At 61.9% G+C, this 57,671-nt stretch carries 49 protein-coding genes (2 of these 49 cut by a window edge); 23 read left to right on the top strand and 26 right to left on the bottom strand.

From position 1 onward, the window contains the following. Positions 1-370, top strand: partial view of a flagellin gene (locus ACDA63_RS00900; protein WP_373661268.1) — the final stretch only. The gene continues 782 nt to the left of window position 1, outside the view; 370 of the gene's 1,152 nt are visible here — the last part of the coding sequence; its start codon lies beyond the left edge, outside the window; it ends in the stop codon at positions 368-370. A 144-nt stretch (positions 371-514) separates the two neighbouring features. Here ACDA63_RS00900 and ACDA63_RS00905 read toward each other — a convergent pair whose 3' ends face one another. From ACDA63_RS00905 to ACDA63_RS00940, 8 genes are all read right to left on the bottom strand, one after another. After that, on the bottom strand, positions 515-1,795 hold the full coding sequence (locus ACDA63_RS00905) for a TRAP transporter large permease (RefSeq protein WP_373661269.1): 1,281 nt from the start codon (positions 1,793-1,795) through the stop codon (positions 515-517). Then, on the bottom strand, positions 1,792-2,283 hold the full coding sequence (locus ACDA63_RS00910; RefSeq protein ID WP_373661270.1) for a TRAP transporter small permease: 492 nt from the start codon (positions 2,281-2,283) through the stop codon (positions 1,792-1,794). Before ACDA63_RS00910 ends, ACDA63_RS00905 begins: the two co-directional genes overlap by 4 nt. 74 nt (positions 2,284-2,357) lie before the next feature. Then, the gene (locus tag ACDA63_RS00915) at positions 2,358-3,338 is read right to left on the bottom strand and encodes a C4-dicarboxylate TRAP transporter substrate-binding protein (protein ID WP_373661271.1); all 981 of its coding nucleotides are present in this window, start codon (positions 3,336-3,338) and stop codon (positions 2,358-2,360) included. 68 nt (positions 3,339-3,406) lie between these two features. Continuing rightward, entirely contained in the window at positions 3,407-4,579 is a 1,173-nt protein-coding gene (locus tag ACDA63_RS00920; RefSeq protein WP_373661272.1) for an AGE family epimerase/isomerase, read from the bottom strand. Positions 4,580-4,601: 22 nt separating this feature from the next. Then, positions 4,602-5,447, bottom strand: a complete 846-nt coding sequence (locus tag ACDA63_RS00925) for an ABC transporter permease (RefSeq protein WP_373661273.1) — start codon at positions 5,445-5,447, stop codon at positions 4,602-4,604. Beyond that, positions 5,444-6,319, bottom strand: coding sequence for an ABC transporter permease (locus ACDA63_RS00930; RefSeq protein ID WP_373661274.1), 876 nt, complete (start codon positions 6,317-6,319; stop codon positions 5,444-5,446). The genes ACDA63_RS00925 and ACDA63_RS00930 overlap by 4 nt, the downstream gene beginning before the upstream one ends. Positions 6,320-6,330: 11 nt before the next feature. Beyond that, positions 6,331-7,407 carry an ABC transporter ATP-binding protein gene (locus ACDA63_RS00935; protein ID WP_373661275.1) on the bottom strand — a complete coding sequence of 359 codons (1,077 nt, stop codon included), beginning with the start codon at positions 7,405-7,407 and terminating at the stop codon, positions 6,331-6,333. Between the two features lie 116 nt (positions 7,408-7,523). After that, on the bottom strand, positions 7,524-8,720 hold the full coding sequence (locus tag ACDA63_RS00940) for an extracellular solute-binding protein (RefSeq protein ID WP_373661276.1): 1,197 nt from the start codon (positions 8,718-8,720) through the stop codon (positions 7,524-7,526). Between the two features lie 320 nt (positions 8,721-9,040). On the opposite strand from ACDA63_RS00940, the gene manD reads away from it, so the two are divergent. Next, complete coding sequence (gene manD / locus ACDA63_RS00945) at positions 9,041-10,249, top strand: D-mannonate dehydratase ManD (RefSeq protein ID WP_373661277.1); 1,209 nt, start codon at positions 9,041-9,043, stop codon at positions 10,247-10,249. An 81-nt stretch (positions 10,250-10,330) separates the two neighbouring features. On the opposite strand, the gene ACDA63_RS00950 is transcribed toward manD, so the two are convergent. Next, a complete protein-coding gene (locus tag ACDA63_RS00950; RefSeq protein WP_373661278.1) occupies positions 10,331-11,044 on the bottom strand; it encodes a GntR family transcriptional regulator in 714 nt (237 codons plus the stop codon). A gap of 321 nt (positions 11,045-11,365) precedes the next feature. Between ACDA63_RS00950 and uxuA the strand changes: the two genes are divergently transcribed. From uxuA to pflA, 6 genes are all read left to right on the top strand, one after another. Continuing rightward, the gene (gene uxuA, locus ACDA63_RS00955) at positions 11,366-12,457 is read left to right on the top strand and encodes a mannonate dehydratase (protein WP_373661279.1); all 1,092 of its coding nucleotides are present in this window, start codon (positions 11,366-11,368) and stop codon (positions 12,455-12,457) included. Beyond that, positions 12,432-13,283: an SDR family oxidoreductase gene (locus ACDA63_RS00960; RefSeq protein WP_373661280.1), complete on the top strand. Its 852-nt coding sequence runs from the start codon at positions 12,432-12,434 to the stop codon at positions 13,281-13,283. Before uxuA ends, ACDA63_RS00960 begins: the two co-directional genes overlap by 26 nt. A gap of 134 nt (positions 13,284-13,417) precedes the next feature. Next, complete coding sequence (gene uxaC / locus ACDA63_RS00965; RefSeq protein WP_373661281.1) at positions 13,418-14,824, top strand: glucuronate isomerase; 1,407 nt, start codon at positions 13,418-13,420, stop codon at positions 14,822-14,824. 261 nt (positions 14,825-15,085) lie between these two features. Continuing rightward, positions 15,086-16,420, top strand: a complete 1,335-nt coding sequence (locus ACDA63_RS00970; protein WP_373661282.1) for a DEAD/DEAH box helicase — start codon at positions 15,086-15,088, stop codon at positions 16,418-16,420. 370 nt (positions 16,421-16,790) lie between these two features. Continuing rightward, entirely contained in the window at positions 16,791-19,049 is a 2,259-nt protein-coding gene (gene pflB / locus ACDA63_RS00975) for a formate C-acetyltransferase (RefSeq protein ID WP_373661283.1), read from the top strand. Positions 19,050-19,138: 89 nt separating this feature from the next. Next, entirely contained in the window at positions 19,139-19,981 is an 843-nt protein-coding gene (gene pflA / locus ACDA63_RS00980) for a pyruvate formate-lyase-activating protein (RefSeq protein ID WP_373661284.1), read from the top strand. A gap of 57 nt (positions 19,982-20,038) precedes the next feature. Here the strand turns inward: pflA and motB are convergent, their stop codons facing one another. From motB to ACDA63_RS01005, 5 genes are all read right to left on the bottom strand, one after another. After that, entirely contained in the window at positions 20,039-21,001 is a 963-nt protein-coding gene (gene motB, locus ACDA63_RS00985) for a flagellar motor protein MotB (protein ID WP_373661285.1), read from the bottom strand. A 5-nt stretch (positions 21,002-21,006) separates the two neighbouring features. Next, positions 21,007-21,864 (bottom strand): flagellar motor stator protein MotA, encoded by an 858-nt coding sequence (motA, locus tag ACDA63_RS00990; protein WP_373661286.1) that lies wholly within the window; start codon positions 21,862-21,864, stop codon positions 21,007-21,009. Positions 21,865-22,054: 190 nt separating this feature from the next. Beyond that, positions 22,055-22,606, bottom strand: coding sequence for a flagellar transcriptional regulator FlhC (gene flhC, locus ACDA63_RS00995; RefSeq protein WP_373661287.1), 552 nt, complete (start codon positions 22,604-22,606; stop codon positions 22,055-22,057). 10 nt (positions 22,607-22,616) lie between these two features. After that, positions 22,617-22,934, bottom strand: a complete 318-nt coding sequence (gene flhD / locus ACDA63_RS01000; protein ID WP_373661288.1) for a flagellar transcriptional regulator FlhD — start codon at positions 22,932-22,934, stop codon at positions 22,617-22,619. 328 nt (positions 22,935-23,262) lie between these two features. Continuing rightward, positions 23,263-25,248, bottom strand: a complete 1,986-nt coding sequence (locus tag ACDA63_RS01005; RefSeq protein WP_373661289.1) for a diguanylate cyclase — start codon at positions 25,246-25,248, stop codon at positions 23,263-23,265. Between the two features lie 160 nt (positions 25,249-25,408). Here ACDA63_RS01005 and ACDA63_RS01010 point away from each other — a divergent pair, with 160 nt between their 5' ends. Together ACDA63_RS01010 and ACDA63_RS01015 are read left to right on the top strand one after the other, a co-directional pair. Next, positions 25,409-25,951: an NUDIX hydrolase gene (locus ACDA63_RS01010; RefSeq protein WP_373661290.1), complete on the top strand. Its 543-nt coding sequence runs from the start codon at positions 25,409-25,411 to the stop codon at positions 25,949-25,951. Between the two features lie 255 nt (positions 25,952-26,206). After that, the gene (locus tag ACDA63_RS01015) at positions 26,207-26,812 is read left to right on the top strand and encodes an HNH endonuclease (RefSeq protein ID WP_373661291.1); all 606 of its coding nucleotides are present in this window, start codon (positions 26,207-26,209) and stop codon (positions 26,810-26,812) included. Between the two features lie 24 nt (positions 26,813-26,836). On the opposite strand, the gene ACDA63_RS01020 is transcribed toward ACDA63_RS01015, so the two are convergent. The 12 genes from ACDA63_RS01020 to ACDA63_RS01075 form a co-directional block, all read right to left on the bottom strand. Further along, positions 26,837-27,997, bottom strand: a complete 1,161-nt coding sequence (locus tag ACDA63_RS01020; protein WP_373661292.1) for a hypothetical protein — start codon at positions 27,995-27,997, stop codon at positions 26,837-26,839. Positions 27,998-28,102: 105 nt separating this feature from the next. After that, a complete protein-coding gene (gene zapE / locus ACDA63_RS01025; RefSeq protein WP_373661293.1) occupies positions 28,103-29,218 on the bottom strand; it encodes a cell division protein ZapE in 1,116 nt (371 codons plus the stop codon). 101 nt (positions 29,219-29,319) lie between these two features. Beyond that, the gene (gene lpdA / locus ACDA63_RS01030; RefSeq protein WP_373661294.1) at positions 29,320-30,744 is read right to left on the bottom strand and encodes a dihydrolipoyl dehydrogenase; all 1,425 of its coding nucleotides are present in this window, start codon (positions 30,742-30,744) and stop codon (positions 29,320-29,322) included. 113 nt (positions 30,745-30,857) lie between these two features. Further along, positions 30,858-32,114 carry a 2-oxoglutarate dehydrogenase complex dihydrolipoyllysine-residue succinyltransferase gene (odhB, locus tag ACDA63_RS01035; RefSeq protein WP_373661295.1) on the bottom strand — a complete coding sequence of 419 codons (1,257 nt, stop codon included), beginning with the start codon at positions 32,112-32,114 and terminating at the stop codon, positions 30,858-30,860. A 33-nt stretch (positions 32,115-32,147) separates the two neighbouring features. Beyond that, complete coding sequence (locus ACDA63_RS01040) at positions 32,148-34,964, bottom strand: 2-oxoglutarate dehydrogenase E1 component (protein ID WP_373661380.1); 2,817 nt, start codon at positions 34,962-34,964, stop codon at positions 32,148-32,150. 120 nt (positions 34,965-35,084) lie between these two features. Then, positions 35,085-36,386: a citrate synthase gene (gene gltA / locus ACDA63_RS01045; protein ID WP_373661296.1), complete on the bottom strand. Its 1,302-nt coding sequence runs from the start codon at positions 36,384-36,386 to the stop codon at positions 35,085-35,087. Between the two features lie 32 nt (positions 36,387-36,418). Next, the gene (locus ACDA63_RS01050; protein WP_373661297.1) at positions 36,419-36,697 is read right to left on the bottom strand and encodes a succinate dehydrogenase assembly factor 2; all 279 of its coding nucleotides are present in this window, start codon (positions 36,695-36,697) and stop codon (positions 36,419-36,421) included. An 83-nt stretch (positions 36,698-36,780) separates the two neighbouring features. Then, a complete protein-coding gene (locus tag ACDA63_RS01055) occupies positions 36,781-37,494 on the bottom strand; it encodes a succinate dehydrogenase iron-sulfur subunit (RefSeq protein WP_373661298.1) in 714 nt (237 codons plus the stop codon). A gap of 19 nt (positions 37,495-37,513) precedes the next feature. Next, entirely contained in the window at positions 37,514-39,286 is a 1,773-nt protein-coding gene (gene sdhA, locus ACDA63_RS01060) for a succinate dehydrogenase flavoprotein subunit (RefSeq protein WP_373661299.1), read from the bottom strand. Next, a complete protein-coding gene (gene sdhD / locus ACDA63_RS01065) occupies positions 39,287-39,634 on the bottom strand; it encodes a succinate dehydrogenase, hydrophobic membrane anchor protein (RefSeq protein ID WP_373661300.1) in 348 nt (115 codons plus the stop codon). Next, positions 39,631-40,020, bottom strand: coding sequence for a succinate dehydrogenase, cytochrome b556 subunit (sdhC, locus tag ACDA63_RS01070; protein ID WP_373661301.1), 390 nt, complete (start codon positions 40,018-40,020; stop codon positions 39,631-39,633). Before sdhC ends, sdhD begins: the two co-directional genes overlap by 4 nt. Positions 40,021-40,079: 59 nt before the next feature. After that, entirely contained in the window at positions 40,080-40,808 is a 729-nt protein-coding gene (locus tag ACDA63_RS01075; protein WP_373661302.1) for a GntR family transcriptional regulator, read from the bottom strand. 222 nt (positions 40,809-41,030) lie between these two features. Here ACDA63_RS01075 and ACDA63_RS01080 point away from each other — a divergent pair, with 222 nt between their 5' ends. From ACDA63_RS01080 to acnA, 13 genes are all read left to right on the top strand, one after another. Then, positions 41,031-42,023, top strand: a complete 993-nt coding sequence (locus ACDA63_RS01080; RefSeq protein ID WP_373661303.1) for a malate dehydrogenase — start codon at positions 41,031-41,033, stop codon at positions 42,021-42,023. Positions 42,024-42,082: 59 nt separating this feature from the next. Then, positions 42,083-43,096 (top strand): CoA ester lyase, encoded by a 1,014-nt coding sequence (locus ACDA63_RS01085; RefSeq protein WP_373661381.1) that lies wholly within the window; start codon positions 42,083-42,085, stop codon positions 43,094-43,096. After that, a complete protein-coding gene (locus tag ACDA63_RS01090; protein WP_373661304.1) occupies positions 43,093-43,599 on the top strand; it encodes a DUF3617 domain-containing protein in 507 nt (168 codons plus the stop codon). The genes ACDA63_RS01085 and ACDA63_RS01090 overlap by 4 nt, the downstream gene beginning before the upstream one ends. A 51-nt stretch (positions 43,600-43,650) precedes the next feature. After that, positions 43,651-46,254: a bifunctional aconitate hydratase 2/2-methylisocitrate dehydratase gene (gene acnB / locus ACDA63_RS01095; RefSeq protein ID WP_373661305.1), complete on the top strand. Its 2,604-nt coding sequence runs from the start codon at positions 43,651-43,653 to the stop codon at positions 46,252-46,254. A gap of 277 nt (positions 46,255-46,531) precedes the next feature. Then, positions 46,532-49,009, top strand: coding sequence for a DMSO/selenate family reductase complex A subunit (locus ACDA63_RS01100; RefSeq protein WP_373661306.1), 2,478 nt, complete (start codon positions 46,532-46,534; stop codon positions 49,007-49,009). Positions 49,010-49,018: 9 nt separating this feature from the next. Next, a complete protein-coding gene (locus ACDA63_RS01105; RefSeq protein ID WP_373661307.1) occupies positions 49,019-49,639 on the top strand; it encodes a DMSO/selenate family reductase complex B subunit in 621 nt (206 codons plus the stop codon). 2 nt (positions 49,640-49,641) lie between these two features. After that, the gene (locus ACDA63_RS01110; RefSeq protein WP_373661308.1) at positions 49,642-50,493 is read left to right on the top strand and encodes a dimethyl sulfoxide reductase anchor subunit family protein; all 852 of its coding nucleotides are present in this window, start codon (positions 49,642-49,644) and stop codon (positions 50,491-50,493) included. 96 nt (positions 50,494-50,589) lie between these two features. Then, positions 50,590-51,189 carry a Tat proofreading chaperone DmsD gene (dmsD, locus tag ACDA63_RS01115; RefSeq protein WP_373661309.1) on the top strand — a complete coding sequence of 200 codons (600 nt, stop codon included), beginning with the start codon at positions 50,590-50,592 and terminating at the stop codon, positions 51,187-51,189. 348 nt (positions 51,190-51,537) lie between these two features. Further along, complete coding sequence (locus ACDA63_RS01120; RefSeq protein WP_373661310.1) at positions 51,538-52,590, top strand: META domain-containing protein; 1,053 nt, start codon at positions 51,538-51,540, stop codon at positions 52,588-52,590. 224 nt (positions 52,591-52,814) lie between these two features. After that, on the top strand, positions 52,815-54,158 hold the full coding sequence (gdhA, locus tag ACDA63_RS01125; protein ID WP_373661311.1) for an NADP-specific glutamate dehydrogenase: 1,344 nt from the start codon (positions 52,815-52,817) through the stop codon (positions 54,156-54,158). A 338-nt stretch (positions 54,159-54,496) separates the two neighbouring features. Then, complete coding sequence (locus tag ACDA63_RS01130; protein WP_373661312.1) at positions 54,497-55,045, top strand: TIGR00730 family Rossman fold protein; 549 nt, start codon at positions 54,497-54,499, stop codon at positions 55,043-55,045. Between the two features lie 106 nt (positions 55,046-55,151). Continuing rightward, positions 55,152-56,090 (top strand): AEC family transporter, encoded by a 939-nt coding sequence (locus ACDA63_RS01135; protein WP_373661313.1) that lies wholly within the window; start codon positions 55,152-55,154, stop codon positions 56,088-56,090. Between the two features lie 134 nt (positions 56,091-56,224). Then, a protein-coding gene (gene acnA, locus ACDA63_RS01140; RefSeq protein WP_373661314.1) for an aconitate hydratase AcnA crosses the window boundary here: on the top strand, positions 56,225-57,671 show its 5' portion. Its footprint extends 1,262 nt past the window's final position; the window shows 1,447 of its 2,709 coding nt (coding positions 1-1,447); the start codon lies at positions 56,225-56,227; the stop codon falls past the right edge of the window.

The following is a 57,671-nucleotide window of genomic DNA, read 5'->3' on the forward strand; positions in this document are numbered from 1 at the left end:
GTTGGCGGACTTTGGCTGGGCGGCCGGCGCGACAGGCACGTCGACCACCACCACGGGTATCGCATCGCTGACAGTGGATTCGTTCACCAATGCACAGATGACGATCTCGCAGATCGACAACGCGCTCAAGGACATCAACGAGGCGCGTGCCAACCTGGGCGCGATCCAGAACCGCTTCACCTCGACGGTTGCAAACCTGCAGACGACGACGGAAAACCTCTCCGCCGCGCGCGGCCGCATCACCGATGCGGACTTCGCTTCGGAAACGGCCAACCTGTCGCGCTCGCAGATCCTGCAGCAAGCGGGCACCGCGATGCTGGCACAAGCCAACGCACTGCCCCAGCAAGTGCTGAAGCTGCTGCAGAGCTAAGCAAGGCTGCGTGCGACTTTCACCGCACGCAGGAAGGACAGCCGTCAGGCAACGGGCGTTTGATGGGCTCTGGTCCGGCCGCCAAGCGAAGGGGCCCGCCGATCTTGCATCGGTGGGCCCTCCAGCAGCTTGCGGGCGAACGGCTCAGCCGAAGACGAGATTCGGCAGAAAGAGCACGAGTCCCGGCCAGAAGATCATGATCACGACCAGCCCGATGACCGCGCCGAGGAACGGCAAGGCTTCGCGCGTGTACTCGTCCATGGGGCACTTGAGGATGCCGCAGACGGTGAACATCGCTACGCCCACAGGCGGCGTCATCGATCCGAGCGTCACGCAGGTCATCATGACCAGCCCGAAGTGCACGAGATCGACGCCCACGGCACTGACGATCGGCACCAGGATCGGCGTGAGCAGCAGCACGATGACCGTGCTTTCCAGCAAACAGCCGAGCGCGATGATGAACGCAATGATGAGCAGCATCAGCGCGTACTTGTTGCTGGTCAGCCCAACGAGGAACTCGGTCGCATTCTGCGGCACGGATTCCAGTGTGATGACATAGCCGATCATCGACGACAGCATGATGATCAGCATGATCATGCCGACGTCGCGCACACTATGGCGCAGGCAGTCGAGCAACTTTTCCAGCGTCAGCTCGCGGTACACCACCATCCCAATGAATATGGCATATACGACGGCGAACGCACCCGCCTCCGACGGCGTGAAGATGCCGTAGCGAATCCCGACGATCAGGAAGATCGGGAAAAGCAGCGCCCACTTGCAGTCCCACATCTTGAAGAGGATTTCGCGCAGCGGCGGAATGCGCTCGAGTTCGGCTTCGTACCCCCGGCGACGGGCGATGATGTAGGCCGTGCCCATCAGGAAGAGCGTCATCAGCACACCCGGCACGATGCCGCCGACGAACAGCCGGCCGATCGACACGTTGCCAAGAAAGCCGTACAGGATCAGGCCGATGCTCGGTGGAATCGTCGCGGTGATCAGCGAGCCCACGACAATCGAACCGCACACGAAGCCACGCGCGTAGCCGCGTTGCAGCATCGACGGGCCTAGAATGCGGGCCTCCATTGCGGCATCGGCCACGGCCGAGCCCGACACGCCGCCCATCAATGCCGCCAGCATGATCGCCACGTGTGCCAGCCCCCCGCGAATCCAGCCCGTCAACACCGTCGACAGGCGGATGAGCCGTTCGGTGATGCCCGATTGGTTCATCAGATGTCCCGCGAATACGAACAGCGGAACCGCCAGCAAGGGAAAGGACTGCGTGGACGTCACGATCTTCTGCACGGCGATCGAGGTCGGCATCGGCCCGAACAGGTAGAAGAACATGAAGGCGATGCCGATGGCGAAGGCCACGGGCATGCCGAGGAACATCAGCACGAGAAATACAATGGTCAGTGTGCCGGTCATATCGCGTCTCCGTCACGACCTTCGATGGCGAGGGACTGCTGCCCCGTCATTGCGCCGAAGAGCCTGTCGATGGTGGTGATCGCCATGAGCGCCGCGCCGACCGGAATGGCCACCGTCACCCACGCGTAGCTGATGCCGGCGTCCCCGAGCGAGCGCTGGGTATTCAGCAAGGTGAGATCGACGCCATACCAGATCAGCAGCCCCAGGAAGACCAGGATCGCAATCTGCCAGCAAAGCCCGAGCGCGCGCCGCACCGCGGCAGGCATCTTCTTGACGGCAATGTCGATGACTACGTGGCTGTTGTGCTTGAGCGCGATATCTGCTCCCAACACACAGGCCCATGCAAAGGTGAGCTGTGCGACGTCGACCGACCACACCAGTGGCGCTCCCACCGTACGCGTGAGCGCACCGATGAAGACCATGACGGTCGTAGTAGCGAAGAAGGCCATCGCGAGCCACTCTTCGAGCTTGTACAAGATCTGCTTCATATACCTTTCGTCCATTCAATGACACGAGGCGCACCCCACCAGGGGCGCGCCGCGAACAAACCGGGATTGACGGATTACTTGGCGACGATGGCGTCGACCTGCTTGCGCAGATCGACGTAGCCGAACTTGTCGTAGACGCTACGCGTGGAGGCGACGAAAGGCGTGATGTCGACGTCGACGACCTGCATGCCCTTGGCCTTGAGATCCTTCTCGTAAGTGACCAGCAGATCGGTGGTCAGCTTGGAGGCGTAGTCGCCGGCCTTGAGGGATTCTTCGCGCACGATGACCTGCAGATCCTTGGGCAGCTTGTCGAACCACTTGGCCGAGCCGACCAGGCCCGTCACGAGTTGGATGTGGCGCGTCTTGGTGATGTACTTGGTGACCTCGTACAGACGCGAACCATAGATCGCCGGCACCTGCGCCTCCACCGCGTCGATGGCCTTCAGTTGCAGTGCCGAATACGACTCGGCCCAGGGCATTGGCGTCGGCGTGGCGCCCAGCGCGCGAACCGTCTCCAGCCACAGCGGCGCGCCCGGCGTGCGCATGCGCACGCCGGCGAGGTCTGCCGGCTTGGTGACAGGCTTGTTGGTGACCAGATGGCGTTCTCCCTGGTACCAGTTGAACGAAAACACCTGGAAGCCGCCCTTGTCGTGCAGCTTGGTCACCCATTCTTCGAAGACGGGCGAGGCCACCACCTTGCGCATCTCGGCGAAGTTCTTGACGACGTAGGGCGCGGTCAGAATGCCGAACTCTTTCGTGTACGGCTCCATGCGTGCGCCGTCGGTCACCAGCGCCACACCGGCGCCCGCCTTGATCTGCTCGATGATGTCTTCGTCCGAACCCAATTGCGATGCGGGAAAGGTCTTGACCTGGACCCGGCCCTTGGACCGCGCCTCGACATTTTTCTTGAATTCGAGCAGTCCCTTGTACATCGGATCGTCGGCCACCTGCGAAGTGCTGACGTTCAGCGTGTACGTCTGCGCAGAGGTTGCCGGAGCCACTACCGCGAGAGCCAGCGCCGACAGGGCAAGGGAAAAGTGCTTGATTGATCTCATGAACATCTCCATATCGTTATGTGACCTGCGCGCCAACATCGACGCGCAGTCTCTCTGTGGAGTTGTGTTCAGGCCCGGATGACGTTCAGCGCTTCGTAGCACGCTCCCATGGTGTGGTAGTCGGCCTTGTTGCTGTAGGACTTGCGATTGCTGTAGCGGCGATTGTCCGGGGACAGCATACGGTACCACGCGCCGTAGGTGTGATCGACAAAATGAGTCCAGGCGTATTGCCAGAGGCGCGCATACCACTGCCAGTAGCGCTCATCGCCCGAGGCATCGGCAAGAAGCGCGGCCGCCGCGATGCTCTCGGCCTGCACCCAGAAGTACTTGTCGCGATCGCACGGCACGCCCTGCAGGTCGTAGCCGTAGATGAGCCCGCCATGCAGATCGTCCCAGCCATGTGCAACGGCGGTGTCGAAAAGTTCGCGCGCCCGCGCGACGTACCAGTCGGCCGGCGCATGGCGATTCAGGATGAGCAGCAGCTTGGCCCATTCAGTCTGGTGACCCGTCTGGATGCCCCACGGGCGGATATGGTTGCTGCGATCATGACGGTTGTATTCGAGATCCGGCCGCCAGTCGGTAGTGAAGTGTTCCCACACTTGCCCGCCTGTCGGTGCAGCAAGCTCGACCGTGAATCGATGGGCCAGCAATTGCGCGCGGGCAAGATAGCGATGCTCCCCCGTCGCCTCATAAGCCGCGATGAGTGCTTCGCACGCGTGCATGTTGTCGTTCTGGCCGCGATACGCTTGCAGGTGCCAGTCGGCGGTCGCCTCATTGGCGTAACAGTTGTCCGTCGGCAACCAGAAATGGCGCTCCATCAGCGCCCAGGTTTCGTCGATCCATGGACGGACCTCGCTGACTCCGGCACGCAGCGCCGTGGCATATGCCAGCATGACGAATGCCAGCCCGTAGCAGTGGTTGGTGCGGTCGACCGGCCTGCCCTGCTCGATACGCCAGGCGTAGCCGCCCGTAGCCGGGTCGCGGTGACGTTCGGTCAGATAGGCAAGCCCGTGGCGCACGCGATCCAGGTAATCCGTGAGCCCGAATGCGCGATACGCCATGGCGTAGTTGAAGACGAACCGACACGACGCAACCAACGTGCGCGTCGATCGGTCGAAGATCGTGCCATCGTCCTCGTAGCACTGGAAAAAACCGCCTTCTACGTCCACGCAACGCGCGTCGTAGAAGGCGAGGATGCTGCGGATGTGATCCAGCAGGAACGACCGGCTGCGAAACTCCACTCCGTTTATCTCCTTCTCGTACTCAGTCCTGCGGGTGCTCTTTCACGCGACTGACCAGTTGTGTCGGATTGACGAACTGCAACGCCAGCAGCAGGAAGATCAACGTCAGCACCATGTAGACCATGGCCATGGCATCCACCGATTGCGGTGCCCGCACCCCAGCGGCAAAGACCGCGTAGTACAGCGCCACCACCAGCGTCTGTGAATCCGGCCCCGCCGTCAGGAACGTCAACTCGAACATGGCGATGGCACGCACGAGCACCAGCAGCGACGCGGCCAGAATGCCCGGCCCGAGCAACGGCACCAGGATATGCCAGAACATCCGCCCCGTCGTCGCGCCAAAAACGCGCGCGGCCGATTCGAGGTTCTCGTCGATCTGCTCGATGAACGGTGTCATGACCAGAATGACAAAAGGCAATGACGGAATCATGTTCGCCAGGATCACGCCTGTGAGCGTTCCGGCCAGGTTGACCTTGTACATGACGGTGGCCAGCGGAATGCCGTAGGTGATCGGCGGCACCATCAGCGGCAGCAGGAATAGCAGCATCAGCGCCTTCTTGCCGACGAACTGCCTTCGTGCCAGCACGTAGGCCGCCGGCACGCCGACGAGGATGGACAGCACGACGATCGCCAGCACGACCTGCCCCGTGACGATCAGTACCGGACCAAGCTGGAACTCGTTCCACGCCGAGGCATACCAGTGCAGGGTGAAGCCCTGCGGCAACCAGCCGCCGAACCACCGCTCGCCAAATGAGTTGACCGCCACCGCCGCGATGATCAGCAGCACGTTGAGAACGAAAAACACCATCAAGAGCTGGATGAAGAGATTCCACAGTTTTGATGGCAAACGCGATTGAGTGATGCTCATGCGCCCTTCCCTCCAGTCATCGGGCCACTGTAGAAGAAGCCGCGCAGCGCCAGCACGATAGCCACCACGATCAACTGGACGAAGCCCATGATCATGGCGATGGCCGAGGCCAGTGAGTAGTCGTACTGCTCGAAGGCGGCCTCATACGCTGCGATGGAGATGACGCGCGTCGGCCCCGCAGGAGAGCCGAGCAGGACGGCGGACGGGAACACCGAAAACGCCTGCACGAACGCCAGGCAGAATGCCATCGCCAGCCCCGGCATCAGCAGGGGAAGATAGATGCGCCGGAACTGTTCCCACGGCGACGCGCCCAGCGACGCGGCCGCACGTGCCAGCACCGGATCGATGCCGGTGATGTACGACAGGATCAGCAGGAACACGAACGGGAAACCCGATATCACCAGCGAGATCATCACACCGGCGACGTTGTGCGTCAGGCGGATGGGGCCCTCATACAGATGCAGCAACTGCAGCGCCTGCGACAGCCATCCGCGCGGGCCGAAGTACGTCAGCATGCCCTGCGCGATGAGCACGGTACCCAGCGCCACGGGCACCACCAGAATAGTGGTGATCCACTTCTGGTAACGCGACTTCTTGCGCATCAGGAAGGCGATCGGCAGCGCCAGCACGACGTTCAGGATGGTCGTCGGCAAGGCGAGTTTCATGGTCGTGCCGATGGTCGGCCACAGATTGTCGGCGGTGAAGAACTTGACGTAGTTGGCCAGCCATCCGCCATCGGTCGGCTTGAACGACAGGACCAGCCCGTAGACGAACGGATAGACGAACACCGCGAGCATGAAGATCGCGGCAGGCGCCAGCAGTAACAGCGTACGGTCGAATTTCTGGACCGACATGGAAGCAACGCGTGACATGGCGGCCCCCTTCAGCGCGGATAGACCAGCACGCGATGCGAAGGGATCGACAGGCGCACGGGGTCGCCTACCTTCAAGCCCGTCACGGTACGCAGATGCAGTGGTTGGCCGGACGCCGTCATCACGTCTACCTGCGAATGATGGCCGCAGTACTCGACGTTCTCGACCGTGGCCTCGAAGCTGTTTTCGCCGGCGTCGCCGCCCAGTACGAAGTCCTCGGGCCGCATGGCGACGTAGGCATGCTTGCCCGTCATCGTCTGCTGGGGAACCCCCGTGAGCGTCAATCCGCCTTTGCGCAAGCGTACGCGGTTGTCGGAGAGGGCTTCGATGATATCGGCTTCCAGCACATTGCGGTAGCCCATGAAGCGCGCGACTTCGAGATTGGCCGGTTGTGTGTAGACCTCGTGCGGAGGCGCGATTTGTTGCGTCACCCCGTCCTTGAGCACGACGATTCGGTCGGCCAGCGACAGCGCCTCGTCCTGGTCGTGCGTCACGTAGATGGTGGAACGGCCCAGCTCCTGGTGGATGCGGCGGATCTCCGAGCGCATTTCGAGACGCAGCTTGGCGTCGAGATTCGATAGCGGCTCGTCCATCAGGATGAGCGGCGGTTCAATGACGATGGCTCGCGCGATCGCCACCCGCTGCTGCTGGCCGCCGGAGAGTTGCCCCGGAAGCTTGTGTTCCTGCCCGACGAGTTGAACGAGTTCCAGCGCCCTCTTCACGCGCTGCGCAATTTCGGGCTTGGGCACGCGTCGCATGAGCAGGCCGAAGCCGACGTTATCGCGCACTGTCATGTGCGGGAACAGCGCGTAGCTCTGGAATACCATCCCAAAGCCGCGCCGTTCGGGCGGCAGGGTATCGATGCGAGCATCATCGACGTAGATGCTGCCGCCTGTCAGCGGGAAGAGCCCCGCCACGCAGTTGAGGGCGGTCGACTTGCCGCAACCCGATGGTCCAAGAAAAGCGATGAATTCACCGCGCTTGATGTTGACGGTCAGCCCGTCCAGGGCAGCGAAACTGGCGCCGGCGTTATCGAAACGCCGCGTCACCCCACGCAGGTGCAGTTCGCTGAAATTCTGATGACTCATTGGCAACCCCTGTTGCACGCATCGCCAGGCGATGCGACGAAACCTTCGACAAAACGACCCGCCGCACGGGCGCACGAATGCCCCCGTGTAGGCAGAGTCGGGTCAGCGAGCAAATGTCAGCGCGTCTTGCGTGCGCCGATGTCTTCGTCCCACTTGCGGAAAGCCGCAACGAGCGCCTTGGCGTCGAGCTGCTGTGCCTGTGGGTACTTGCTCATGATTTCGTCATACTCGGGTCGGCCAAATTCCTTCATCACATCCTGGCTTGCCTTCGGCGCCATCGACAGCGGCACGTTCTTGATCGCCGGGCCGGGGTAGAAGTAGCCCTTGTCCCATGTGAGCGCCTGCGCTTCGGGGCGCATCATGTAGCGCATGAGGTCGATGACTGCGGCGAGCTTATCGCCCGTCACACCCTTCGGAACCATCATGTACTGCGAGTCGTTCACGAAGGTCATGCCCTTGAAGATGTTGATCTTGAACTCCTTCGGCACGATGCCCAGGGCGCGCGGATTGATGTCCCAGCCAGTGGTGGTGACAGTGATGTCGCGCGAGCCTTCGCCCACCTCCTTGAACACCGCGCCGGTGCCCGAGGGGTAGTACTCGATGCAGGAATCAAGATCCTTCAGGTAGGCCCAGGTCTTGTCCCAGCCCTTGACGGGGTCCTTCGGGTCCTTGTCGCCGAGCATGTACGGCAGACCCATGATGAATGCGCGCCCCGGCCCCGAATTGGCGGGCCGGGCGTAGATGAATTTGTTGGGATTGGCCTTGCACCAGGCGAGCAATTCCTGCGGCGTACTCGGCACGGTTTTCACGGTCGCCGGGTTGTATTCGAGGAACGGGCCGTTGTACATGAATCCGACCGCCAGCGCCTGGTTCTGCGCCAGTTCCTGCATCTTGGCCGCCGCCGGCAAGTAACTGTCAAGTACGCCGGGAAAGTCCTTCGCATAGGTGGGGAAGATCGGAATCCACAGATTCTGATCGATGCCCGAGGACAGAATATCCACGCCCCCTACCACCAGATCGATGTCCGAACGGTTGGCAGCCTGCATCGCCTTGAGCTTGCCCGGCAACTCGGGCGAAGGCGCCTTCGTGAAGGTGATGCGCGAGACCACCTTGGGGTTGTTGTCCCGGTACTTCTCCATGCCTTCCTGCAGGAAGGCGAGCGCACCGCCGACGTCGACCACGTTGATGACGACGGGCTTGGACGGCGGCGGCGTCTGGGCGTGTGCCACCGAACCCACCAACGATACTGCCGAACCCGCTGCCACGAGACTCGCCACCACGAGCTGACGTGCCAGGCTGTTTAGTTTGAACATGGACCCTTCTCCTATCCTCTGTCAGAAATAACCGGCGGCGCGTATCAGGAGCCAGTCACACCGCCGATCAATTGCTCGATCCGCAAGGCTGCGTCGTGAGCGGGCGGGGCAAGCTCGTCCACGCATTCTTCTATTTGTTCCGACTTGCCGGTTCGAAAGCTGCGGACCCGACATTGCATCAAGTGGCGAACGTCGAAATCTCAGCTAACATGTATGGTAGTAGGTGAGTCAGTTTGTTACAACGACGGCGAAATAAGGGTTTTCACCCATTTCCGCGAGAGCACTGACGGCTTCGCAAGGTTTTTTCAGGAGACATTAAATTGAAGATCATCGATGCCAAAGTCATCGTCTGCAGCCCCGGCCGCAACTTCGTCACCCTCAAGATCGTCACCGATGACGGCCTGGTCGGCTGGGGCGACGCCACGCTCAACGGCCGCGAACTATCAGTGGCTTCGTACCTGAAGGACCACGTGGCCCCCTGCCTCATCGGCCGCGATCCGCATCAGATCGAAGACATCTGGCAGTACCTCTACAAAGGGGCGTACTGGCGCCGCGGGCCGGTGACGATGACGGCCATCGCCGCGGTCGACATGGCGCTGTGGGACATCAAGGCGAAAGTGGCAAACCTGCCGCTGTACCAACTGCTTGGCGGCAAGAGCCGCGCCGGCTGCCTGGTGTATGGCCACGCCAACGGGGCCAGCATCGACGACACCATCGAGGCGGTGGAGCGCCACCTGGAGGAAGGCTTCAAGGCCATCCGCGTGCAGACCGGCGTACCGGGTCTGGCCAAGGTTTATGGCGTAGGCCAGCCGAACGGGTTCTACGAACCCGCGACCAAGGGATTGCCGCAGGAATCCATCTGGTCGACCGACAAGTACATCCAGCACATGCCCAAGCTGTTCGAGGCACTGCGCGATCGCTTCGGGCCGGACCTGCCGCTGCTGCATGACGTACACCATCGCCTGACGCCGATCGAGGCCGCGCGTCTGGGCAAGATGCTCGAGCCGTATCACCTCTTCTGGATGGAAGACGCCACGCCGGCAGAAAATCAGGACGCCTTCCGCCTGATCCGCCAGCACACAACGACGCCGCTGGCGGTCGGCGAAGTGTTCAATTGCATCTGGGACTGCAAGACGCTGATCGAAAATCAGCTCATCGACTACATCCGCACCAGCGTCACGCATACCGGTGGCATCAGCCACATGCGCAAGATCGCGGCATTGGCGGAGCTGTATCAGGTGCGTACTGGCAGCCATGGGCCGACCGACGTGTCGCCGATCTGCATGGGCGCGGCGTTGCACTTCGACATTTCGATCCCGAACTTCGGCATCCAGGAATACATGGCTCACGAACCGCTCGTGAACGAGGTGTTCCCAAACAGTTACCGCTTCGAGAACGGCTACATGGTGCCCGGCGACGAGCCCGGACATGGCGTGACAATGGACGAAGCACTGGCCGCGCGCTATCCGTACGATCCGGCTTACCTGCCGATCGCGCGCCTTGAAGACGGCACACTGTGGAACTGGTAGGCGCGCCACGGTAACGCGACGCAAAGAAAAGGCCCGCGGCATTGAGAATGCCGCGGGCCTTTTTTCCGTAGGGTTGGCGCGTTACTCAGCCAACGGCGCGGATGACGGCTCGAAGATGTCCGGGTGATTCTGCGCGATCTCGGGCAAGGACTTGAGGATTTCACGCAGGTGCGTGCGCATGGCGGCAGCCGCGGCCAGCGCATCGCCCGCTTCGATGGCGTCGACGATCCGTGTGTGCTGCTCGACGATGATCGACATCGGCGTGGCGTCCTCGATACTCAGGTAACGCACACGATCCATCTGCGCCTTTACGTTTTCGACCACGCGCCACGCGTGGTCGCGTCGCACCGCACCAGCAAGCAGCTTGTGGAACGATTCGTCGAGCGCAAGAAAGCGTTCGTTGTCTCCGCCAACCGCACGCTGCTGTTCGAGCAGATCGCGCAATTGCGCCACAAGCGCTGGCGTGGCGCTCAGAGCAACTTCCTGCACAATGGCGACCTCGATGACTTCGCGGACGAAACGCGCGTCCATCACGTCATCGATCGAGATCTTCACCACGAACGTGCCACGCTGGGGCAGCACTTCAACCAGGCGCTCTTCTGCAAGCTTGATGAACGCCTCGCGGACAGGCTGGCGGCTCACCGCGTAGCGCTTGCTGACTTCGGTTTCTGACAGCGCCTGTCCCGGCTTGAGATCGGCGCGGATGATTGCGTCGCGCAGGTGTCGATGCAGTTGTGCACCGATCGATACCGGTTCGCGGTAACGAAACTCATCTGCCTGTACTACGGTCGCCATTACTTTGTCCAAATCGAATCGAGAGTGTCGAACACTCAATATACACTACCATACAAGATAAACCAGCCGCACAGCGAGGCGTGGAACGCCTGCCCTCCGTACTGCCTGTCTTCTCACAAAAGTCAGCATTGTGCCCGGCAAGCCCCCAGAAACGCCCCAGTCTTCATCAAATTCCCACGATCGCGACGCAAGCGCGACGGCATCGCTGCACCTATTCTGGAACGAGCACGTGGCGTTGCAGGCACGACAGACTTGTCCGGCGCAACGGCCTTCTGCCCGTTGCCTTCAACGGGCGTCAGTCCTTCGCGAGGAGCAGCGAACATGAAGATGACTTTCCGCTGGTACGGTCAGTCCGACCCCGTCAAGCTGGAGTACATCCGGCAGATTCCGGGCATCTACGGCATCGTCTCTGCTGTCTACGATGTTCCCGTCGGTGAGGTCTGGCCTGTTGAGAAGATCGAGGCGCTGCGCGATCGCATCGAGGCCGCAGGTTTGAAGTTCGAGGTCGTGGAAAGCGTGCCGGTGCACGAGGACATCAAGCTCGGCAAGCCCACGCGCGATCGACTGATCGACAATTTCTGCCAGAACATCCGCAACTGCGCCGCCGTCGGCGTGAAGGTGATCTGCTACAACTTCATGCCGGTGTTCGACTGGACGCGCACCGAAATGGCCAAACAACTGCCCGACGGGTCCTACACGCTGGCCTTTGATGCCGACGCGGTCGCGCAGATCGATCCGGAGAAGGGCATTTCTCTCCCCGGCTGGGATGCCAGCTACAAGCCGGAAGACCTGCGCCGCGTACTCGATGAGTACAAGAACGTGAGTGAGGACAAGTTGTGGGAGAACCTGGAGTATTTCCTCAAGCGCATCATTCCTGTTGCCGAGGAAGTCGGCGTGCGCATGGCCATGCATCCCGACGATCCGCCCCGCCCCATCTTCGGCCTGCCACGTATCGTCAAGAACCGCGATGACCTCATGCGTCTGGTCAAGACAATCGATACGCCCGCCAACGGCATCACCTTGTGCTCGGGCTCGCTGGGCGCCGACCTGTGCAACAACGTTGAATCGCTGGTGCGCGAATTTGGCGGCATGGGCCGCATTCCCTTCGGTCACCTGCGCAATGTGGCGGTCGAAGAAGACGGTACGTTCTATGAGTCGTCCCATCTGTCCTGCGAAGGCTCTCTCGACATGGCGCGCATCCTGCGCGCGTATCATGACGTCGGTTTCGACGGATACGTGCGCCCGGACCACGGGCGAATGATCTGGGGCGAAACGGGCAAGCCCGGCTATGGACTGTACGACCGAGCCCTGGGCGCCGTTTATCTAAACGGGTTGTGGGAAGCGATCGACAAGTTCGTCCCACCACCCAAGGACAACAAGGCGAAGCATGACGGAATTACCGTTTCAGGTTGATCTGAAAGACAAGGTGGTGGTTGTGACGGGTGGCGCTGGCGTACTGGGCGCGGCCATGTGCCGGGCGCTCGCTGCATGCGGCGCAAAGGTGGTCGTCCTGGGCCGCGACCTGGCGAAGGCAGAAGCGCTGGCTCAGGAAATCGAACACGCGGGCGGGCGCGCCATGGGCATTTCGGCCAATGTGCTGGACCGGCCATCGCTGGAAACGGCCGCCGACCACATCAAGGCGACTTTCGGACCGTGCGACATCCTCATCAACGGGGCTGGCGGCAACAATCCGAAAGGCGTCACCGGTCAGCGTTACTTTGATCCGCTCACAGCCGGACCGGAGAACACGAGCTTCCTGGAACTCGATATCGCGGGGTTCCAGGCGGTATTCGATCTGAACTTCATGGGCAGCCTTTTGCCAAGCCAGGTCTTCGGCAAGCACATGGTCAGCCGGCAAGGTTGTTCGATCATCAATATTGCATCGATGGCCTCGTACCGACCGCTGACCCAGGTGGCCGCCTACAGCAGCGCCAAGGCAGCGATTGCCAACTTCACGCAATGGCTGGCGACGCACTTCGCACGCCATGGCATCCGCGTCAACGCCGTCGCGCCGGGCTTTTTCATCACCGAGCAAAACCGCAAGATGATGGTCAACGAGGACGGCAGCTACACCGAGCGCGCGCAGCGCGTGATCGCCCAGACGCCGATGGCGCGCTTCGGGACGGCCGACGAATTGCTCGGCGCCCTGCTCTGGCTGGCATGCTCCAAGGCGTCCAGCTTCGTCACCGGAAGCATTATTCCGGTAGATGGCGGCTACTCTTCCTATAGCGGAGTTTGAATATTCAACAACCGAATCGGAATGCGACCAGTCACAATTGATCTGAGGCTGTAAGGCAGCTTCGGGCTGGGATACAATTTTTGGTCTGACATTTTCACGCGAGCATTCCGACTCGCCATCAGGAGACCCACCACATGGCCAAGGCATTCATGGACGACAATTTCCTCCTCGAGTCGCCCACCGCGCAGAAGCTGTACCACGAATACGCGGCACCGCAGCCGATCATCGACTACCACTGCCACCTGCCGCCGGTCGAAATCGCTGAGAACAAATCGTTCCGCAACATCACCGAGATCTGGCTCGGTGGTGACCACTACAAGTGGCGCTTCATGCGTTCTTCGGGCGTGACCGAGGACTTCATCACGGGCAACCAGCCGGACCAGGCCAAGTTCCGCAAGTTCTGCGAAGTGCTTCCGATGGGCGTGGGCAACCCCCTCTATCACTGGAGCCACCTCGAACTGCAACGCTACTTCGGCACCCGCACGCTGGTTTCCGCCGCCACCGCCGATGAACTGTGGGAGACCTGCAATGCCCAGATCGCCAAGCCTGAACTTTCGGCTCGCGGTCTGATGGTCCGCTCCAACGTCCGTGTGGTGTGCACCACGGACGACCCGGTCGATGACCTCGCCTATCACAAGGCCATCGTGGCCGACAGCGACTTCAAGGTCAAGGTGCTGCCGACGTTCCGCCCGGACAAATCGTTCAACATCGATCGCGTCGGGTTCCAGGACTACATCCGTCGCCTGGCCGCTGTATCGGGCGTGGCGATCAACAGCTTCCCCGACCTGCTCAAGGCGCTGGATGCCCGCCTGGATTACTTCGCCGCCCACGGCTGCAAGCTTTCCGACCACGCCATCGACATCGCCTTCTTCTCGCAGGCATCGGAAGGCGAACTGACCGCCACACTGGCGCAAGCCATGAGCAACGAGCCGGTTTCGAAAGAACAGGCCGACCAGTTCAAGACAGCCATCATGCTGCACCTGGGCCGTGAATACGCCCGCCGCGGCTGGGCGATGCAACTGCACATCGGTGCGCAACGCAACAACAACACGCGCATGTTCAAGCAGCTCGGCCCGGACACCGGCTGGGATTCGATCGCCGACGACCTGATCTCGGCCAAGATCGCCCGCTTCCTCGACACGCTGGACGGTGACGATCTGCTGCCGAAGACGATCCTCTACTGCCTGAACCCGATCCACAATGAAGTGCTGGCCACCATGATCGGCAACTACCAGGACGGCAAGGTCGTAGGCAAGATGCAGTTCGGCTCCGGCTGGTGGTTCAACGACCAGAAGGACGGCATGATCCGCCAGATCACGGCACTGTCGCAGTTGGGCAACCTGGGCGCGTTTGTCGGCATGCTGACGGACTCGCGCAGTTTCCTGTCCTATACCCGTCATGAGTACTTCCGCCGCATCCTGTGCAACATGATCGGCGGCTGGGTCGAGAACGGCGAATACCCGCAGGACTGGGCGCAGTTGAAGAAGGTTGTCGAAGGCATCTGCTATGGCAATGCCGAGCGTTACTTCGACATCGTCTGAGCCACCTGCTCAACCAGACAAGACGGCGCCTTCGGGCGCCGTTTTTCGTTGGGTTGCGCACCACAACATGGCGTGTCCGGCATTCTCCTGCGGCAGGAAAATTTCGCGCCAACCCCCTTAGGCCTTACAATCGGCGTTTTCCGTGCGCCTCGCCAATCAGCGCACCGGCAAGTTTTTCTCACCGATCGCTTCGATCACTACTGGCCCGCCGCGTCGATTGGTGTCGCTCCGAGCGGCAGGCTGCCGCTGGAGTTTCACTGCATGACATCCGAGGTTCTCTTTGCCGGTCTTGGACTGGCCGAACCCCTATTGCGCGCTGTTTCAGACGCTGGTTATACCCACCCCACCCCGATTCAAGCCCAGGCCATTCCGCTCGTACTCTCCGGAGGTGACTTGCTGGCCACTGCGCAGACGGGCACCGGCAAGACCGCCGGCTTCACGCTGCCGGTCCTGCACCGCCTGAACACCACGCAGCCCGCGCGCCAGCCCGCTGCCGGGCGTCCTCGCTGCCTGATTCTCACACCCACGCGCGAACTCGCGGCACAGGTCGAGGAGTCCGTCCGCACCTATGGCAAACACGTACCGCTGACGTCGCTCGTCATGTTTGGCGGCGTGAACATCAATCCGCAGATTGCTGCACTACGCCGCCGCGTCGACATTCTCGTGGCCACGCCCGGTCGCCTGCTCGATCACGTCGGCCAGAAAACCCTCGATCTGTCGGGTATCGAAATCCTCGTGCTCGATGAAGCCGATCGCATGCTCGACATGGGCTTCATCCGCGACATTCGCAAGATTCTTGCGCTCTTGCCCGCCAAGCGTCAGAACCTGCTGTTCTCTGCCACGTTCTCGGATGAGATTCGCGAACTGGCCGATGGCCTGCTCGACAACCCCGGCCGCGTTGACGTCGCGCGCCGCAACACGGCATCCGAATTGGTGCAGCAATCGGTCCACCTGATCGGGCAAAAGCAGAAGCGTGAACTGCTCGCGCACCTGGTGAAGAAACACGACTGGCGTCAGGTGCTGGTATTCACGCGCACCAAGCATGGCGCCAATCGTCTGGCCGAATATCTTGGCAAGCAAGGCATTCCGTCTGCCGCGATTCACGGCAACAAGAGCCAGAACGCGCGCATCCGCGCATTGACCGACTTCAAGGAAGGTACGCTGCCCGTACTGGTGGCGACCGACATCGCCGCACGCGGATTGGATATCGACCAGTTGCCCCAGGTGGTCAACTTCGAACTGCCGAATGTGCCGGAAGACTACGTCCACCGCATTGGCCGTACAGGTCGTGCTGGCAGCGCCGGCGCGGCGGTGTCGCTGGTCGACGGCGAGGAGTTGAAGCTGCTGGGCGCCATCGAGCGCCTGATCAAGCGCCCCATCGAGCGGGTCACGATCGATGACTTCGTCCCTGCGCCCATCAGCGACTCGGCGCCCCCGGCTCCGGCACATCGGCAGCAACCGCCACGCGGCAATCGCGGCCCCCGTCCAGGACAGGGCGCGTTGCAAGAGCGCAATCGCGGGCAGGCGCGCAACGGCGCCCGTCCTGCGCAGCGCGGCAATGGTCGTGCGGCGCCGCAACACAAAAAGAACGGCTGATTTTCCCCTCCCCTCGATGGTGACTTGCGCCATGCCATTCGAATCGAATGGGTTTGCTCAAGCGCCATCGGCCACAAGGGATTTCTCCTCGAGACAGGCCAGAAAACTCCACCTATACTGGTGAAGCGTTCTGTTACCACACCCCATGACAACAGCATTTTGCACTGCACCAGAAGCGCTTTCTATGGGAAGATAAAGCTACGTAATACATTGATTTCATTAGGATGTTTCTGGCGACTTTGCTTTAAATCAAACATTAGACACTCTCGAAGCGCATACTTCTTTCAACAGCGCGAGGGTGGGCCCACAAGGTCCTGACGCGCAGGCCCCTACCGGGGGTATCGATTTCAAATGCCACTAGGAGGCAATCATGTCTGAACGTGACCAAAGCTCCCCCACCGCCGCCGCTGATGCATGGCGTGGCTTTAAGGGCTCTGCGTGGAAGAACGCCATCGACGTCCGTGACTTCATTCTGAATAACGTGACGCCGTACGAAGGCGACGACAGTTTCCTGGCCCCTGCGACCCCGCGTACCACCGCGATCTGGAACAAACTGTCCGGTCTGTTTGAAGAAGAACGCAAGCGTGGCGTCCTCGACGTTTCGCAAATCCCCTCCTCGATCACCGCGCACGACGCCGGCTACATCGACAAAGACAATGAAGTCATCGTCGGTCTGCAGACCGATGCTCCGCTGAAGCGCGCGATTTTCCCGAATGGCGGCTGGCGCATGGTTGAAACCAGCCTGAAGGCATTCAACTTCCCGGTTGACCCCAAGAACCGCGAGATCTTCACCAAGTACCGCAAGACCCACAACGACGGCGTGTTCGATGCCTACCCGGCAGACGTGCGCAAGGCGCGCAGCTCGCACATCGTGACGGGCCTGCCCGATGCTTATGGTCGTGGCCGCATCATCGGCGACTATCGTCGCGTGGCTCTGTATGGCGTCGATGCGCTGATCAAGTTCAAGAAGGCTGAAAAGGCTTCCATCGATGGCGCTCACTCGACCGACGAGATCATCCGCGACCGTGAGGAACTGTCGGAACAAGTCAAGGCCCTGAGCGAGCTGAAGGAAATGGCCGCCAAGTACGGCTTCGACATTTCCCGTCCGGCTGCAACCGCCAAGGAAGCCGTGCAATGGCTGTACTTCGGCTACCTGGGTGCCGTGAAGGAACAGAACGGCGCCGCCATGTCGCTGGGCCGCACCTCGACTTTCCTGGACGCCTACTTCGAGCGCGATCTGGCCGAAGGCACGCTGACCGAATCGCAAGCCCAGGAAATCATCGACGACTTCGTCATCAAGCTGCGCATCGTCCGCTTCCTGCGCACACCGGAATACGACGCGCTGTTCTCGGGCGACCCGACCTGGGTGACCGAATCGATCGGCGGCGTGGCGGCTGACGGCCGTCCGCTGGTGACCAAGAACAGTTTCCGTTACCTGCAGACCCTGTACAACCTGGGGCCGGCACCGGAACCCAACATGACGGTGTTCTGGACGCCGAAGCTGCCGGAAGGCTTCAAGAAGTTCTGCGCCAAGGTTTCCATCGACACCAGCGCCGTCCAGTATGAGTCCGACGAACTGATGCGACCGGCCTGGGGTGACGACACCGCCATCGCCTGCTGCGTATCGGCCATGCGTGTCGGCAAGCAGATGCAGCTCTTCGGCGCTCGCGTCAACCTGGCCAAGTGCATGCTGTACGCCATCAACGGCGGCCGCGACGAAGTATCCGGCGACCAGGTCATGGACGCGTTCGACGCAGTCAAGGGTGAATACCTCGACTTCGACGACGTGATGGCCAAGTTCGACCACGCCATGGAATGGCTGGCCCGCACTTACGTGAATGCAATGAATGTCATTCACTACATGCACGACAAGTACGCCTATGAGCGTATCGAAATGGCGCTGCACGACTACAACCCGCTGCGCACGATGGCCTTCGGTATTGCTGGTCTGTCGGTGGTCGCTGACTCGCTGTCCGCGATCAAGTACGGCAAGGTCAAGGTCGTTCGCGACGACTCCGGGCTGATCACTGACTACGTGACGGAAGGCGACTTCCCGAAGTTCGGCAACAACGACGACCGCGTCGACCAGTTCGCTGTCTGGCTGACCGAAACGTTCATGAACAAACTGCGCAAGCACAAGACCTACCGCGACGCGCTGCACACCCAGTCGGTACTGACCATCACGTCGAACGTGGTGTACGGCAAGGCCACCGGCAACACGCCGGACGGTCGCCGCGCTGGCGAACCGTTTGCTCCGGGTGCAAACCCGATGCACGGCCGCGACAAGCTGGGCTTCGTGGCCTCGGCCATGTCGGTCGCCAAGATTCCGTACGAGCACTGCCAGGACGGTATCTCGCTGACTTCCAGCATCGTGCCGAGCGGCATGGGTTCGAACGTGAATGACCAGACCACCAACCTGGCCCGTTCGCTGGACGGCTTCTTCGGTACCACCGGTTTCCACGTCAATGTCAACGTGCTCAATCGTGACACGCTGGTCGACGCCATGGATCACCCGGAGAAGTACCCGCAGCTGACCATCCGCGTGTCCGGCTACGCGGTCAACTTCATCAAGCTGACCCGCGAACAGCAGCTCGACGTCATCAACCGGACGTTCCACGGCGAACTCTGATTGACGGCTCTGCTGTCTAAGTAAGAGCATCCCGGTCAGGGCACCGCCCTGACCGGGATTTTTCTTTCTGGCAACCAGGTCATATAACCATGACGACACCACAAACTGCCAAGCGCCGCCTCCAGGGCAGCCGCTTTGAACTCCGTACAGAGAGCAACGACGAGATCAACGACAACCAGGCCGAAGAGATCGGCCACGAAGGTCGTTGGGGATTCCTGCATTCAGAAGAAACCGGCTCCGCCGTCGATGGCCCCGGCGTCCGCGTCGTGTTCTGGACGACAGGCTGCGAATTCCGCTGCCAGTACTGTCACAACCCGGACACCTGGAAGCTCAAGCACGGCCGCCTCGTCGCAGCCGACGACATCCTCGAAGAGCTGGGCAAGTACAAGGACTACCTGCGCCTTTCGGGCGGCGGCGTGACGGTATCCGGCGGCGAGCCGCTGGTGCAGGACCGTTTCGTGATGAACATCCTGCGTGGCGCGCGCGCGATGGGCATCCACACGGCGCTCGACACCAATGGCTTCCTGGGCAACAAGCTATCGGACGAAGAACTCGACCAGATTGATCTGTTCCTCCTCGACATCAAGAGTTGGGACCCGGAGACGCACATCCGCGCCACCGCCAAACCAGTCGAACCCGTGCTGGCTTTTGCGCGGCGACTGGCCGAACGCAAGCGTCCGATGTGGGTTCGCTTCGTGCTGGTGCCAGGCCTGACCGACGCCGACGACAACATCGAAGGCGTGGCGCGCTTTGCCGCATCGCTGGGCAATGTCGAACGCGCCGAGGTCCTGCCTTTCCATCAACTCGGCAAGTTCAAATGGGAACAACTGGGGATGGACTACCAACTGGCTGACACGCCAACGCCGACGCCTGAACAGGTATCGAAAGCGCGAGCGATCTTCCGCAAACACGGCTTGTTCTGTCCGGAATAAGCAGCCAGCAACGCCAAGCCCGGCCGCACAGCCGGGCTCCTGCCTCAGAAGGCCGGTTCAGCGACGTTCTGCGCCACCGGCCTTCGGTGCCGACGACAACTCAGCCGCCAGTTGTTCGGCGTCCGCCGTATCTGCCTCGACATCAACATCCTGCCCGCCCTGCATCAGCGCGTCCGCCGTGCGCGAGTTCATCACCAGGATGCTGATCCGGCGATTGATCGGGTTGAAGGGATCGTTCCGGTCGAGCGGAATGATCGACGACTGCCCTGTCACGCGCACGATCTTGCGTTCGTCCATTCCCCCCGCCACCAGTTCGCGCCGGCAGGCGTTGGCACGGTTGGCGGACAACTCCCAGTTGGAGAACCCTCGCTCGCCGCCCGCGTACTGTGCCGCGTCAGTGTGGCCAGAAACGGCGATCCGGTTGTCCACCTGGTTGAGCACCGCCGAGATAGCCCGCAGGATGACGCGCGCATACGGCTTGAGTTCGGCGCTCGCGCTGTCGAACATCGGCCGGTTCTGCTGATCGACGATCTGGATGCGCAGCCCTTCGCTGGTGATATCCAACAGCAATTGATTCTTGAACTGGCGAAGATCGGGGCTCGCTTCGATGACCGACTCAATGCGCGCCTTCAGATCCTGCAGTTTGGCGCGCTCGACCTTCTCTTCCTGCGGTGAAGGCTTGCTGCTTACCTGCACCTTGGTCAGCGTGCGCGCGTCGCGGTCGTTGCTGCGGGCGACCTCGCCTACCGATTTGGTCAGATCCTTGCCGCCGCCTTCGATCGGCGTCGTCGCGGCCCCCGAGCCCGGGCCGCCTTGCAGAGAAAGCTTAAGCGGATTCTGAAAGTAATCGGCGATGCCTTTGAGGTCACCCTTGGTCGTGGAGCCGAGCAGCCACATGAGCAGAAAGAAAGCCATCATCGCCGTCACGAAGTCGGCGTAAGCGATCTTCCACGCCGCGCCATGATGGGCACCGCCTTTCTTGACGATGCGTTTGACGACAATGGGCCGCTGATCATCCATGGCGGTCACTTGCCCTTGCGATTCTTGATCTCTTCTTCCAGCTCGCGGAAATTCGGCCGGTCATCCGAGGCGAGCACCTTGCGGCCGAACTCCACCGCGACCTGCGGCGCATAGCCGCTCATGCTGGCCAGCAGCACGGCTTTCATGCACTGATAGATCTTCCCGGACGCCTCGCATTTCTGTTCGAGCTGGTTGGCCACCGGTGCGACAAAACCGTACGAAAGCAGAATCCCGAGGAATGTACCGACGAGCGCGCCGCCGATCATCTTGCCCAATACCGCCGGCGGCTCGCCCACCGAGCTCATCACGTTCACAACCCCCATCACCGCCACGACGATACCGAACGCCGGTAAGGCATCCGCGATCTTGGTCACGGCGTGCGCCGGCGCGGCCGCTTCGTGATGATGCGTTTCGAGCTCCACGTCCATGAGGTTTTCGAGTTCGAACGCATTGAGGTTGCCACCGACCATCATGCGCAGATAGTCGGTCAGGAACTCCACCGCATGATGGTCGGCCAGGAATGCCGGGTACTTCGAAAAGATGGGGCTGGACTCGGGGTTCTCGATGTCATTCTCGATGGACATCAAGCCTTCCTTGCGGACCTTGGAAAGCAGCTCGAACAGCATCGCCAGCAGATCCACATACAGCGCCTTGTTGTACGGCGCGCCCTTGAGTACGCCCGGCAGCGCCTTGAACGTGGCCTTGACGATCTTCATCGGGTTGGCGGCGACGAAGCCACCGGTCATCAGGCCGACGATGGCGAGGTATTCAGTGGGCACCCACAGTACGGCCACATTGCCGTGGATCGCGTAGGTGCCGACGGAGGCGGCAAGAATCAATACATAGCCGACAAGCAAGACCATTTAAGTGCCTTTGGGGGACTGCTTTTAGTTGGTTTCCTGTATTGGTAACGGCGCACCCTGTTCGAACTTGAACGGCACGCCGAGGGGATGGCGACGACCGGCTTCCCGGCGCAATATGGCGGACTGCAAATGACGACGCCGGCTGGCGCCGGCGTCATTAGTGCGAGGAGTGCGAATCGGAGAGCGGAGGCTACATTGCGGCAGCGACGGCCTCTTCGCGTGCTGCGGCGCGCTTGCCCTTACCGGCGCGCGCCGGCATGTTGCAGAGTCCACAGACGTAGCCCTTGGTCGGGTCGTACGCGTGGGCGACAAACTGGCCCTGGCAGCAAGTGCAGGTCGCCAGTTGCAGCATCTTGGCGTCGAAGAAACGCACCAGCGTCCAGGCGCGGGTCAGGCTCATCACCTGATCGAGCCCCTGGTTTTCGGTGTGCTCCTTGTAGATGCGGAACGCCTTGAGCGTGGCATCCAGCCCGCTCAAACCGGTATTGCGCTGGATGAACCCGAGGAACGCCATGAACAACGAGGCGTGAACGTTCTGCTGCCACGGCATGAACCAATCGGTCGAAAACGGCAGCATGCCCTTGGGCGGCGATTCACCGCGGATTTCCTTGTACAGCTTGAGCAGGCGTTCGCGCGACAGGCCGGTTTCGGACTCCAGCATCTGCATGCGAGCGCCGAGTTCGATCATTTCCATCGCGCGCTGGGTTTCCTGCGCGTCCTGAATCAGACTCTTCATGCGCATGACGGGCTCCTCAGGCGACCTGCTCGACCGGACGACCCGCAGCCAGGATAGCGGCGTGAATGCGCGAGGCCGCGGAGTCGCGTTCGTGGTTGGCGAGCAGATTGACGAGCAGACCGTCGTCAAAGCGGAAGCGGCACAGCATCATGTCGGAACCTGCCATACGCAGGATCTGGCCCGGGGTCAGCCCTTCGATGATGTCAGCGACATCGGAGCCCACGCCCAGCTTCAGCATGGCGGACTCGCGACTGGTCTTGATCATTTGCTGCGCGAGCATCAGATACGCGAGATTCAGCTCCTTGATCTCGCTTTGAACGTCGGTGGCCTTCATTTCACACTACCTCTTTCGCACGGTCTCTGACGGTTTCGTCAGCAGGTGAGGCGAGTGTGCCGCCCGGGTCAGGCGGTACCAATCAGGCAAAATCGCTAAAAACAGTAGAAACAAAAAGAACATCGGATGTAGGAATTTATCCTACACGCAGCAATGAAACCCGCTACAGAACTGTTACCAGTTCCGTATCAGGAAAATTACTTCAATGAAATCAGCGATCTTCATTGTTATCGGCAGCGCGTCACAGAACTTTAGACTTTCGCGAACTATTTTTTCGAGTCTTCGCCAGCAACAAATTCCAGACCGCCGTTCGTCGTTTTTCTCAAATTCACGAATTATCGGCGTTCCCCGATTCTGTGACTTCCTGCAACTGCACGGAGGCTACACGATTGCGCCCCAGTTGCTTGGCGAGATAAAGGCCCTGATCCGCCCGCTTGATCAGCGCATCGGTATCGACAACACCTGCATTGCGCGCCGCAGCGCCTGCACTGATGGTGATGCGCAAGTGCAACATGCCCGCCACCACTTCGGCGCGCTCCACCGTTGAACGCACCCGCTCGGCGCAGCGCAAGGCGGCTTCGAGCGTCGTATCGGGGCACATCACCAGGAACTCGTCGCCGCCCGTACGAGCCACCACATCATGCGAACGCAGCCCCTGGCGGATGGCCGCCGAGACCTGGCGCAGGACGGAGTCGCCCACGTCGTGACCGTAGGTATCGTTGATCGACTTGAATTGATCGATATCGATCATCAGGCACGCCAGCGGCCTGCCGCTACGCGACGACGCCGACCACTCCTGCGTCAGGCGATCGGTAAAGAACCGCCGATTCGGAAAGCCGGTCAGCGAATCCATCAGCGCCACTTCCTGGAGGCGACGGTTGCTGACAGCCAGTTCGGCGGCAAAGTGGCGGATTTCCTCGCGATCGTGCTCGATCTCCTGGTGGAGCGAGGTCAGGCGGCACGCCGCCTTGAGCCGGGCCTGCAACAGACGTGGATTCACCGGCTTGCCCAGTACCGCGTCGGCCCCGGATTCGTAGGCTTCGATCAACAGGTCTTCACTGACGCTGTCGGTCAGCGCCACCACATAGATCGCCCGGCCGATGCGCGTCTTGCGCAAGGTCTTGACCAGTTCGACGCCGCTGACGTCCTGCAACTGCCAGGCCATGAGCATCATGTCGGGCTGGAAATCCAGCGCCAGTTCGGTCGCCGTATAGCCGTCGCGCGCCTCGGCCACGTCGTATCCGGCGTCGAGCAACGCGCGCCGCGCCGTAGTGCGAATATCGTCGTCGGCCTCGGCCACGAGTACGCGCAGCCGCTGAGTCTGGGCCTGGGCCGGCGCTTGCGGAGCGGCCGTCGGCACGGGATCGGCGGACACGATACGGTCGATACCCGTGTCCGGCTCACGAAGATAGTGCTCGAACGGCGGCAGGCGATCGGCCTGGACGTTGAGCAAAGCGCCCCACTCCAGCCATTCACGCGCGACGTCGTCGCACATCGCGGTCATGACTTCCTCGTCGAAGCCCAGGCGCGACCCTGCGGCCAGCACGCGGTGCAACACAGTTGAGCGGCCGGCGTCATCGACCAGACACGATTGCGCCATCAGTGTTGCCACCGACAACGACTGGATCAGCACGTGGTCGCGCGACCCTTCGGGCGCCGAGCCGGCGGTCCCGCTGGCGCAATGGTAGGCCGCCTCGGTGAATACGCGGGGCAAACCCCAATCCGCCAGCATCGCAGCGCCGAGTTCGGCGTGATTCATGGCGAACTCACGGCTTTCGAGTTCGAGCAGATTCACGGAGGCATCGCCCCGCACCGCCGCCAGCAATTGTGAGTATTCGCGCGGATAGAGCGTCGCCAGAGCCAGCTCCCCAACACGCGACAATAGCCCGAGGCAGTAGGTCTCGTCGGGCGCTGCGGCGCGCGTGCGCTGGCTCAACGCCTGCGCGGCGACTGCCCGCAGCAGGGACGCCGACCAAAAATGTCCATAGTCGAACTCGGAGCACGATCCGCTGCGGTAATTGGTCAGCAGCGAAAAGCCCAGCGCCATCGTACGAACGGCCGGCAGGCCGAGCACCGTCAGCGCGTCCTGGATCGACGCCACCGGGCGACGGTTGTAGCCGATCAAGCCGTTGGCCGCCTTGATGAGCCGACCGACGAATGCCGGATCGGTGCGGATGATGCGCGCCAGCTCAGCCATCGACACGTCGTCGTGCTGCATCACGCGCATGATCGCCAGTGCAACGCCCTTCGGCGATGGCAGATCGCCCGAGGCCTTGAGTTGTTCGAAGCGCGACAGATCAATGGGCGACGACATGGGACCGTGACGACGATTTCGTGTTCTTGTGTTTGTGGTCGGACGACCGTGGGAACACGGCCTTGTGAACCGTTTATCGGCGCGGCCGCGCCTGCCTTTAGCGATTCATGGCACACCAAAGGGCACGTTAGAATGCGGGTAATTGATCGGAAGGCTTCCCATGAAATTCTGCTCAGCCTGTGGCGCCGGCGTGGCGCTGCGGATTCCGGACGGCGATGCCCTGCCCCGTTTCGTGTGCGAGGCGTGCGGCACGATCCACTACCAGAACCCAAAGATGGTGGTTGGCGCGCTCGCCGTCTGGGAAGACCGCATACTCCTGTGCCGCCGCGCCATCGAACCACGTCATGGCCTGTGGACCCTGCCTGCAGGCTTCATGGAAAACGACGAAACCACAGGCCAGGCCGCCATTCGCGAGACCATGGAAGAGGCTTGCGCACGCATTGAACTGACCGAGCTGTACACGCTGGTGAACGTGCCCCACATCAGTCAGGTCCACATGCTCTACCGGGCTCGCCTGCTGGATGTCGACTTCGCACCGGGACCCGAATCCCTGGAAGTCGCCCTGATGCGCGAAGACGAAATCCCGTGGGACGAAATCGCCTTCCGTTCAATCGCCCTCACCCTGCGCCATTTCTTCGCCGATCGCCGCGAAGGTCACTTCCGCTTCCGTGTGGCGGACTTGCCTCCACCGCCCGCGGCCTGAAGGCCGCCGGGCCAGATTGTTTTCTGCAAATATGAATCTGGACTGCGCCCGCCGCCCGACGGCGGATGGGCCACAGGCGATTGAAAAAAAACACTATAGGAATATCCTTCGGAGGACAGCCGTTGTCTGACGACCTCCGAACGTATTCTGATTCGGCCAGGGGTGTCAGCGGGTGCGCATCTTGAGTCGCGTGCCCTCGATCACGGCCTCGCAACAGGATCAGGAACAGGTCTCTAAGGAGGAGCCTCTGACACCATGCGTACCGCCGCGGAGCCCCGACCCTCCTACGTGGAACGACGCCCGCTCATCCTGACGCTGGACATGCACGGCCAGCCCCACCGATGGGTGAATTGGCAGCATGCGTTGTTCTACTACTCCAAGAACCTGGTCGCCTGGGACGCGGGCGAACATCGCTTTACGTTCTACGGTGGCATGTCGCGCCTGACCGGCACGCGCTCGATGCTGACGGCCAACAGCATCATTGCCATCAAGGGCAAGGCGCTACCGGCGCGCAGCCTGATCCAGGTTCCGCCACTCTCCAACCGCGAACTGTTCCACCGCGACCGACACATCTGCGCCTACTGCGGGGACGAATACTCGGTGCAGAAGCTCACGCGAGACCACGTCGTCCCCGTCTCGCACGGCGGGCAGGACACCTGGATGAACGTGGTCACGGCATGCCGTCACTGCAACCAGCGCAAGGCCGGCCGCACGCCCGAACAGGCGCACATGTTGTTGCTGTACGCGCCCTACGTGCCGAACAAGGCCGAATATCTGATTCTGTCGAATCGCAACATCCTGGCCGATCAGATGGAATTTCTCGCTCGCCACCTGCCCACGCAGAGTCGTTGCCGCGCCTGAAGCCAAGCAAGCGCGGCGGGCGCATCAGTCAACGGTGAAAGCCTTGGTCGCCACCACGCGCCCATCGAGGACGAACTCCACGCGGTAGCTCCCCCGCCCCAGTAGATCGGCTCCGACGCTCTGCCATACGGCACCCGGTGCGGCAGCCCACTCCACCGGCACGGCGGCCGGACGAACAACGATCTCGGCACCGCGATACCAGCGCGTCTCGAAGACGTGTTTGCCGCCCACTGCGCCCGACCAACTGAAAGCCGCGTAGGCGAAGACCTTGTCGTCCTTGCGGAAGACAGTGCCGATTCCCGTCGGCCCGACGCCGCGCTCGACGGAAGCGGCCAGCATGGCGCTCACCAAAGAGACTTGCGTCGCGGCAGCCGGAACCGGCTTCGTCGCTCCCTGTGGCGCAGGCGGCGGTGCAGACACGAGCGCCGGAGTCGCCGCGGATGGCGGTACCACACTGTTTGGCAGAGCGGTGCCGAGCGCTTCGCCGGGATTCTCCTGACCCGAGGCCGCCACGGGTTGCGGTGCGGGAGCCTGAGCGGACGCGACAGCGGGTATCTCGAACGGCTGAGGCGATGTAATCAAGCCGCTGCTCCACGCCGTCAGACGCTCGACGAGCGCGCACGAGCCGGGCGAGCCTTCCTGCTGGCATTCATAGAGGAGCCCTTCCGGCTGTGTTGGAGACGGCATGCCCGCCAAGGCACGTCCGCTCCTGCCCGCCGCAGTGTTGCGGGTGAGCAAACCGAACGGCATGGCGCGCAGCATCCGCGAATAGAAGGTGTAGGCATTGCGCATCGTCTCGGCGGCAGAGCCGATCCACACCACGGTGGGCTGTTGCGGCGTACCGGCGGCAAAGCGACGCTCGGTTCCGGCGGCGAACAACATCGCGCATGCGCCAGAGCAGGCACCCTGCGCGACGGTCGTGACGCCGGCCCGTCGAACGACGGTTGCCACATCGTCATAGACATCCATGTGGTCGAGCACACCGGCCATGTCCCGCAGTACAAGCACGCGGGCGCCTTGCTTGAAGTGACCGCCGAGCAACGCCCGGTCGTTCACATCGACAACGCCAGTGACGATCAATACTTCGCCCACGCGCTGATAGGTCATGCCGTGAGCAACGCTGGCGGCACAGATCGAGACGAGCAACAGCGCCCCCGCGCTGAGTCGTCGTAGAAACCTCAACACTCCCCTACCCCCTGTTGCGTATATTCTTACAGCCGGTCTTATACGTTGTTGCCGCTGGCATCGAGGGTGGCCGACGTCAAACAACGACGACCTTGCATCGATGCCTTACTGCGGTCGGTGCGCCTCTGCCAGATATTCCACGGTGCGCATCTCGATCAGGCGCGACACGGTACGTGGGAATTCCTGCGCATTCGGCCCCTCGCGGTACAGCATCGGCGCTTCGGCAGCGGCGCTGACAATGAGCTTGGTACGGGTGTCGTAGAGCACGTCGACCAACCAGGTGAAGCGGCGCGCTTCGTTGGAATGGTTGCGCGTCATCACCGGAAGGTTCGACACCAGCACGGTGTGATATTCACGGGCGATTTCGAGATAGTCGTTCTGTGAACGTGGCCCGCCGCAGATGTCCTGGAAGTCGAACCACACCACGCCGGGCGCCTCCATGCGTGCATGGACCGGACGCCCGAGCACATCGAGATCGCGCGGCCGCCCGGCGAGCCCGGCGATGCGCTCGAAGTGTGCGCTCAGTGTTTCGTCGGCAGCCTGCCCGCTCGGCACGATGTAGGTGTTCATGCGTTCGAGCGAGCGCAGGCGGTAATCGGTGTCGTTGTCGACCTCGACCACGTCGAAACGACGCTTGATCAGCTCGATGGTCGGAATGAAGTTATGGCGCTGCAACCCGTTCGGATAAAGTCCATCGGGCGGGTAGTTGGACGTCATGACAAACACCACGCCACGCTCGAACAAGGCTTCGAGCAAGCGGCCCAGGATCATCGCGTCCGCGATGTCCGAGACGTGGAATTCGTCGAAGCACAGCAGGCGGGTTTCTTCCGCAAGGTGGTCGGCCACGCGGGAGAGCGGATCGCTTTCGTCCTTGGCCGCGCGCAATTGGTGATGAATGGACTGCATGAAGGCATGGAAGTGCACGCGACGCTTGCGGCGATACGGCACGGCGTCGAAAAACGCATCCATGATGAAGCTCTTGCCGCGCCCCACCCCGCCCCACAGGTAAACGCTGCGCGGCAGGTCCGGATTGAATAGCAGCTTGCGCAGTGCGGTACGACGCCGCGCCTTGAAGGCCAGCAGTTCGGTGTAGAGATCCTGAAGACGCTCGACGGCCCGCAACTGCGCGGGGTCGGCCTTGTAGTCGCGCCGCTCGAGCTGCGAGCGGTAGGCGTCGAGCACGCCGAATTCAGGAACGTTCAGGATGCGATAGGCGGTCATGCTGCAAAGGGGCGGAGCCCGGTCGTCTGAACAAAGAAAATGGTGCAAGCGTTTTCACACTTGCACCATCGGCAGCATCATTGCGTCCGCAGACGCGACGATCAGAAGTGCAGCGAGCGCTTGTCGACGGCCAGCGCCGCTTCGTGCATCGCTTCGGACAACGTCGGGTGCGCGTGGCAGGTGCGTGCCAGGTCTTCGGCGGAGGCGGCGAATTCCAGGCTCACCACGGCTTCGGCGATGAGTTCCGAAGCGTTCGTACCGATGACATGCACGCCCAGGATCTGGTCGGTCTCAGCATGCGCGATCACCTTCACAAAGCCCGTCGTGTCGCCCTGACCCAGCGCGCGACCATTCGCCAGGAACGGAATCTGACCGTTCTTGAACGGAATGTTGGCAGCCTTGAGCTCTTGCTCGGTCTTGCCGACCCAGGCGATTTCCGGATGCGTGTAGATGACCCAGGGAATGGCGTCGTAGTTGATGTGACCCGACTGGCCGGAGATGACTTCCGCCACCATCACGCCCTCTTCCATGCCCTTGTGCGCCAGCATCGGGCCGGGGACCACGTCACCGATGGCCCACACGTTCTGCAGGTTGGTGGCGCAGTGTTCGCCTACCTTCACGCGGCCGCGTTCGTCCAGCTCCAGGCCGACGGCCGTGGTATTCAGACCATCGGTGTTCGGCGTGCGGCCCACGGCCACGATCAGCTTGTCGAACTCAACGGACTGTTCGCCTTCGTCGTTTTCGTATTTGACGACCACGGACTTCTTCTTGGGCGTGACTTCCTTGATCTTCACGCCGAGCTGGATGTTCAGGCCCTGCTTGGTGGTGAAGATCTTCCATGCTTCCTTGGCCACGTTCTGGTCGGCGGCAGCGAGGAAATCGGGCAGCGCTTCGAGGATCGTCACTTGCGAGCCAAGGCGCTTCCACACCGAGCCCATCTCGAGGCCGATCACGCCGGCGCCAATCACGCCGAGGCGCTTGGGCACTTCGTTGATGTCCAGTGCGCCTTCGTTGTCGAGCACCAGCTTCTGGTCGACCGGAATGCCCGGCAGATGGCGGGCGCGCGAACCGGTGGCGATGATGACATGTTTGGCTTCGATGACTTCATCACCGATCTTCACTTGCCACAGGCCGTCCTTCTGGCCGACAAAGCTGCCCAGGCCGGGCATGAAATTGACCTTGTACTTGCGGAACAGACCTTTGATGCCGGTGACCAGTTGCGTGACGATGTTGTCCTTGCGCTTGATCATCGACGGCACGTCGATCGACACGCCTTCGGTCTTGATGCCGTGCATGACGAACGAATGGCTGGCCTGGTCGAACAGTTCCGACGAGTGCAGCAGCGCCTTGGAGGGAATGCAGCCCACGTTCAGGCACGTGCCGCCCAGGCGCGGTTCGCCCTTCGGATCGGCGTAGGCGTTGGATTCGCAGCAGACGGTATTCAGACCCAGTTGCGAAGCGCGGATGGCTGCCACGTAGCCGGCGGGCCCACCGCCGATGACAGCCACATCGAATTGTTTGGACATAGTGTTTTCCTGATCAGGGGAAGACCCGCCCGGGTTGTGCCCTGCGGGCCTTGCCGTACCAACGGGATAGCAACTTCACGGGGGAAGGTGGCATGCCACCTTCCCCGCCCGGCTTACAGGTCGAGCAGCAGGCGCGCCGGATCTTCCAGCGCTTCCTTCATGGCGACCAGGCCGAGCACGGCTTCGCGGCCGTCGATGATGCGGTGATCGTACGACATCGCCAGATAGTTGATCGGGCGAATGACGATCTGGCCGTTTTCGACGACCGGACGGTCCTTGGTCGCGTGGATACCCAGGATCGCCGACTGCGGCGGGTTGATGATCGGCGTCGACAGCATCGAACCGAAAACGCCACCGTTGGAGATCGAGAACGTCCCTCCGGTGAGTTCTTCGATCGACAGCTTGCCGTCCTTGGCCTTGGCGCCGAACTCGGCGATCTTCTTCTCGATGTCGGCAATGCTCATCTGGTCGGCATTGCGCAGGATCGGCACCACCAGACCGCGCGGGCTGCCGACAGCGATACCGATGTCGAAGTAGCCGTGATAGATGATGTCGTTGCCATCGACCGACGCGTTCAGTACCGGGTACTTGCGCAGGGCATGCACAGCCGCCTTCACGAAGAACGACATGAAGCCCAGCTTCACGCCGTGTTCCTTCTCGAACTTGTCCTTGTACTTGTTGCGCAGGTCCATCACCGGCGCCATGTTCACTTCGTTGAACGTGGTCAGGATGGCGTTGGTCGATTGCGATTGCAGCAGGCGCTCGGCCACACGGGCACGCAGGCGGCTCATCGGCACGCGCTCTTCCGGACGGTCGCCCAGGACAGCGTCGACCGACACCGGCGCCGGCGGTTGCGGCAGCGGCTGGCCGCCGCCGACCACGACCGGCACCACGGCGGCTGCAGAAACACTGCTGCCGGCCTGCGGCTTGGCCAGGCCGAGTGCGTCGGCCTTGGTCACGCGACCGCCGGGGCCCGTGCCTTGCACAGAAGCTGCATCCACGCCCTTGTCTGCAAGAATCTTGCGAGCGGCGGGGCCCGTGCCGGCGCCTGCGCTGGCGGCTGCCGGTGCAGCGGCCGGCGCGGCGGCGGCCGGCTTGGCTTCGGCGGCGGGCGCTGCTGCGCCGGCCTTGGCTTCGGTATCGATGGTGGCGATGATTTCGCCCGAGGTCACGGTCGAGCCGTTGGCCTTGACGATCTTCACCAGTACGCCGTCTGCCGGCGCCGGCGTTTCCAGGACAACCTTGTCCGTCTCGATGTCGATCAGGTTCTGATCACGGCTGACGGCTTCGCCTTCTTTCTTGTGCCAGTTGACGAGGGTCGCTTCGGACACGGACTCGGACAACTGAGGGACTTTCACTTCGATAAGCATTTACCAATTCCTCACTGGATTCTGTTGTTCGTGTTAGAGCTTGCCGAAGGCACCCTCTACAACCGCCTTCTGCTGTGCATTGTGCTTGGCGGCATAACCGACCGCCGGCGAGGCCGAAGCCGGACGGCTGACAAGGTGGATTTCCTGATCGGCGCGCACTGAACGGGCCAGGTGCTGACGCGACAGGAACCAGTACCAGGAGCCTTGGTTTTCGGGCTCTTCCTGGCACCACACGATCTGCTTGGCCGCCGGATACTTGGCCAGTTCGGCCTTGAACGCAGCTTCCGGGAACGGGTAGAGCTGTTCGACGCGAACGATGGCGACGTCCTTGTAGCCCTTGGCACGACGCTCTGCGAGCAGCTCGTAGTAGATCTTGCCGCTGCACAGGACCACGCGCTTGACCTTCTTGGCGTCCAGTTCGTCGACTTCACCAATGACGGTGCGGAAGCCGCCCTTGGCCAGTTCGTCCAGCGACGAGGTCGCGTCCTTGTGGCGCAGCAGCGACTTGGGGGTCATCACCACCAGGGGCTTGCGCAGCTTGCGGATCATCTGGCGACGCAGCAGGTGGAAGATCTGTGCCGGGGTCGAGGGCACGCAGACCTGCCAATTGTTTTCGGCCGACAGTTGCATGTAGCGCTCGAGGCGCGCCGACGAGTGTTCCGGACCCTGGCCTTCATAGCCGTGCGGCAGCAGCATGGTGATGCCGGACAGGCGGCCCCACTTTGCTTCGCCGGAGCTGATGAACTGGTCGATGACGACCTGTGCGCCGTTGCCGAAGTCGCCGAACTGGGCTTCCCACACGACGAGTTCGTTCGGCTCGGCAGTCGCATAGCCGTACTCAAAACCCAGCACGCCCGCTTCGGACAGCACCGAGTCGATCACGACGAACGGAGCCTGCCCTTCCTGGATGTGCTCCAGCGGCACGTGGATGCCGGCGTCCCACTTTTCGCGGCTTTGGTCGTGCAGCACGGCATGACGGTGGAAGAACGTGCCACGGCCACAGTCCTGGCCGGACACGCGCACGCCGTAGCCTTCTGCCACCAGCGACGCGTAGGCGAGATTCTCGCCCATGCCCCAGTCCAGCTCCTGCTTGCCTTCACCCATGGCGCGACGGGCTTCGATGATGTTGGCCACGCGCGAGTGCAGCGAAAAACCTTCCGGCAGCGCGGTCAGTCGTTGGGCCAGGCGCTTGAGTTCGGCCTTGGGCACGGCCGTCTTGGCGTCGTCCGTGTAGGGCTTCTTCATGAACGGCGTCCAGTCCTGCGCGAACTTGCGCGTGTAGCCGGACAGCACCGGGTTGTACAGGAGCTCGCCACGGTCCAGCGCCGCGCGATAGTCCTTGATCATCTGCTCGGGCTCGTCGGCAGTGCACACGCCCGATGCGGTCAGGCGATCGGCGTACAGCTTGCGCGTACCCGGATGCGCCGCGATCTTTTTGTACATCAGCGGCTGCGTGACCATCGGTTCGTCCTGCTCGTTGTGGCCGAGCTTGCGGAAGCAGACGAGGTCGATGACGACGTCCTTCTTGAACGTCTGGCGGAATTCCACGGCCAGTTGGCAAGCCAGGGCCACCGCTTCCGGATCGTCGCCATTGACGTGGAAGACCGGTGCTTCGGCCATCTTGAACACGTCCGTGCAGTACAGCGACGAACGCGTGTCGCGCGGGTCGGACGTGGTAAAGCCGATCTGGTTGTTGATGACGATGTGAACCGCGCCGCCAACGCCATAACCACGGGTCTGGCTGAAGTTCAGGATTTCCTGGTTGATGCCCTGCCCCGCCACAGCCGCATCGCCATGGATCAGCACTGGCAGAACCTGGACCTTGTCCTTGTCGCCGCGACGCTTCTGGCGCGCGAAGACCGAACCTTCCACCACCGGATTGACGATTTCCAGGTGCGAGGGGTTGAAGGCCAGCGTGAGGTGAACCGGGCCGCCGGCAGTGCTCACGTCGCTGGAGAAGCCGTTGTGGTACTTCACGTCGCCCGCGGACAGATCGTCGGCGTGCTTGCCTTCGAATTCCGAGAACAGCGATGACGGGCTCTTGCCCAGCGTGTTGACCAGCACGTTCAAGCGGCCGCGGTGGGCCATGCCGATCACGATTTCCTGCATGCCGAGGCTACCCGCGACGTTCACCACGGTGTCCATCGCCACGATGGCCGATTCGCCACCTTCGAGCGAGAAGCGCTTCTGGCCGACGTACTTGGTGTGCAAGTACTTTTCGAGCGTTTCGGCAGCCGTCAGGCGTTCGAGGATGCGCTTCTTCTGCTCGTTGCTGAACACCGGCGTACCACGCAGCGGTTCGAGCTTGGCCTGGATCCAGCGCTTCTGCGCCGTATCGGCAATGTACATGTACTCGGCAGTGATGGTGCCGCAGTAGGTCTGGCGCAGCGCTTCGAGAATCTCGCGCAGGGTCGACTGACGGCCGTCCTGGAACTGGAACGAGCCGATGTTGAACGGTGCCGACAGATCCGCTTCAGTAAAGCCGTAGTGCGACGGCTCCAGTTCGGCGATGGCGGGACGCTCCTGGCGCTTGAGCGGGTCGATCTGCGCCCAGCGGTTACCAAGGAAGCGGTAGGCGTTGATCATCTGCAGCACGCCAACCTGGCGCTTGTCCGCTACGCCGGTCGCCGTGCCGGCAACCTTGCCCTGCTTCGCCAACTGCGCGAACGAGGCGATGACGGGCGCATGCGCCACGTCACGACCGCCGCCGGGCATGTTCTGCAACGCGTCGAAGTAATCGCGCCATTCGTCACCGACGTTGGCGGGATTCTCCAGGTACGCCTCATAGAGCTCTTCGATGAACGGCGCGTTGCTGCCGAACAGGTAGGAGTTGGCGAGGTATTGATTCATCATTTGAGTCACCTCAGGTACGGGTGTGTGATCTGTTGAGCCGGGGGTTGGGACAGGCCGACGGCATGTTGCTCCACCGCCACCTGTCCAGATTTGCGAGTCTCGAACCTTGCCCGGTGATCAGCGTTGCGACATCGGGATGACGTCGCGCTGGACGGAGCCGGTGTAGAGCTGACGCGGACGGCCGATCTTCTGTTCGGGGTCGCCGATCATTTCGTGCCACTGGGCGATCCAGCCGATAACGCGCGCCATGGCAAAGATGCCGGTGAACAGCGACACGGGGATGCCCATCGCCTTCTGCACGATGCCCGAGTAGAAGTCGACGTTCGGATAGAGCTTGCGCGACACGAAGTACTCGTCTTCCAGTGCGATCTTTTCCAGCGCCATGGCGAGCTTGAACAGCGGATCGTCATGCAGGCCCAGTTCATTGAGCACTTCGTGGCAGGTCTCGCGCATGAGCTTGGCGCGCGGATCGTAGTTCTTGTAGACGCGGTGACCGAAGCCCATCAGCTTCACGCCGGAGTTCTTGTCCTTCACCTTGGCGATGAAGTCGCCGATTTTGTCGACGCCGCCAGAGCGCTGGATTTCATCCAGCATGACCAGGCAGGCTTCGTTGGCACCACCGTGCGCCGGGCCCCACAGACAGGCGATACCCGCGGCGATACAGGCGAACGGGTTGGCCCCCGACGAACCCGACAGACGCACGGTCGAGGTCGAAGCGTTCTGCTCGTGGTCGGCGTGCAGGATCAGGATGCGGTCCAGCGCGCGGGCCAGCACGGGGTTCGGCTCGTACTTTTCGCACGGCGTGGCGAACATCATGTGCAGGAAGTTGCTGGAGTAATCCAGATCGTTGCGCGGGTACATGAAGGGCTGGCCCTGCGTGTACTTGTACGCCATGGCAACGATCGTCGGCATCTTGGCCAACAGGCGCGTGGCAGCGATCGAGCGGTGATCGGGGTTGTTGATGTCCAGCGAATCCTGGTAGTAGGCAGCCAGCGCACCGACCACGCCCACGAGGATCGACATCGGGTGAGCGTCACGACGGAAGCCTTGATACAGGCGCGTGAGCTGCTCGTGCACCATGGTGTGCGTGCGCACGCTGTTTTCGAACTCGTCGTACTGGGCCTTGTTGGGCAGTTCGCCAAACTTCAGCAGGTACGAGGTTTCGAGGTAGTTGCAGTTAACGGCGAGTTGTTCGATCGGGTAACCACGATAGAGCAGTTCGCCCTTGTCGCCGTCGATGTAGGTGATGGACGACTTGCAGGCGGCCGTCGACATGAAACCCGGGTCGAAGGTGAACGCACCGGACTTGCCATAGAGCGACCGGATGTCGATCACGTCCGGACCGATCGTGCCGGACAAAACGGGAAACTCGTACGTCTGGCCGTCGAGGGTTAGGGTGGCAGTGCGTTGCGTGCTCATACCGTTAGTTCCTTCCGTTATTCGTTGAACTACTACGACTCTCTGTGTTGCTGGATGTTCGGGCCGCTGCTGCGCAAACGCGAGACCATGTCCTGCCAGCGGTCCACCTGGCAGGGCTGCGATCCGTTGACCATCGCCCACAGTTCGTGGTCGTCGCAGGTCAGAAGATCCAGCAGGTCGTCGAGTTGCGCCTCGGTCAGGGTCTCGAGGTACTGCTCATGAAAGCGGGTGAAGAAGATGTCGAGTTCCAGCAGACCGCGCCGGCTGCGCCACTTCACTTGTTCCCGTTTTGCATAAAGGGTGCTGCTCATGTTTGGGCCTTCACACGTTGATGCAGAACGATCCCGCTCAGTACAAAACCTGATACGGGATCGTGGTCATCGGGCTGGGCCCTTTATACCGCGCGTTGCAGCATCAGGTCTTTAATCTTCCCGATAGCCTTCGTCGGGTTCAGATGCTTCGGGCATACGTCCACACAGTTCATGATCGTGTGGCAGCGGAACAGCCGGTACGGGTCCTCGAGGTTGTCGAGGCGCTCGTTGGTGGTCTGGTCGCGCGTGTCTGCGATGAAGCGGTACGCGGCAAGCAGACCGGCCGGGCCGACGAACTTGTCCGGGTTCCACCAGAACGACGGGCACGAGGTCGAGCAGCAAGCGCACAGAATGCACTCGTACAGACCGTTGAGTTCTTCGCGCTCTTCGGGCGATTGCAGACGTTCGCGTTCCGGTGCCGGGTCGAAGTTGACGACGTACGGCTTGATCGAGTGGTACTGCTTGAAGAACTGCGTCATGTCCACGATCAGATCGCGGATGACCGGCAGGCCGGGCAGCGGGCGCAGAACGATCGGCCCCTTCAGCGAATCGATGTCGGTGAGGCAGGCCAGGCCGTTCTTGCCATTGATGTTCATGGCATCCGAACCGCAAACGCCTTCGCGGCACGAGCGGCGGAAGGCCAGCGAATCATCCTTGGCCTTGAGCTTGACGAGCGCGTCGAGCAGCTTGTGGTCGGTCGCTTCGAGTTCGACCGAGATGTCCTGCATGTAAGGGGCTGCGTCCTTGTCCGGATCGTAGCGGTAGATCTTGAATTGCACAGTGCGCGTGGCGGCCATGTGTTGAGACTCCGGGCAATCAGTACGCGCGCGTCTTCAGCGCGATCGTTTCAACGGACAGCGGCTTGAGCTTGACGGGCTTGTAGTCCAGGCGGCTGCCCTCCTTGTACCAGAGGGTGTGCTTGAGCCAGTTCTCGTCGTCGCGGCCGTTCGGGTGTTGCGGGGTATCCGGCGCGTCGTCGCGCACGTGGGCACCACGCGATTCGGTACGCGCGTTGGCCGACACCATCGTCGCCTTGGCGACTTCGATGAGGTTGTCCAGCTCCAGTGCTTCCTGGCGCGCGGTGTTCCAGACCTTGGACTTGTCCTTGATCTCGGTCTGGCGCACGGCGGCTTCGACTTCGGTGATCTTGTCCACGCCCTGGGCCAGCATGTCCTTGAAGCGGAACACGCCGCAGTGGTTCTGCATCGTGCGCTGCATGGCGGCACGCGTCTCGTGCACGTTGGCGCCGTCCTTTTGGGTGTCGAGGCGATCCACACGGGCCAAGGCGCGATCGATCTGCTCTTGCGGGATGTCCTGCACCGCAGCGGGTTCGCTCTTGATGAAATCAACCATCGACTCGCCCGAGCTCTTGCCGAACACAAGCAGGTCGAGCAGCGAATTCGTACCCAGACGGTTGGCGCCGTGCACCGAAGCGCATGCACATTCGCCGGCGGCGTAGAAGCCCGGCACGACCTGATCGTGCACGACGACTTCGCCGAGGTAGTTCGTCGGAATGCCGCCCATCTGGTAGTGACAGGTCGGCACGACCGGGATCGGCGCCTTGATCGGATCGACACCAGCGAACTGGATGGAGATTTCGCGGATACCCGGCAGGCGGGTCATGATCGTGTTCGGGTCAAGGTGCGTGATGTCGAGCAGCACGTGATCCTTGGCCGGACCGCAACCGCGACCTTCGTTGATTTCAGTGACCATGGCGCGCGAAACGACGTCACGCGAAGCCAGATCCTTGGCGTTCGGCGCGTAGCGCTCCATGAAGCGCTCGCCCGCGCTGTTGCGCAGGATGCCGCCTTCGCCGCGCACGCCTTCGGTGATCAGCACGCCTGCACCGGCCACGCCGGTGGGGTGGAACTGCCAGAATTCCATGTCTTCCAGCGGAATGCCGGCGCGCGCCGCCATGCCAAGACCGTCGCCCGTGTTGATGAAGGCGTTGGTCGACGAGGCGAAGATGCGCCCTGCACCGCCGGTTGCGAACAGCGTCGCCTTGGCCTGGAACACGGTGATGTCGCCGGTTTCCATTTCCATGGCGATCACGCCCAGCACGCGGCCGTCTTCGGCGCGCAGCAGATCGAGCGCCATCCATTCGACGAAGAACTGCGTGTTTGCACGCACGTTGCGCTGGTAGAGCGCGTGCAGCATGGCGTGACCGGTGCGGTCGGCCGCGGCGCAGGCGCGACGCACGGGCTTGTCGCCGAAGTTCGACATATGGCCGCCGAACGGGCGCTGGTAGATCTTGCCGTTGTCCAGGCGGTCGAACGGCATGCCGTAGTGCTCGAGTTCGACCACGACCTGCGGGGCCTGCTTGCACATGAATTCGATCGCGTCCTGGTCGCCGAGCCAGTCGGAACCCTTGACGGTGTCATACATGTGCCAGTGCCAGTGATCGGGCTCCGAGTTACCCAGCGAAGCCGACACACCGCCTTGCGCCGCAACCGTGTGCGAGCGGGTCGGGAAGACCTTGGACAGGACGGCCGTCTTCAGGCCGGATTCGGAGAGTTGAATCGCGGCGCGCATGCCGGCGCCACCGGCACCGACGATCACCGCATCAAACGTACGCTTGGCGACTTTCAATTACAGCCTCCACAAAATCTGAGCCGCCCAACCGGCGTAGCCGATCAGCAGGAAGAGAACGATCGAATGCAGCGTCAGGCGCAATGCAGTCGACTGGATGTAGTCCATGAAGATATCGCGCACGCCAACCCATGCGTGATAGAACAGCGACATGAAGAACAGGAACGTGGCAAAGCGCATGAAGCCGCCGGCGAACATTGCGCGCCACGAGGCGTTGTCCCACGCCGGCATCACGAATACGTGACCGACGAAGAACAGCGTATAGAGGGCCATGACCACGGCGGTCAGGCGCTGCGCGAGCCAATCGCGAAAGCCGTAATGGGCCCCCACTACCAGACGACGTTTCACCACAGTTTCACCCCCACCACGACGGTCAGCGCGAGGCTCACCGCAAAGACGATCACCGACGACATGCGCGCGGTCGGCAGATCGACACCCACGTGCACATCGAGGAGCAGGAAGCGGATACCGGCGCAGAAGTGATGCAGGAAGGCCCACAGCAGACCCAGCAGCACCAGTTTGACCAGCGGATTGGCAACGACGGTGCGGTAAGTTTCCAGTTGTTCCGGCGTACCCAGCGACGCGCCGAACAGGAACAGGATCAGCGGAAGGCACAGGAACAAGCCTGCCCCACTGACGCGATGGAGGATCGAAAGGATCCCCGGCAACGGCAACCGAATCTGCATGAGATTCAGGTGTTTTGGCCGATTTTTTCTTACCGTAGCTTCTGCCATTTACAGCACCTCAAAAAAAGGCGGTCATCCCGGCGGGTAGACGCGCCATTCCCCCAGAACTAGCTCAGCTCGTTCAGATAAACGTGCTCAGCCGTTGAATACAGACCCCGGCGCCACTCGACCGGACGGTCGCCATACGTATAGGCCACGCGCTCTACCGACAGCAACGGGGTGTTTTCGGCCACGCCGAGCATTTCGGCGATCTTGCGTTCGGCCGCGACGGCGCGGATTTTTTCTTGCGCACGCACCATGCGCACGCCGAAGCGGGTCTCGAACAGGCTGTAGAGCGATCCTTTCCATTCCTGCAGCGTTTCCAGCGTCAGCCCCTGGAAGACTTCGCCCGGCAGATAGATTTCGTCCACCACCACCGGCTTGGTGCCATAGCGAAGCAAACGGCGGATGATGATGATCGGGCTGCCCTGCTCCACCCCCAGGTTGCGTGAGGCCTCGAGCCCGGCTCTGGCGCGCCAGCAATCGAGCGGAACGCTTTGCGGATGACTGACACTGCCGTCGACGGACGCCAGGCGGAGAAAGCGGAACAACGCGCGCGGATCGGCATGGGTAGCAACGAAGGTGCCCTTACCCTGGCGGCGCACAAGGAGATTCTCGGCGGCCAGCTCGTCGATGGCCTTGCGAGCCGTCCCTTGGCTGACGCCAAAGCGCACGGCAAGTTCCTGCTCGCTTGGAATGGATTGTCCGGGCAGCCACTCACCCGCCTCAAGTGCCTGAACTATCAGGCCTTTGATCTGGCGGTACAGCGGGCTGAAGGTGGGCGATTGCTCTGCCATGGCGCGCATTCAAACACAATTTGGAAGCAACGTCCATACCAGATCTTTTGTCTTATATAAGACATATATTAGCTTTTGACAGTCTTGGCGAGGATAATTAGAATCCTGCCCGATAAAGCGCGCTACAATCTCGCGCCTTCCGGCACAAGATGCCCTCTGGACGGGCACTCACCGGCCCCTCAGGCCCCAACACAAGCCTATTTCGGAACCAAGGAGTCATTCATGTCCAAAGCCCCTGTTCGCGTAACCGTCACCGGCGCAGCCGGCCAGATCGGCTACAGCCTGCTGTTCCGCATCGCCAGCGGCGAGATGCTCGGCAAGGATCAGCCCGTCATCCTCCAGTTGCTGGATCTGCCGCAGGCACAAAAGGCAGTCAAGGGCGTGATCATGGAACTCGAAGACTGCGCGTTCCCGCTGCTGGCCGGCGTGGTCGCATCGGACGATCCGAATGTCGCGTTCAAGGACGCTGACTTCGCACTGCTCGTCGGCGCCCGCCCGCGCGGCCCCGGCATGGAGCGCAAGGATCTGCTGGCCGAAAACGCCAAGATCTTCACGGTGCAAGGCGCCGCCATTGGTCAATACGCCAAGCCGACCTGCCGCGTGCTGGTCGTGGGCAACCCTTGCAACACCAACGCCTACATCGCCAAGGAAACGGCCAAGAAGTACGGTCGCGTTCCGGCCAAGAATTTCACCGCCATGCTGCGCCTGGACCACAACCGCGCCCTGTCGCAACTGGCCGCCAAGACTGGCCGCACCGTTGCCAGCCTGTCGAAGCTGGTCGTGTGGGGCAACCACTCGCCGACCATGTACGCCGACTACCGCTTCGTCACGTCGAACGGCGACAACGTCAAGGCGCTGATCAATGATGACGTATGGAACCGTGACGTCTTCCTGCCGACCGTCGGCAAGCGCGGCGCAGCCATCATCGAAGCACGCGGCCTGTCGTCCGCTGCTTCGGCCGCCAACGCCGCCATCGACCACATGCGCGACTGGTTCCTCGGCAGCAACGGCGAATGGGTCACCATGGGCATCGAGTCCGACGGCTCCTACGGCATCCCGGCCGGCATGATCTTTGGCTTCCCGGTCACCACCGAGAACGGCGAATACAAGATCGTGCAGGGCCTGGAAATCGACGAGTTCTCGCGCGAGCGCATCAACGTCACGCTGAAGGAACTCGAAGAAGAACGCGCCGGCGTTGCCGACCTGCTGGTCTGATCGGCTGACGGAGAAAACGGTTGGACAAGGCCTCATCGACGGACATCAGCAGGGCTGTAATCGCCTTGCATCCGAACGATGTGCTTTTTGCCGGCAGCCATGCGCTGCCGGCCATTCCTGCCGTCGATCACTATGCGGGTGCGGAGCGGTTTCTCCGTCGCGCGCTCGCCATGCAGGCCGATCTCGGCCCCCTGTTTGACATCACTTTCGACTGCGAAGACGGCGCCCCAGCCGGAGGCGAAGCCGACCACGCCCGCATGGGCGCGCAGATCATCGCCAGCAAAGACAATCGCTTCGATCGCGTCGGGCTGCGCTGCCACGACGTCACCCATCCGCACTGGCAGGTTGATCTCGATATCGCCCTGTCGATCTGCGGCGATCGCCTTGCCTTTGTGACGCTGCCGAAGGCGCGCGACCTCGAAGACGTTTTGTTTGCGCGACACGTGCTGCGAGGGCTGGAACAGCGCTACAACACCAAGCGCCATATTCCGTTGCACGTCATCATCGAAACCCATGGCGCCGTGCGCGATGTGTGGTCGATTGCTGCGCTCGAAGGCGTGGAGTCGCTCGATTTCGGGCTGATGGATTTCGTCAGCGAACACCGTGGCGCAATCCCCTCCTCCGCCCTGCGGAGTCCCGCTCAGTTCGAGCATCCGCTGATCGTGCGCGCCAAGACCGAAGTGGCTGCCGCAGCGCACGCCTACGGGCGCATTCCATCGCACAACGTAAGCACCATCCTCGACGATGCGAACGCCGTGTTCGAGGACGCCCATACGGCCCGCGAACGCTTTGGCTTCCTGCGCATGTGGAGCATCCACCCCGGGCAGATCGAGCCGATCTTGCGGGCAATGCGCCCGGACGCGGCCGACGTTGCCGACGCTGCGGGCATTCTCCTTGCCGCGCAAGCTCAGCACTGGGGACCGATCCGCTTTGAAGGCCGCCTGCATGATCGCGGCTCGTATCGTTATTACTGGCATGTGTTGCTGCGCGCACGGCGCACCGGCATGCCCCTGCCGGCCGCGGCAGACACTGCTTTCTTCGGTCCTCGCAACGCAGAGGAGTCAGCATCATGAAGGCACGTCATATCCAGTTCGCGCTGACGGTGTTGTGCGCGGCGTTGGCAGCTCACGCGCAGGACATTCCCAAGCGCAAGCCAGGGCTGTGGGAAGTAAACACCCAGATCCAGCAGATGAGCCATCCCATTGGCCCCATTCAGCAATGCGTTGACGCCAGCACCGATGAACTCTGGCATGAGCGCGGGCTGAATCGCGGCGAGTGCTCCAAGCCCGCTTTCTCGCGCAGCGGCAATACGCTGAGCTTCAAGTCCGTGTGCAAGGGCCGCGACACTACCGCCACCAGTGAAGGCGTCTTCACCGGCGACATGAATACCGCCTACCACGGCGAGGTCGTAACGCGCTTCGACCCACCGGTGCGCGGGCAAAGCGAAACCAAAGTGACTATCGATGCCAAGTGGATCGGTGCGTGCCCGGCGGGAATGAAACCCGGCGAGATGCACATGCCGCGCGGCATCACCATAAACCCCGCAGAACTTCGCGGAAATCGACAACCCAACTGAGATACGTGAATCCGGCGAGCCCCGCTCGCCGACCTTCTGGAGGACCTGACCGTGCTTGTAGCCTATCGCCAACACGTCGCTGAACGCGCAGCCCTCGGCATTCCGCCGCTGCCGCTCGACGCCAAGCAAACCGCCGATCTGATCGAGCTTTTGAAGAATCCGCCGGCCGGCGAAGAGGCGTTCCTGCTCGAACTGATCACGCACCGCGTGCCCCCGGGCGTGGACGATGCCGCCAAGGTCAAGGCGTCCTTCCTGGCCGCCGTCGCGCACAACGAAGCGGCATCGCCCCTGATCAACCGCGCCAAGGCGACCGAACTGCTCGGCACCATGCTGGGCGGCTACAACGTCAAGCCATTGATTGATCTGCTGGATGATGCAGAAGTCGGTGGTGTGGCGGCAGAGGGCCTGAAGAAGACCTTGCTGATGTTCGACTACTTCCACGACGTGGCGGAAAAAGCCAAGGCCGGCAACGCGCACGCCAAGAACGTAGTGCAATCGTGGGCCGATGGCGAGTGGTTCACCACCCGCCCGGAAGTGCCCGCCAGCATGAAAGTCACCGTCTTCAAGGTGCCCGGCGAAACCAACACCGACGACCTGTCGCCTGCACCGGACGCATGGAGCCGCCCGGACATCCCGCTGCACGGCGTGGCAATGCTCAAGAACACGCGTGCCGACGCTCCCTTCAAGCCGGAAGAAGACGGCAAGCGCGGCCCGATCAAACTGATCCAGGAACTCGCCGCCAAGGGCAATCCGGTCGCCTACGTGGGTGACGTGGTCGGCACTGGATCTTCGCGCAAGTCGGCGACCAACTCGGTCCTGTGGTGGACCGGCGAAGACATCCCGTTCGTGCCGAACAAGAAGTTCGGCGGCGTATGCCTCGGTGGCAAGATCGCCCCGATTTTCTTCAACACGCAAGAAGACGCAGGCGCCCTGCCGATCGAGATCGACGTATCCAAGATGGACCTGGGCGATGAAGTGGAACTGCGCGTCGACCACGCCACCGGCAAGATCACCGCGCTGAAGAACGGTGCCACGATCGCTGAATCGCAACTCAAGACGCTGGTGCTGCTCGATGAAGTGCGCGCCGGTGGCCGCATCAACCTGATCATCGGCCGCAGCCTGACCGCCAAGGCACGCGAATTCCTCGGCCTGCCGGCTTCCACGCTGTTCCGTCTCCCGCAGGACCCGGTCGACACCGGCAAGGGCTTCACGCTGGCGCAGAAGATGGTTGGCCGTGCGTGCGGTCTGCCGGAAGGCCAGGGCATCCGTCCGGGCACTTACTGCGAACCCAAGATGACCTCGGTCGGCTCGCAGGACACCACCGGCCCGATGACGCGCGATGAACTCAAGGACCTGGCCTGCCTCGGTTTCTCGGCCGACCTGGTGATGCAGTCGTTCTGCCACACCGCTGCGTACCCGAAGCCCGTCGATGTGAAGACGCACCGCGAACTGCCGGCGTTCATCTCGAACCGCGGCGGCATCGCCCTGCGTCCGGGCGACGGTGTAATCCACTCGTGGCTCAACCGCATGCTGCTGCCCGACACCGTCGGCACCGGTGGCGATTCGCACACGCGCTTCCCGGTCGGCATCAGCTTCCCGGCGGGTTCGGGCCTGGTCGCCTTCGCCGCCGCCACCGGCGTGATGCCGCTGGACATGCCGGAATCGGTGCTGGTGCGCTTCAAGGGTGAAATGCAGCCCGGCATCACGCTGCGCGACCTGGTGCATGCGATCCCGCTGTACGCCATCAAGCAAGGTCTGCTGACGGTGGCCAAGGCGGGCAAGAAGAACGCCTTCTCGGGCCGCATCCTCGAAATCGAAGGCCTGCCCAACCTGAAGGTGGAACAGGCATTCGAACTGTCCGACGCCTCCGCCGAGCGTTCGGCCGCAGGCTGCACGATCCGCCTGAACAAGGAGCCGATCGTCGAGTACATGCGCTCGAACATCGTTCTGCTCAAGAACATGATCGCCGACGGCTACGCCGACAAGCGCTCGCTCGAACGCCGCATCCAGAAAATGGAAGAGTGGATCGCCAATGGCGAACTGCTGGCACCGGACGCCGACGCTGAATACGCCGCCGTCATCGAAATCGATCTGGCCGACATCAAGGAACCGATCGTGTGCTGCCCGAACGATCCGGACGACGCCAAGTTCCTGTCCGAAGTCGTCAACACGCCGATCGATGAAGTCTTCATCGGTTCGTGCATGACGAACATCGGGCACTTCCGTGCGGCGTCCAAGCTGCTCGAAGGCAAGCGCGACATTCCGGTCAAGCTGTGGGTTGCTCCGCCGACCAAGATGGACGCCTCCGAATTGACCAAGGAAGGCCACTACGGCGTTTTCGGTACCGCTGGTGCGCGTACCGAAATGCCGGGCTGCTCGCTGTGCATGGGCAATCAGGCACAAGTGCGCGAAGGCGCAACGGTCATGTCGACGTCGACGCGCAACTTCCCGAACCGCCTGGGCAAGAACACCAACGTGTTCCTCGGCTCGGCGGAACTGGCAGCCATCTGCTCCAAGCTCGGCCGCATCCCGACCGTCGAGGAGTATCACGCCGACATGGGCGTCATCAACAAGGACGCGGCAAAGGTCTATCGCTACATGAATTTCGATCAGATCGAGGAGTACAAGGAAGTCGCCGACGGCGTTGCGGTGTAACGCCAGACTGCCTGACTGCAACAAGAAAACCCCGTCTGAGCGACGGGGTTTTTGTTTTCTTGACACCCACTCGTGTCAGGCCGCCCTGCGCCCTCGCACGCGCGAAGCGGTAAACGCGCATCCCTCTCATTTTGGCAGGCAAATATCGTATCTCGACGGCATACCTGCACCGTCATGCCCGGTCACCTGTTTTGAATCAATTTCGTACCATACAAGAAAGCAGACACTGAAATGATCCCGCTCTGATCCCGGAGCGCCTCATATCAGGATCTCTGCTATGACACTCAAAACGACTCCCGAACGTGAGACGTCGCTGTCCGAGCAAGCCACGCTCGCCTCTCCTGCGCGCCGCACCACCCTCAAGGCGCTGACCGCCGGGGGGCTGGCCGCCATTGCGGGCGGCATTTCGTTGCCCTTCGTCATGAGTCCGATTGCCCGCGCTGTCGAACAGGCAACGGGCGGCGCGACCGAAACCACCGTATGGAACTCATGCCTCGTCAATTGCGGAAGCCGCTGTCCGCTCAGATGCCACGTGGTCGACGGCGCTATCCGATGGATTTCCACCGACGACAATAACGGCACCGGCTCCGACGAATTCGGCGCGCATCAGGTGCGCGCATGTCTGCGCGGACGCTCCGCGAGACGTCGCGTGTATAACCCTGACCGCCTGAAGTACCCGATGAAACGCGTGGGCAAGCGCGGGGAAGGTAAATTCGAGCGCATCAGTTGGGACGAAGCCATCAGGACGATCGGCGACAAGTTGCGCCATACCATCGATACCTACGGCAACGAAGCGATCTTCTATCACTACGGCTCCGGCAGCACGGGCTACAACTTCGGTGGTCGCAACGCCTGCCAGCGCTTCCTGCGCATCATCGGCGGCTACCTCAACTACTACGGCACCTACAGCACGGCGCAGCAGGAACGCGCATTCCCATTCACCTACGGCAGTGACTTCAAGGCACATCGCAGCCTGTCGCGCGAAATGGGCAACGCGAGGCTCGTTGTATCTTTCGGCTACAACCCGGCTGAAACGCGCATGAGCGGCGGTAGCGAGATCTACCAGTATTCCGAATGGCAGCAACGCAACGAGGTGCGCACCATCTGTGTCGACCCGCGCTACACCGACACCATGCTGGGCAAGGAAGATGAATGGATTCCTATCCGCCCCGGCACCGATGCGGCGCTCGTCAATGCCATTGCGCACGTTCTGATCACCGAGGACATGGTCGATCAGGAGTTTCTCGACAAGTATTGTGTGGGCTACGACGAAAAGACCCTGCCCGCCAGCGCGCCACCGAACAGTTCATATAAGGCCTACATCCTGGGTGAGGGTCCGGACAAGACAGTCAAGACGCCGGATTGGGCGTCAAGAATCACCGGAATTCCCGTCGACCGCATCGTCAAGCTGGCGCGGGAGATCGGACAGACAAAACCTGTGTTCATCACGCAAGGCTGGAGCCTGCAACGCCACGCCAACGGCGAACAGGCCACGCGCACCATCTGCATGCTGGCGCTGCTGACGGGCAACATCGGCCTGCCCGGCACCAATAACGGCGATGAGCCAAGCAGCTTCGCCTATCCCGTGCCGGGCTATCCGCCGGTGCCGAACAAGGTGAAAGCGTCGATCCCGGTATTCCTCTGGACCGATGCCATCACGCGCGGCAGAGAAATGACCGCTGCGGCCGACGGCATCCAGGGCGTCGAGCAGCTCAACCAGCCGATCAAGTTCATCTGGAATTACTCCAGCAATACGCTGATCAACCAGCATTCGGACACCACCAGAACACACAAGGTGCTGCAGGACGATTCGCAATGCGAGTTCATCCTCGTCATCGAAAACCACATGACGCCCAGCGCGCGCTACGCAGACATTCTGCTGCCGGACGTGACCAATTTCGAGAACAGCGACATCATCTCGAACGGCTATGCTGTGGGCGAACTGGGCGGACCGATCTTTCTTTCGCAAGCAATCAAGCCGATGTTCGAATGTCGCTCGGCCTATGAAGTGTGCTCTGCGCTGGCGCGCCATCTTGGCGTCGAAGAGCAGTTCACGGAGGGACGCACGTACGAGGATTGGTTGCAGCAGGCCTACAGCAAGATGCGGGACGCCGACCCCGAACTGCCGGCAACGCTCGACGAGGCGCGCAAGATCGGCATGATCAAGCGCAGGGCCCCTGCGGACACCGGCATCGGCCTCGCCAGGTTCCGGCAGGATCCCGCCGCCAATCCGCTCAAGACGCCTTCGGGCAAGATCGAGATCTACTCCGAGGCACTGGCGACCATCGCGCAAAGCTGGACGCTGCCTGAAGGTGATGTCATCACGCCGTTGCCTCAGTACGTGGCCACATGGGAAGGGGCGGAAGACACCGAGACCCGCAAGACCTACCCGCTGCAATTGTTTGGCTTCCACACAAAGGGGCGCACGCATTCGAGCTACCACAACGTCGACGTGCTGCGCCAGGCGGTGACCGATGCCGTCTGGATCAACCCGATGGATGCCGCTGCCCGCGGCATTTCCACCGGAGACATGGTGCGCGTCACCAGCAAGCGCGGCGAGATCCGCCTGGTCGCCAAGGTCACCTCGCGCATCATGCCCGGTGTCGCGGCGATGGGCGAAGGTGCCTGGTACCAGCCTGACAGCGCAGGCATCGACCGGGGCGGCTGCATCAACACGCTGACCTCGCAGCGCCCCTCTCCCCTTGCGAAGGGCAATCCGCAGCACACGAACCTCGTGCAGATTGCGCGCGCCTAAGGAGAAACGATGATGACAACCCAATACGGCTTCTACATCGATTCGTCCAAGTGCACCGGCTGCAAGACCTGTCAGCTCGCCTGCAAGGACTACAAGGATCTTTCAGTCGACGTGAACTTCCGCCGCGTCTATGAGTACTCCGGCGGCACATGGCAGGCCGACGGAGACACGTGGCGGCAGGACGTGTTCGCCTACTACCTGTCGATTGCCTGCAATCACTGTGCAGACCCGGCCTGTACCAAGGTTTGCCCCAGCGGCGCCATGGCCAAGCATGAGAACGGACTCGTCAGGGTCGACGAAGAGGTATGCATCGGCTGCAAATCGTGCGCGATGGCATGCCCTTATGGCGCCCCCCAATATGACGCAACCAAAGGCCACATGACCAAGTGCGACGGGTGCCATGAACGCGTCGCCGAGGGGAAGCAGCCCGTATGTGTCGAATCATGCCCCTTGCGTGCGCTGGAGTTCGGTCCGGTCGATGAACTGCGCCAGAAGCACGGCGAGATCGGCGCGGTCGCACCGTTGCCGCCGCAACACTTCACGCATCCGAGTCTGGTCATCAAACCGAGCCGGAAGGCTCGTCCGTCTGGCAGTCACGAAGGGGTCCTCGGGAACCCGAAGGAGGTGTAACCATGGGCTGGAACGAATGGCCGCTGATTCTTTTCACCGTCATCTCGCAGACCGCCGTTGGCGCATTCTGGTGGTGTTGTCTGGCACTGATCGGTGCCGATCTGTCGTCTGAACAACGGCAGCGCCTCGAACGCAACATGCTTCTGTTGTGGGTCATGATGGGCGCGGCTTTTGCATTGTCGAGCTTCCATATGGGCTCACCCTTCCGCGCGATGAATTCCATGCTGCGCTTCGGGCAGGCCAACCTCAGCAACGAAGTCGTCTTTGGCGGTGCCTTCGCAGGCCTCGGCGTGGTGTACTGGCTGCTTTGCCTGCGCAACGCAAGCAGCGCGGGCGTGCGCCGGTTCGTTTTACTACTCTCGCTCCTCTGTAGCGCGGCCTTCCTGTGGAACACCATTTCGTTCTACCTGATGCCGACAGTACCGACGTGGTACACGCCTCTCACGCCGGCTGCATTCATACTCACCGCAATCATGGGTGGAAGCGCACTGGCCTGCGTGTTGTTCGGGCTGTCTGGCATCTCGGAGCCATGGCTATTGCGTAACGGGCCTGCCGTGCTGACATGCATCGCGGTGGTCGCCGCCGTAGTGGTGACGATTCTGCAGGCTACGTCGCTCGCAGGCATTCAGTCGGACATCCATCGAGCCACGGCACTTTCCCCCGACTACGGCATCCTGATGGCTGCCCGCTTTGCACTGTTCTTCGTCGCACTGGCACTATGGCTAAGCCAGTTGCCGCGAGCGGGTGCCCTGAGCACGGCCGTCTGCACCAGTAGCATCGTGCTCATCATGCTTGGGGAGATGATCGGTCGGGGCGTCTTCTATGCCTTGCACATGACCGTTGGGCTAGTCTGAGACACCACTGGCGTAGTGCGGCCAGAAGGCGCAAAAAGAGGCCCACCTGGAAGTGGGCCTCGCCGTCCATGGCCGGACAATCTGCTCGTTTCTGCAATGACGCAAACCATCGACACCACCGATATTTCGGCAAGTTGCCGCATTCTGGGGGCGCTGTTCTACCTTTCCCCAGCCGACGCCTCGGTACAGCCTTTCCTTGGGTTCCTTGCCGAGCATGCGTTGCCGGAGGCGTGGCCCTTCGGCGCTTCGCTCGAACTTGAACGCGTGCAAACGCTCATGGCGCAGGATCTGGACCGCGATCGGCTGGCCCGCGCCTATCAGCGTTTGTTCATAGGCCCTGATCACCTGGAAGCGCCCCCATGGGGTTCGGTGTACATGAGCGAGGACAGCACGCTATGTGCAGATTCCCTGCTTGACCTACGCGCCTTCTTCGCAGCAGAACAGGTCCGCTTGGACATGCGCCTCAACGAGCCAGAAGATCACATCGGCCTGCTCTTCTGGGCAATCGCATGGCTGGCTGACCAGCAGAGTCCGGCAGCGATCTCAGCGCTATTGGACAAGCACATGCTTCCTTGGTCGAACACCTACTTCAGCCGATTGGCCATGGCCGCGGAACATCCGTTTTACGTCGGACTGAGCCAACTCGCGTCATTGACGCTGGACGCGATAAGCGACGCGGTCGCCCAGGCGCAATAGTCTTGGGATCGGGCGGCGCTGCGCTTCGGAGTTCAGCGCCGCGTGCCTGGGCGCTGGCAAAACAACAAGGACGCCCCGTCCCGGCGTATTTCATCGTCTCCACACTTCCAGGACTTCCGCATCGATCATCCCGGCCCCCGACCGAGGCCTGTCTGCCGCGTGGGCCAAGCATTTGTTGCCTATCATCAGAGATAAATCGCCCGCGCAGTCGGATTTTTCTGTCACGATCGAATGGATTGGCTAGCCCGAGACTGAACGCTTCAGCCACGTCTTGGCGTCGAACCCTCGATCCACACAGAGACGGCATGGCGCGGCCAGCCCCCCTGGTGCCAACGAGGAGCGTTTTCCATGCGATCGATCTTTCGAACCCGACGTCTATTGGCAACACTGGCCTGCGCGGCAATCCTGCCCACTCATCAATCGGCGATCGCCGCTCCTGGGCCGTTCGCCACACATCCGAGAGGCATGCCGTATTCGTACAGCGGCACGCTCCCATGCGCCGATTGCGCCGGCCTGCGCTACACGCTCAATCTATTCGATGATGGCGCCTATCTCTTGCGCGCCGAGTACCTGGGCAAGACGCCCACGATCACCCGCGCCGAACTCGGCCAGTGGCGCAGTGAATCAGACGGGCATGCGATCACGCTTCTGCGCGAATGGCGGGTATCCGTCCGATTCGCCGCACCGTCGGCCGACACGCTGCGCATGCTCGATACCGAAGGCAAGCCCATCCGCTCCAACCTGAACTACACACTGCATCGCGACAAGCGATTTGACCAAGTGGAGTACCGAGGAGCGATGCGGGGCACATACAGCGTTGTCGGGGATAACGCCATATTCGAGGAGTGCGGCAGCGGCTTGCGTCTGCCGATCCTGGCCGTCGGCGACAGCGGCGACCTGCGCAGCGCCTATGCACGAGTGCGTGGCGCACCCGATGCCGGCGTGCTCGCCACGTTGGACGGTCGCATCGTTGGCAACGAGGAGTCGGGTCCGCGCCTGCTGGTCGAGCATGCCGGCGGTCTGTGGCCGGGCGAGACTTGCGGTGCGGCAGCGCCAGCGGCATTGCAGGACACCTACTGGCGACTGACGCGGCTCGGCGATCAAGCCGTGCGGGTCGCCGACCGCAGCCGGGAGCCCTACATCTCGTTCCGCGAAGGCAACGTTTCGGGCAACAGCGGCTGCAATCGCCTGGTCGGCACATACAAACAGGAGGGCGACGCATTGTCTTTCGGCCCCATCGCCGGTACACGCATGGCATGCATCTCGGGCATGGAGCAGGAGCAGCGCTTCCTGGATGCACTGGGCGAGGTTGCCAAGTGGCGGATCAACGGGTCCCACCTCGAACTCCTCGACGCCACCGGTCGGTCACTGGCTCGCTTTGAGGCTGCGGAAATGCGCTAAATGCCCCAAAATGGTGCGCGCAGCGCTAGCATCGCGGGGGACGGCGTGACAAAGCGACACGGAGATCGTAAGCAGGCTTTTACTGCCGTCAATTCCCCCCTTCTTTCAGAATTTTCTGATTTATTGCCAAACAACCGAAGTTCATTCTCACACGCCGACTTTGTACTGCATTGCAGTGCCCTGTCACGACCCTTGATCACTTAATCCAAAAAGAGAACCTTGAAATGAAATACGAGCGTCTAGAAGATTTCATGCATCACGTGCGCGCGCGTGATCCGCACCAGCCGGAGTACATCCAGGCCGTCCACGAAGTCATGGAGAGTATCTGGCCCTTCATTCGCTCGAATCCGCGCTACGCGGACTCCGGTCTGCTCGAACGCATGGTCGAGCCAGAGCGCGTCATTCAATTCCGGGTCTCGTGGGTCGATGATCAGGGCAAGACGCAAGTCAATCGCGCATTCCGCATCCAGCACAGTTCGGCCATTGGTCCGTACAAGGGCGGCATGCGTTTTCACCCGTCGGTGAACCTCTCGATTCTCAAGTTCCTGGCCTTCGAACAGACCTTCAAGAACGCGCTGACGACACTGCCCATGGGCGGCGGCAAAGGCGGTTCGGATTTCGATCCCAAGGGCAAGAGCCCGACCGAAGTGATGCGCTTCTGCCAGGCACTGATGCTTGAACTGCATCGCCACCTGGGTCCGGACACCGACGTGCCGGCAGGCGACATCGGCGTGGGCGGCCGCGAAGTCGGTTTCATGGCCGGCATGCACAAGAAGCTCACCAACGACGCCGCGTGCGTATTCACGGGCAAGGGCCTGTCCTTCGGCGGCAGCCTGATCCGCCCCGAGGCCACCGGCTATGGCCTCGTGTATTTCGCCGAGCAGATGCTCAAGCGCGCGGGTACCGATTTCGAAGGCAAGACCGTGGCCGTCTCGGGTTCCGGCAACGTCGCTCAATACACGATCGAACGCCTGCTGCCGATGGGTGCCAAGGTTGTGACCGTGTCCGACTCGGGCGGTACCGTGTATGACCCGGAAGGCTTCACGCCGGTCAAGCTCGATGCGCTGATGGAACTGAAGAACCATCGCTACGGCCGCGTCGAAGAATACGCCCGCCAGTTCAATCTCGAATTCATGCCTGGCAAGCGCCCCTGGCACATCCCGGTCGATGTCGCGCTGCCCAACGCGACGCAGAACGAGCTGGACGAAGACGACGCTCGGATGCTGGTCAAGAACGGCGTGAAGTGCGTGGCTGAAGGCGCCAACATGCCTTCCACGCCGGGCGCCGTATCGGTATTCCGTGAAGCCGGCGTGCTCTATGCACCGGGCAAGGCCAGCAACGCAGGTGGCGTGGCAACCTCGGGCCTCGAAATGACCCAGAACGCTCAGCGCCTGCCCTGGTCGCGCGAAGAAGTCGACGCGCGCCTGAAGGCGATCATACTCGACATCCACGCCAACTGCGTCAAGCACGGCGCAGATGCCAATGGCAAGGTCGACTATGTCAATGGCGCCAACATCGCCGGCTTCGTGAAGGTTGCCGAAGCAATGCTCGCTCAAGGTGTGCTGTAAGCATGAATCATGGACGGTCCATCTTCCGTCCTCACCCCGGAAAGGGACGCCACGGCGTCCCTTTTTCTTCTTCGCGCGCTGTCCTGCGCAGTAGGCCCCTCTCTTCCGAGAAAGGCGGCTGACAATGGAATCGTGGATCCCGCGCCTGCAACGCGACCACGCGATGGGGGCACGCTGCACCCGCACCATGGTGTGATGTGTTCGGCACGGCCGCGCATCTACTCACATTCATGTCGTCGTGAAGGCCCCGCGAGAGAGCAACACGAACATCGGGGTGAGTTTGACGCATGCCGCCTCGGAAGCCGGTAGCATTCAGCCCGATCACAGAAAGGAAGCTCATGCACAGCATCTGCGTATTCTGCGGCGCCAGTCCTGGCTCGCGCCCCATCTACCGCGAGGCCGCCAAAGCGCTGGGCGAGGCCATCGCCGGGCGCGGTTGGGACCTCGTGTGGGGCGGTGGACGTGTGGGTTTGATGGGGACGGTCGCTGACGCGGCTCTCGGCGCAGGCGGGCACGCAGTCGGGATCATTCCCGGATTCCTCGCTCAACGCGAGTTGGCCCACACGTCGGCTGAAATCCGCGTGGTTGATTCCATGCATGCTCGCAAGGCAGACATGGCTGCGCGCGCAACGGCGTTCGTCATGCTGCCGGGCGGTTTCGGCACGATGGATGAGTTCTTCGAAATCCTCACCTGGGCGCAACTCGGCATCCACAACAAGCCGGTTGGCGTGCTGAACGTGCAGGGCTTTTTCGATCCACTGATCGCGCTCGCCCAACACATGGTCAAGGAAGGTTTTGTCCGACCAGACCATCTCGAACTGCTCACGGTAAAGCACTCTGCCGACGCACTGCTCGACGCCATCGCCGAGCGCGCAATCATGCCCTGAAGCATTTACCCAACACGACAACTCGCGCACCAACACCCACTGATCCGCGCGGACTGGGGCCCTGCCCCACAGTGGGCAGAAGCCCGCCCACCGCGCCCGGAAATCGATGCAGACCCTTCTTCACCACATTTCACTCGCGGCACCGTTGTTCATTCTGGTGCTGGTCGGCTACGCGCTCGTTCGCTGGGCACGCTGGCCAAAATCGATTGCGGATGCGCTGACACGCTTCGTCTTTTCGCTCGCGCTGCCTGCGTTGCTGTTCAGCATGATGAGCGATTTCTCCAATCTGCCGCCGGTCGATGCACGTTTGCTGATCGCCTTTTTCGGCTCCTGCATGATCGTGTTCGCGCTCGGGCGTGTACTCGCGCGCTACGTGTTCCATCTGGATGGCGTCAGCGGATCCATCTTCGCGCTGGGCGGCGTGTTCTCCAACAACGTGTTGCTCGGCCTGCCGCTGGCGCGGGTCACACTTGGCGAAGACGCAGTGCCCAGCGTTGCGCTGGTGCTCGTCTTTAACTCGCTGATACTCTGGACGCTGGTGACGGTGTCCGTCGAGTGGGCGAAGCATGGGTCATTGTCGGTGCACGGCTTTGCGAAAACCGCATTCAGCGTGATCACCAATCCCATCGTCGCGGCCATCGTCAGCGGCACACTATACGGCCTGACGGGGTTGCCCCTGCCCGCACTTGTCGCCAGTCCGCTCTCGATGATCGCCTCGGCAGCGGCACCCATGGCCTTGTTGGCGTTGGGTATGGGGCTCGCAACGTATTCAGTGCGCCAGGACTGGCACCTTAGCGTCGCGATCTGCGCCATCAAGCTGGTCGTGCAACCTTTGGTCGTGTGGCTGCTGGCGCGCGCACTGGGTCTGCCGAAGATGGAAACCCAGGTGGTCGTATTGCTGGCGTCGATTGCCGTAGGCGCCAACGTCTATCTGATGGCACGCCAGTTCAAGGCGCTCGAAGGTCCGGTGGCTGCCAGCCTCGTCCTGTCGACCGCATTGGCCGCGATCACCACCCCTGTCGTGCTGACGCTCACAGGACTCTAGGAAGATCGCCAGTCCCGCGCTTCAGCACCGGTCTGGCGTGTCCTATGCTAACGGATTGAACAGTCGCGTCGTACCGGAACTCGACCACCGGGCCGGCGTCTGACTTTGCAGGCTCAAATCCAGCGAGGCTTCCGATGACCCAGCAAGACGATTTTTCCAACACGCTGCAGTCCTTTTCCACGCCTGGCGGCGAAGGTGGCCGCTACTACTCATTGGCCGCGCTCGAAGCAGCCGGACTGGGCAGAATCGGCCGCCTGCCCGTGTCGATTCGCATCGTCCTCGAAGCCGTGCTGCGTCACTGCGACGGCAAGAAGGTGACTGCCGAGCACGTGCGCCAGCTCGCCGCGTGGCAGCCCAATGCGGTGCGCGAAGATGAGATCCCTTTCGTCGTCGCACGCGTAGTTCTCCAGGACTTCACGGGGGTGCCGCTGTTGTGCGACCTGGCGGCGATGCGCAACGTCGCGGCAGACCAGGGCAAGCCACCAAAGATCGTCGAGCCGCTGGTGCCGGTCGATCTGGTTGTCGATCATTCTGTGCAGGTCGACCACTACGGCACGCCGCTTGCGCTGCGCCAGAACATGGAGCTGGAATTTGCCCGCAACAGTGAGCGCTACCAGCTCATGAAATGGGGCATGCAGGCCTTCGATACCTTCCGGGTGGTGCCGCCGGGTATCGGCATCGTGCACCAGGTGAATCTCGAATACCTCTTCCATGGCGTGCGCGAAGCCGACGGACTGTACTTTCCGGACACGCTCGTCGGCACTGACAGCCATACCACGATGATCAATGCACTGGGCGTTGTCGGCTGGGGTGTCGGTGGCATCGAGGCCGAAGCGGCGATGCTCGGTCAGCCGGTGTACCTGCTCACGCCCGATGTGGTCGGCGTGGAGCTCAAGGGGCGGTTGCGCGAAGGCGTGACCGCAACCGACCTCGTGCTGACCGTGACCGAAATGCTTCGGCGTGCCAAGGTGGTCGGCAAATTCGTGGAATTCTTCGGCGAAGGCACTGGCAGCCTGACCGTGACCGATCGCGCCACCATCGCCAACATGGCTCCGGAATATGGCGCCACGATGGGCTTCTTCCCCGTCGATGACAAAACGATCGACTACATGCGCAAGACGGGAAGACCAGAAAGAGAATGCGCGCTGCTCGAAGCCTACTTCCGCGCCCAAGGTCTGTTCGGCATGCCCAAGGCGGGCGATATTGACTACTCCGCGACGCTCTCGCTCGATCTCGACACCATCGTGCCATCGCTGGCGGGGCCGAAACGCCCACAGGACCGCATCGAACTGTCGAACATGCAAAAGAGCTTCGAAGCGTTGTTTGCGGCATCCGTGGCAGAAAACGGTTTTGGAAAACCTGCAGCGCAACTGAAGACGCGCGTCTCGACACGCATACCGGATGTCGATCTCGGACATGGGGACGTCCTCATCGCGGCGATCACATCGTGCACCAACACCAGCAACCCGAGCGTCATGATCGCTGCCGGCCTGCTTGCCAGAAAGGCAACAGAGCGCGGTCTGCGCGTGGCGCCGCACATCAAGACATCGCTCGCGCCGGGCTCGCGCGTGGTGACCGCCT

It is taken from the genome of Uliginosibacterium sp. sgz301328 (assembly GCF_041807905.1).
Classification (GTDB): Bacteria; Pseudomonadota; Gammaproteobacteria; order Burkholderiales; family Rhodocyclaceae; genus JBGVSA01.

What these genes read in the sequence shown, in the direction of transcription:
- ACDA63_RS01105 (WP_373661307.1), top strand. Translation starts at nt 49,019, where the DNA reads ATGATGACAACCCAATACGGCTTCTACATCGATTCGTCCAAGTGCACC.
- ACDA63_RS01040 (WP_373661380.1), bottom strand. Translation starts at nt 34,964, where the DNA reads ATGAATCAATACCTCGCCAACTCCTACCTGTTCGGCAGCAACGCGCCG.
- odhB (WP_373661295.1), bottom strand. Translation starts at nt 32,114, where the DNA reads ATGCTTATCGAAGTGAAAGTCCCTCAGTTGTCCGAGTCCGTGTCCGAA.
- flhD (WP_373661288.1), bottom strand. Translation starts at nt 22,934, where the DNA reads ATGAAGGCCACCGACGTTCAAAGCGAGATCAAGGAGCTGAATCTCGCG.
- ACDA63_RS01090 (WP_373661304.1), top strand. Translation starts at nt 43,093, where the DNA reads ATGAAGGCACGTCATATCCAGTTCGCGCTGACGGTGTTGTGCGCGGCG.
- zapE (WP_373661293.1), bottom strand. Translation starts at nt 29,218, where the DNA reads ATGACCGCCTATCGCATCCTGAACGTTCCTGAATTCGGCGTGCTCGAC.
- ACDA63_RS01075 (WP_373661302.1), bottom strand. Translation starts at nt 40,808, where the DNA reads ATGGCAGAGCAATCGCCCACCTTCAGCCCGCTGTACCGCCAGATCAAA.
- lpdA (WP_373661294.1), bottom strand. Translation starts at nt 30,744, where the DNA reads ATGTCCAAACAATTCGATGTGGCTGTCATCGGCGGTGGGCCCGCCGGC.
- ACDA63_RS00915 (WP_373661271.1), bottom strand. Translation starts at nt 3,338, where the DNA reads ATGAGATCAATCAAGCACTTTTCCCTTGCCCTGTCGGCGCTGGCTCTC.
- motB (WP_373661285.1), bottom strand. Translation starts at nt 21,001, where the DNA reads ATGGATGATCAGCGGCCCATTGTCGTCAAACGCATCGTCAAGAAAGGC.
- pflA (WP_373661284.1), top strand. Translation starts at nt 19,139, where the DNA reads ATGACGACACCACAAACTGCCAAGCGCCGCCTCCAGGGCAGCCGCTTT.
- ACDA63_RS01055 (WP_373661298.1), bottom strand. Translation starts at nt 37,494, where the DNA reads ATGGCCGCCACGCGCACTGTGCAATTCAAGATCTACCGCTACGATCCG.
- ACDA63_RS01080 (WP_373661303.1), top strand. Translation starts at nt 41,031, where the DNA reads ATGTCCAAAGCCCCTGTTCGCGTAACCGTCACCGGCGCAGCCGGCCAG.
- ACDA63_RS00935 (WP_373661275.1), bottom strand. Translation starts at nt 7,407, where the DNA reads ATGAGTCATCAGAATTTCAGCGAACTGCACCTGCGTGGGGTGACGCGG.
- flhC (WP_373661287.1), bottom strand. Translation starts at nt 22,606, where the DNA reads ATGCGCATGAAGAGTCTGATTCAGGACGCGCAGGAAACCCAGCGCGCG.
- ACDA63_RS01050 (WP_373661297.1), bottom strand. Translation starts at nt 36,697, where the DNA reads ATGAGCAGCACCCTTTATGCAAAACGGGAACAAGTGAAGTGGCGCAGC.
- ACDA63_RS00910 (WP_373661270.1), bottom strand. Translation starts at nt 2,283, where the DNA reads ATGAAGCAGATCTTGTACAAGCTCGAAGAGTGGCTCGCGATGGCCTTC.
- ACDA63_RS00970 (WP_373661282.1), top strand. Translation starts at nt 15,086, where the DNA reads ATGACATCCGAGGTTCTCTTTGCCGGTCTTGGACTGGCCGAACCCCTA.
- sdhC (WP_373661301.1), bottom strand. Translation starts at nt 40,020, where the DNA reads ATGGCAGAAGCTACGGTAAGAAAAAATCGGCCAAAACACCTGAATCTC.
- pflB (WP_373661283.1), top strand. Translation starts at nt 16,791, where the DNA reads ATGTCTGAACGTGACCAAAGCTCCCCCACCGCCGCCGCTGATGCATGG.
- ACDA63_RS00940 (WP_373661276.1), bottom strand. Translation starts at nt 8,720, where the DNA reads ATGTTCAAACTAAACAGCCTGGCACGTCAGCTCGTGGTGGCGAGTCTC.
- motA (WP_373661286.1), bottom strand. Translation starts at nt 21,864, where the DNA reads ATGGTCTTGCTTGTCGGCTATGTATTGATTCTTGCCGCCTCCGTCGGC.
- ACDA63_RS01130 (WP_373661312.1), top strand. Translation starts at nt 54,497, where the DNA reads ATGCACAGCATCTGCGTATTCTGCGGCGCCAGTCCTGGCTCGCGCCCC.
- ACDA63_RS01100 (WP_373661306.1), top strand. Translation starts at nt 46,532, where the DNA reads ATGACACTCAAAACGACTCCCGAACGTGAGACGTCGCTGTCCGAGCAA.
- ACDA63_RS01110 (WP_373661308.1), top strand. Translation starts at nt 49,642, where the DNA reads ATGGGCTGGAACGAATGGCCGCTGATTCTTTTCACCGTCATCTCGCAG.
- ACDA63_RS01120 (WP_373661310.1), top strand. Translation starts at nt 51,538, where the DNA reads ATGCGATCGATCTTTCGAACCCGACGTCTATTGGCAACACTGGCCTGC.
- ACDA63_RS00925 (WP_373661273.1), bottom strand. Translation starts at nt 5,447, where the DNA reads ATGAGCATCACTCAATCGCGTTTGCCATCAAAACTGTGGAATCTCTTC.
- dmsD (WP_373661309.1), top strand. Translation starts at nt 50,590, where the DNA reads ATGACGCAAACCATCGACACCACCGATATTTCGGCAAGTTGCCGCATT.
- ACDA63_RS01015 (WP_373661291.1), top strand. Translation starts at nt 26,207, where the DNA reads ATGCGTACCGCCGCGGAGCCCCGACCCTCCTACGTGGAACGACGCCCG.
- gdhA (WP_373661311.1), top strand. Translation starts at nt 52,815, where the DNA reads ATGAAATACGAGCGTCTAGAAGATTTCATGCATCACGTGCGCGCGCGT.
- uxaC (WP_373661281.1), top strand. Translation starts at nt 13,418, where the DNA reads ATGGCCAAGGCATTCATGGACGACAATTTCCTCCTCGAGTCGCCCACC.
- ACDA63_RS00905 (WP_373661269.1), bottom strand. Translation starts at nt 1,795, where the DNA reads ATGACCGGCACACTGACCATTGTATTTCTCGTGCTGATGTTCCTCGGC.
- ACDA63_RS00930 (WP_373661274.1), bottom strand. Translation starts at nt 6,319, where the DNA reads ATGTCACGCGTTGCTTCCATGTCGGTCCAGAAATTCGACCGTACGCTG.
- gltA (WP_373661296.1), bottom strand. Translation starts at nt 36,386, where the DNA reads ATGAGCACGCAACGCACTGCCACCCTAACCCTCGACGGCCAGACGTAC.
- ACDA63_RS00960 (WP_373661280.1), top strand. Translation starts at nt 12,432, where the DNA reads ATGACGGAATTACCGTTTCAGGTTGATCTGAAAGACAAGGTGGTGGTT.
- ACDA63_RS01010 (WP_373661290.1), top strand. Translation starts at nt 25,409, where the DNA reads ATGAAATTCTGCTCAGCCTGTGGCGCCGGCGTGGCGCTGCGGATTCCG.
- ACDA63_RS00950 (WP_373661278.1), bottom strand. Translation starts at nt 11,044, where the DNA reads ATGGCGACCGTAGTACAGGCAGATGAGTTTCGTTACCGCGAACCGGTA.
- ACDA63_RS01135 (WP_373661313.1), top strand. Translation starts at nt 55,152, where the DNA reads ATGCAGACCCTTCTTCACCACATTTCACTCGCGGCACCGTTGTTCATT.
- uxuA (WP_373661279.1), top strand. Translation starts at nt 11,366, where the DNA reads ATGAAGATGACTTTCCGCTGGTACGGTCAGTCCGACCCCGTCAAGCTG.
- ACDA63_RS01005 (WP_373661289.1), bottom strand. Translation starts at nt 25,248, where the DNA reads ATGTCGTCGCCCATTGATCTGTCGCGCTTCGAACAACTCAAGGCCTCG.